We start from the raw sequence: 55361 nt of genomic DNA on the forward strand, positions 1-55361 counted from the left end.
TGACCACCCTTCTGGCCGCCCGGTTGAGCCGGCAGGACGAGTTCGAGGCCGACGAATGGGCCTCGGCACTGCTGGTCAAGGCGGGGATCGGGACCGCGCCGCAGAAGTCGCTGTTCGTCAAGCTGGGCCGGCTGACCGGGACCGAGGGGCGCCGCCCCGCCGTCTGGCTGGCCAGCCACCCCGACACCGAGGCGCGCATCGCCGCGATCGAGGCGAACGAGCGGCGCTGGGGGCTTGCCCCCCCCGACCCGCGCGCCTGAGGCCGGCGGCGGGAGCCTCCGGCGGGAGTATTTGGGCCAGAATGAAAGGGCGGTCGGGGTCGCGTCAGCCGGTGGGGGCGAGTGCCTTGCCGAGGCGCGGAAGCTTTGCGCGTTTGAGCAGGGCGCGCAGCGGCTGCGGTTCGCCCGAGAGTTCCTCGGCGCGGGCGCGGACCGTCTCGACAGCGGTGGCGACCGGGTCGGGCGCGGCCTGCCAGAGGTCAAGGAGGAAGCGGTCGGGGTCGAGCCGCGCGATCCCCTCCTCCGCCAGCGTCTGGCGGGGGAAGTCGGCGGCGTTGAAGGTGACGATGGCATCCGCGCCCCCGGCGATGGCGGCGGCGAGCACATGGATGTCGTTGACGTCGGGCAGGTGGAGCCGCGCGGCAAGGCCGGGGCGTTCGGCGACGGTGGCGCGCGGAAAGGCCGCGCGGAGGGCCGCGATCTCGCCCCGCGCGATCTCTTCGGCGCCGGGGCCGAGCTTGCGGGTGGCACGCGCCCATTCCTCGAGGATGCGGTCGGACCAGAGCGGGGTGTAGAGCCCGCGGGCCGCGACGCTGAGGAGAATTTCGCGCAGGACGGTCGGGTAAAGGACGCAGGCGTCCAGCAGCGCCTTCATCCGTCGAGCCGGAAGAACAGCGCCTTGAGGTAGCCGCTTTCGGCCAGTTGCGGGAGCATCGGGTGGTCGGGGCCGGCATAGCCGGTGTGGAGAAGCTGCCCGCGCCGGCCGCCGCGCCCGATACCGCGGGCGGAGGCGTTGCGGAACTGCGTCAGGTCGGCGGCGTGAGAGCAGGAGCAGAGCGCCAGGAACCCGCCCGGCGCCACCAGCGGCGCGGCGAGCCGCGCGACGCGCTCATAGGCGCGCAGGCCCGCCTCCAGCGCCTGTTTCGAGGGCGCAAAGGCGGGCGGATCGCAGACCACGAGGTCAAAGCGCGCACCCTCGGCCGCCAGCGCCTCCATCGCCGCGAAGGCATCGCCCTGGCGGGTGGTGAAGCGACCGGCGGTGCCGCCGGCCAGGGCGCCAGCCTCGGCGAGCGCCAGGGCGGCGGCGGAGGAATCGACGGCGAGCGCGCTTTCGGCCCCGCCCGCCAGCGCCGCGAGCGAGAAGCCGCCGACATGGGCGAAGACGTCAAGGACGCGCGCGCCGCGGGCCAGGCGCTGCGCGAAGGCGTGGTTGGGGCGCTGGTCGTAGAAAAGCCCGGTCTTCTGCCCGCCGAGAATGTCGGCCATGTAGGTGGCGCCGTTCATCGGCACCGCGACCGGCGCCTCGATCCGCCCCGAGAGAAGTGCGGTTTCCTCGGCCAGACCCTCGAGCCCGCGCGACCGGCCGGTGCCGTTCTTGACGATCGCGGTGACGCCGGTGACATCGGCCAATGCGGCGGCAAGGTCGTCGATCATCGTCTCGGCCCAGGCGGCGTTGGGCTGGATCACCGCCGCATCGCCGAAGCGGTCGATGACGACGCCGGGCAGGCCGTCTGCCTCGGCATGGACAAGGCGGTAGAAGGGCGCGTCATGGAGACGGTCGCGCAGGGCAGCCGCGCGGGCGATGCGGGCGGAAAGCCAGGCGCGGTCGATGGTGGCGCCCGGATCGCGGTCCATCACGCGGGCGATGATCTTCGACTGCACGTTGACGGTGACGAGGGCCAGGGGCCGCCGCTCGCTGTCCTCAAGCACGGCGAAGGCACCGGGGGCGAGGTTCGAGGTGCGCCGGTCGGTCACCAGTTCGTCGGCATAGACCCAGGGAAAGCCGTGGCGAATGGCGCGGGCCTCGGCCTTGGGGCGCAGGCGGACGACGGGAAGGGGGCTGTCGCTCATGGGAAGGATCCGATCTGGTTTGCCTTCCCTTAATCGGTTCGCGGCCGGGGCGAAAGGGCGCGCCGCGCAGGGCGCACCCGGCAATCAGCCTCAGTGGGCCGCCTCAGTGCACCGCGCTGCGGATCACGCGGCGGGCCGCGCTGGCCCCGCGGCGGGCGAAGACCCGGCCGAAGGCGTTGGCAAGCGCGTGGAACGCGGTGGCCAGCGCGTGGAACGCGGTGCCGAAGGCCCCCGACAGCGCCTCGGCGCGCATCTGGTGGGCGCGGGCGACAATCTCGGCCATGGAGGGATTCTCGTTGCGGTCGGCGGGCGCGGGCATGGTATGCTCCTGTCACGGGTGGCGGGTTGCCCCAGACTTAGGCCCGGCGCCGGCCCCCCGCCACCGCCATTCGCGAATGTCCGCCATGCACCGGCGGCATGTGTTGATTCCAGCGTTGTTAGCGCTAACTTGATGTGCTAGACACGCCGCGACTGACCAGAGAGGGCCCGATGCCGCTCCATCCCACGATTGCCGCCGTCACAGACCGTATCCGCGCCCGTTCCGCCGAGAGCCGCGGCGCCTATCTCGACCGGATCCGCCATGCGGCCGAGGCGGGTCCGGCGCGCGCGCATCTGAGCTGCGGCAACCAGGCCCATGCCTATGCCGCGATGGGCGCGGACAAGACGGCGTTGGCCGAGGCGCGTCAGCCCAACATCGGCATCGTCACCGCCTACAACGACATGCTCTCGGCGCATCAGCCCTACGAGCATTATCCCGAGCGCATCCGCGCCGCCGCCCGCCGCGCGGGCGCCACCGCGCAGGTCGCGGGCGGGGTGCCGGCGATGTGCGATGGCGTCACGCAAGGCCAGCCGGGGATGGAGCTGTCGCTTTTCTCCCGCGACGTGATCGCGCTCGCCGCCGGGGTGGCGATGAGCCACAACTGCTACGACGCCGCCCTCTACCTCGGCATCTGCGACAAGATCGTGCCGGGACTGATCATGGCGGCGGCGACCTTCGGCCATGTGCCCGCGGTCTTCGTGCCCGCGGGCCCGATGACAAGCGGACTGCCCAACGACGAGAAGTCGAAGGTGCGCCAGAAATTCGCCACCGGCGAGGTCGGGCGGGCCGAACTGATGGCGGCGGAGATGGCCTCCTACCACGGGCCGGGCACCTGCACCTTCTACGGCACGGCAAACACCAACCAGATGCTGATGGAGTTCATGGGCCTGCACCTGCCCGGCGCCTCCTTCGTCAACCCCGGCACACCGCTGCGCGAGGCGCTGACCGAGGCGGCGGTGGCCCGCGCGGCCGCGATCACCGCGCTTGGCAACGACTACACGCCCGCGGGCGAGATCCTCGACGAACGCGCCTTCGTCAACGGGATCGTCGGGCTGATGGCCACGGGCGGGTCGACGAACCTGGTGCTGCACCTGCCGGCGATGGCGCGGGCGGCGGGGATCCTGCTCGACCTCGACGACTTCGCGGCCCTCTCGGACGCGGTGCCGCTGATGGCGCGGGTCTATCCGAACGGGCTGGCCGACGTGAACCATTTCCACGCCGCGGGCGGGCTGGCCTTCATGATCGGCGAACTGCTCTCGGCGGGGCTTTTGCACGAGGATGTGCGCACCGTCGCGGGCGGCGGTCTTTCCCGCTATGCGCAGGAACCGACGCTGCAGAGCGGCACGCTCGCCTGGGCCGAGGGGCCGCGCGAAAGCCTGAACGACAAGGTCCTGCGCCCCGCGGCCGACCCGTTCCAGCCCTCGGGCGGGCTGAAGCAGCTGGCTGGCAACCTCGGGCGCGGGGTGATGAAGGTCTCCGCCGTCGCCCCCGAACGCCATGTGATCGAGGCGCCGGCCCGCATCTTCGCCAGCCAGGACGAGGTCAAGGCGGCCTTCAAGCGCGGCGAGTTCACCGCCGATTGCGTGGTCGTCGTCCGCTTCCAGGGCCCGCGCGCCAACGGCATGCCGGAGTTGCACTCGCTCACCCCCACGCTCTCCGTCCTGCAGGACCGCGGGCTGAAGGTGGCGCTTGTCACCGACGGGCGGATGTCGGGCGCCTCCGGCAAGGTCCCGGCCGCGATCCACGTCAGCCCCGAGGCCGCGGTCGGCGGCCCGCTCGCGCGGCTCTGCGATGGCGACATCCTGCGCGTCGACGCGGTCGCCGGCACGATCGAGGCGCTGGTCCCCGACTTCGCGGCGCGCGCCCCGGTTCAGGCCGATCTGTCGGCCAACCGCCACGGCATCGGGCGCGAACTGTTCGAGGTCTTCCGCACCCACGCAGGCCCCGCCGAGACCGGCGGCGCACTGGTCGTCTGAGGTCGCGGAAACCCTTGCCCCCGCGCTTTCATTCTGGCCCAAATACTCCCGCCGGAGGCTCCTCCGCCTGCCACCGGCGCACCGCCGAAAGGACAACGCCATGACGCCCGCCGAACAAAGCCGCCACGCCGCCGAGATCTGCGCGCTGGCCCCGGTCGTGCCCGTTCTCGTGCTCAAGGACGCGACGACGGCGGCCGACCTCGCCCGCGCGCTGGTCGCGGGCGGGTTGCCCGCGCTCGAGGTCACGCTGCGAACGCCCGCCGCACTCGACGCGATCCGCGCCATGGCCGAGGTGCCGGGCGGGGTGGTGGGGGCCGGCACGCTGCTTACGCCCGCCGACGTGAAGGCCGCCAAGGCCGCGGGCGCGCGCTTCGGCGTCTCGCCGGGGGCCACCGACCGGCTCCTCGACGCCTGCGCCGAGGCTGATCTGCCGCTCCTGCCCGGTGCCGCCACGGCCTCCGAGGTGATGTCGCTCCTGGAGCGCGGCTACACGGTGCAGAAGTTCTTCCCGGCCGAGGCGATCGGCGGCGCGAAGGCGCTTGGCGCGCTCGCCTCGCCGCTGCCCCAAGTGCGCTTCTGCCCCACGGGGGGCATCGGCCTGAAAACCGCGCCCGACTACCTGGCCCTCGCCAACGTCCTTTGCGTCGGCGGAAGCTGGGTCGCCCCCGGCGACCGTGTCGCCGCCGGCGACTGGGCCGCGATCGAGTCCCTGGCGCGCGAGGCGGCGGCCCTGCCGTGCTGAGGCGCCTCGGGCTGCGCCGCACCCCGCCGTGCCAGCGCCTCGTGCACGGCGCGGTCGCTCGCCGCCAGGCTGACCGCCAGCCAGGCGAGCATCAACATGACCGTATAGGCTATTGAAATCACGCCAAGACCTGGCAATCCACTGTCACCCTGAAACAGGGCTGCGACACAGATCACCAGCCCCGCCGAGGCGGCAAGGACGGAATAGCGCCCGCGATGGCGGCGCAGGGAGAGAAGCCGTTGGACCTCGCGGTCGGGCTCATCCGGTTCCGGCACCGGATCATAGATATGGCGGCAGGCGGCGTTCACCGAAAACCCGAACAGCGCGATGTAGATCGCCCAGGCCAGGACGGAGGCCGGCGGCTCGTCGAAACTCGCGTGCGACATGAGCGCGGGAAAGCCCAGGACCGTGAGGGGAAAGAAAAGCGCCACCGCGATCGCCGCGGGGCGGCGCCAGATCCTGTGCCGGTTCATTCTGCCACTCGTCAACCGCGCCCCCGACCTGCATTTCCATCACGAAATTGTGGCGAAAAGGTGGCCAAAAGGTTAACGTGACCGGAATCGACCACAGAGGTTGCGCAATGGCCAGTGTCTGCACCTGCCTTTGGTACCCGTCCGGCGCCGAAGAAGCTGCACGTTTCTACGTCGATCTGCTCCCGGAAAGCCGGATCCTCAAGATCCATCCCCTGCACGGCGCGGGAAAACAGGCCGATCCGTTCCTGGTCGAGTTCCAGTTGAAGGGCCAGCGCTACATCGCGATGAACGGTGGGCCGCATTACCACCTGTCGCCGGCCGTCTCGATCCAGATCCTCGCCGAGGGTCAGGGCGAGATCGACCGGCTCTGGTCGGCGCTCTCGGACGGCGGCACGCCCCTGCGCTGCGGCTGGCTGACTGACCGCTGGGGCCTGAGCTGGCAGATCGTGCCGACCGCCCTGCCCCGCCTTCTGGCCGAAGGCGATGCCGTCGCGGCGCGGGTGCTGCTGACCATGCAGGACATGGTCAAGCTCGACGTCGCCGCGCTTGAGGCAGCGGCGCGCGAACCTGCCCTGCCCTGAGCATCGCCCGCGCCAGACCTGCGCCCGCGGCTAGCCGCGCGCGCCCAGCCGTCCGGCGCGCCCGCCCCGGCGGGCGGCGCTCGGCGCCTCGCTCAGGCCCGCCTCCAGCACGCCGGTCATCGGGTGATCGGCCCGGCCCGGCCCGTAGGTCGCGATCAGCACCCTGAGCGCCTCTCGCGGGTCGGTGCCGGGAGCAATGCTCAGCGCCCAGTCGACGAAGATCGACCGGCACTCGCCCAGCGTGATCCCCTCGATCGCGTAGCTTTCGCGCACCAGCCCCTTCGGATCGGCCTTCGACATCTCCATGACTTTCCTCGCCATTTCCGCTCCGTCCGATCAGCCGCCGGGCAGCGGCAAGTGGCGCCCGACGATCGCTGCGACGGTTGCGACAGTATCGGCCAGACGGGTGCGGAGTCCATCCAGATCCGGCGTGCCCGTCTCGCGCAGCAGGAAGGCTCGCCCGCCCTCGCCCAGTGCGGCCATGTCGAGGGGCCGGTCGCTGAGGAGCCGCCCGCCCGCCTGAAGCCGCCAGAGGAAGCGGTATCCCGATTGCAGCGCCGCCTCCTCCTCCTTCGTCAGCAGCCCCGCGCGCAGGCCGGCGCGCAACTGCGCCTCGACCCGGCGGGCGGGATCGGCGGCCAGAAGCGTCACCGTCTGCGCCAGCAGTTCCAGGTCCTGCAGGCGGCCGGGGCCGATCTTGGCCTCCCAGTCACCATCGGGGGCCTTGGCGGCGAAGATGCGCTCGCGCATTCCGGCCACGTCGGCGCGCACCGCCGCGCCGCCCGCCTTGGACGCCAGAACCTCGCGCCGGATCGCCTCCACGTCGGCGGCCAGCTCGGGCGAGCCCGCCACTGGCCGCGCCCGCGTCAGCGCCAGATGCTCCCAGGTCCAGGCCTCGTTCATCTGGTAGTCGCGGAACCCCGTCAGCGCGGTCGCGACCGGCCCCTGCCGGCCCGAGGGGCGCAGGCGCATGTCGACCTCGTAGAGGTGCCCTTCCGACATCTGCGCGGTCAGCGCGGTGACCAGCGCCTGCGTGAGGCGCGCGTAGTACTGCCGCGCAGCCAGCGGGCGCGGCCCGTCCGAGGCGTCGACCCCGTCCGCGTCGTATATCACGATCAGGTCGAGGTCGGAGGCCGCGTTCAGACGTTCGGCGCCGAGCGAACCCATGCCCATCACCACCGCGCCCCGTCCCGGGGGCGCCCCGTGCTTGCGCGCGAATTCGGCCACGCAGGGCGGCCAGAGCGCCGCAAGGCAGGCCTCGGCCAGTTCGGCGTATTCGCGCCCCGCCGCCTGCGCGTCGATCAGCCCGCGCAGGTGGTGCACGCCCACCCGGAAATGCCATTCCTTGGCCCAGCGCCGCGCGGCGTCGAGCTTGCGCTCATAATCCGGGATCTCGCCCAGGCGCGCGTCAAGCTCGGCCCGAAGCGCCGGAAGGCCCGGCCAGGGGGCGAAAAAATCGCCGCCGATCACCGCGTCGAGCACGCCCGCATTGCGCGAGAGATAGGCGGCGAGCGCCGGTGCCGTTGCGCAAACGTCGACGATGAGGTCGATCAACTGGTGATTGGCCTCGAACAGTGAAAAAAGCTGCACCCCGGCGGGCAGTCCGCGCAGGAAGCCGTCGAACTGGCCCAGCGCCTCGTCGGGATTGGCCGCGCGGTCGAGGCGGGAGAGGATTTCCGGCTCCACCCGCTTGAAGATGCGCACCGCGCGTTCGGAGCGCAGCGCGGGATAGGCGCGCCAGCCGTCAACGACCGCCTGCATCTCGGGTCGGACCTGCGGGGCAGCGCGCGCCTCGCCCGGCGCGAAGAAGCTTTCGGTCAGTTCCGCCACCCGGTCGAGCCGGTCGCGCAGCACCCGGCGGAAGGCGTCGGTGTCGCCCTCACCCATCATCCGGGCGATCACGTCGAGCCCTTCGGGCGTGACCGGCAGCGCGTGGGTCTGCGCGTCGCCGACCATCTGCAGGCGGTGTTCGACCTCGCGGTGGTCGCGGTAGTGGCGCGTCAGTTCCACCGCCGCGGCTTCGGTGATCCAGCCCTTCCAGGCCAGCGCCGCCAGCGCGCCCACGGTATCGCGCTGGCGCAGGTCGGGGTCGCGCCCACCCGCGATCAACTGCCGGGTCTGGGTGAAGAACTCGATCTCGCGGATGCCGCCGGGGCCGAGCTTCAGGTCGCGCCCCTCGAGCGAGGAGCGCCCGTGCAGGCCCTTGTGGTCGCGGATCCTGAGCCGCATGTCGTGTGCGTCCTGGATCGCCGCGAAGTCGAGGTGCCGGCGCCAGACAAAGGGGGTCAGCGCGGCCAGGAACCGCTCCCCCGCCGCGATGTCGCCCGAGGCGGCGCGCGCCTTGATGTAGGCCGCGCGTTCCCAGGTGCGGCCCTGCGCCTCGTAATACTGTTCGGCGGCCCCCATCGAGATGCAGACCGGCGTGACCGAGGCATCGGGGCGCAGGCGCAGGTCGGTGCGGAAGACGTAGCCCTCGGGCGTCAAGTCCGACAGAATCGCGGTCATGCGCCGGACGATGCGGATGAAGGCCGCGCGCGCGTCCTGCACGTCGCCCGCGTCGAAGCGGGTGTCGTCGAACAGGCAAATCAGGTCGATGTCGGAGGAATAGTTCAGCTCCCCCGCCCCGGTCTTGCCCATGGCGATGGAGACGAGGCCCGCGGCGGTGGCGGCATCGTCGGGGCCCGCGCCGGGGATGCGTCCGCGGCGGATGTCGTCGGCCACCAGCGCCGTCATCGCGCGCGCCACGGCAGTGTCGGCCAGCCGGGTCAGCGCGCCCGTCACCTCCTCCAGCCGCCAGACGCCGCCGAGGTCTGCCAGCCCGGCGAGCAGCGCCACCCGAGCCTTGGCCTGCCGCAGCGCGCTGCCGAGCGCCTCGCTCCCCTGACCTTCGCCAAGGGAAAGCGCGTCATCGAGCGCGTCCTCGGGGCTCCCTGCCAGCGCCGCCTCGATCCAGTCGGCCTCGCGCGTCATCAGGCCGGCAAGATAGGGGCTGCACCCGGCCGTCCCCTCCAGAAGCGCGCGCAACTCGGGCGCAAGGCCCGCAAAGCGCGCGCGCGGCGCCTCGGTGCGGGCGGGGTCGTGCGGGATGGGGCAGCGGGTCAGGCGCGAGGCGAAGGTCATGGGGCGCACAGTAGCGGCCGCCGCGGCGGGGTCAACGGGCGCGCCCCGCGGCGGGCGGGCATTGCACTTCCCGCGCGCGCATGGGATGGCGGCCATGGGATGCCGGGGTGTCAGAGGGAAGAGCGCGATGAGCAAGAGCCTGAAACGGGTGGAGAACGCACTGGCCGAAGCCGGGGTCGATGTCCGTGTCGTCGAGATGCCGGGATCGACCCGCACCGCGGAAGAGGCCGCGGCGGCTGCGGGCTGCGCGCTCGACCAGATCGCGAAGTCGATCATCTTCCGTGGCGAGGCCTCGGGCCATGTCGTCCTTTTCATCACCGCCGGCGGCAACCGGGTCGATCCCGGCCGGGCAAGCGCGCTGGCCGGTCAGGCGCTGGGGCGGGCGGATGCCGACCTTGTCCGCGCCGAGACCGGCTTTGCCATCGGCGGCGTCGCGCCCGTCGGCCTGATCGCGCCCTTGCAGGCCTTCTTCGACCCGCGGCTCCTCGACTTCGCCGAGGTCTGGGCCGCCGCCGGAACCCCGCGCCACATCTTCGCCATCGCCCCGCAGAAGCTTCTGGAGATCACCGGCGCGACACCGGCGGATTTCGTTCAGCAGTAGCGGCGCAGCGGTGATGTTAAATTAATTTACTTCATGTCTTGACAGAGGCCCCCGGCGCTCCGATCTTCGGTCATGTGAAAGACATTCACATTCAACGCGGAGGACGCAAGATGACGACGATCGCGGCTTGGCCCGCCCGGGCCGAGACCTGGCTGGACGAACGGGGCAAGGGCGCATGGATCGCCGCCACGGTCCTGGCCTTCATCGTATTCTGGCCGCTGGGGATCGCCCTTCTGGCCTACATGATCTGGAGCAAGCGCATGTTCGGACACTCCTGCAGCCGCAGCCGCCACCACGACAGCCGCTGGGCGGGAGCCCGCCGGCACGGGTTCCGGTCTTCCGGCAACACCGCCTTCGACGCCTACAAGGCCGACACGCTCGACCGGCTGGAGCGCGAGCAGGAGGAGTTCGAGGCCTTCCTCAAACGTCTGCGCGAGAGCAAGGACAAGTCCGAGTTCGACCAGTACCTTGACGAGCGCGCCCGCGCCGCGCGGGAACGCGACGGCGGCGACGAAGAGAAAGACGGCAGCCGCGGCAGCTATTGATCGGCGCGCGCGACGCGACGGACGGATATGGGGCGGCCTTCGGGCCGCCCCTTGCCGCTTGCCGGACGGGAGTTGCCGTGACGAGGGGCTTGGCGGAAGCGAACTCCCTTGCTAACGTTCCGCCTGATGCACAACGGCCAGGACCATGCGCCACACGCTTCCCATCGCGCCCCAGTTCTATGTGACGGCGCCCCAGCCCTGCCCCTATCTCGACGGGCGGTCGGAGCGGAAGCTGTTCACCGCGCTGCAGGGCGAGAATGCCCGGCGGCTGAATGACGCGCTGTCGAAGCAGGGATTCCGCCGGTCGCAGAACGTGCTTTACCGCCCGTCCTGCGCGGAATGCACGGCGTGCCTTTCGGCCCGCATCCGCGTGGCCGACTTCACACCGAACAAGAGCCAGCGGCGCACGCTGCGGCGCAATGCCGATCTGAGGCGCGATGCCACCAGCCCCTGGGCGACGGAAGACCAGTTCGCGCTCTTCCGCCGCTACCTCGACAGCCGGCACGCCGACGGCGGCATGGCCGACATGGACATCTTCGAATTCGCCGCGATGATCGAGGAGACGCCGGTGAAAAGCCGCGTCATCGAGTATTCGGCCCGCCCCGGCGGCACCAAGGGTCCGCGCGTCCTGACCGCGGTCTGCCTGACCGACGTGCTCGATGACGGGCTCTCGATGGTCTACAGCTTCTACGAGCCCGACCGCGTGGCCGACAGCCTGGGCACCTACATCATCCTCGACCATATCGAGATCGCCCGCTCGATGGGGCTTCCCTACGTCTACCTCGGCTACTGGGTGCCGGGCAGCCGCAAGATGGGTTACAAGGCCAACTTCGGCGCGCTCGAGATCTACAAGAACGGCACCTGGCAGGACATCGGCCGGCCCGAGGATCACAGCGGCGAGACCCATCCCCTGTCCGTCGATCCCATCGCCGAACAGGTGGCCCGCATCGCGCTGCCCGAGGCGCATCCGCTTGGCGGATGAGGCATCCCCGATCCAAGGCCTTTCGGCGGGTCGAACCGTCCTGCCCTGCCCCAAGGTCAGCCAGATTCGCCATTGGCGATCCGGTGCTGCCTGTGCACAATTCGCCGCAGCCGGCAGAGAGCCGTTGACCGGAGGCACAGTTATCCGTTAATTGGTAAAAATTTCTAACCAGTTCCCGGAACGGGCAAGAACGCGCAGCAAGCGCCAGGGGAGGATACAAGCGATGCAACCACTTCTATCCCTTTCGCGAGGGATCGACCGGCTGAACGAGCGGATCGGAAAGGCGGTGATCTGGCTGATCCTGCTGGCGATCCTGGTCAGCGCGGCCAATGCCATCGTCCGCAAGGTATTCTCCACCTCGTCCAACGCCTGGCTGGAGTTGCAGTGGTACCTCTACGGCGCCGCCTTCATGCTGGCCGCGGCCTACACGCTGAAGGAAAACGAGCACATCCGCATCGACATCTTCTATGGCACGCGGTCGCGGCGCACGCAGCACTGGATCGACCTTGTCGGCCATGTCTTCTTCCTGCTGCCCTTCGTCGTGCTGATGACATGGATGCTGGTGCCCTATGCCTGGCAGGCCTGGAAGATCGGCCAGATCTCGACCAACGCGGGCGGGCTGATCATCTGGCCGGCGCGGGCCATCCTTGCGGGGGGCTTCGTCCTTCTCGTGCTGCAGGCGATCTCCGAGATCGTCAAGAAGATCGCGGTGATGCGGGGGCTGATCGATGACCCGCATCCCTTCGTGTCGCATCACCACGCTGCCGAGATCGAAGGCGCCGCGATGGTCGAGGACGCCGGCAAGCGCACGGGGGAAAAATCCGAATGATCGAGTTCATCGCCCTCAACATGGCGCCCATCATGTTCGCCTCGCTGGTGGTCTTCCTCCTGCTTGGCTATCCGGTCGCCTTCTCGCTGGCCGCCAACGGCCTCGTCTTCTTCGCCATCGGGGTCTGGCTGGCGCCGTGGTCGTCCAACACCATCACGCTCGACTGGCCGCTTCTCTTCACCATGCCGCAGCGATTGTGGGGGGTGCTGTCGAACGAGACGCTGCTGGCCATTCCCTTCTTCACCTTCATGGGGATCGTGCTGGAGAAATCCGGCATGGCGGAGGATCTGCTCGACACGGTGGGCCAGCTTTTCGGCCCGGTGCGCGGCGGTCTGGCCTATGCGGTGATCATCGTCGGCGCGCTGCTGGCCGCGACCACGGGTGTCGTTGCTGCCTCGGTCATCGCGATGGGCCTCATCTCGCTGCCGATCATGCTGCGCTACGGCTATGACCGGCGGCTGGCGACGGGCGTCATTGCCGCCTCCGGCACGCTCGCCCAGATCATCCCGCCCTCGCTCGTCCTCATCGTGCTGGCCGACCAGCTGGGCCGGTCGGTGGGCGACATGTACAAGGGCGCGCTGATCCCGGGGCTGGTGCTGACCGGCTTCTACCTCGGCTATGTCTTCCTTGTCTCGCTCGCCCGGCCGCAGTGGGTGCCCGCCCTGCCGAAGGAGGCACGCACGCTCGGCCAGGGCGTGACCTCGCTGATCGTGGCGCTTCTGGCCTGCATGGCGATCGGCTATGGCGCGCATGTCTGGCTGGCCCCCACCCATGGCGCGAATGCCGACATCCTGGGCGCCGCGGCGGGCGTGGCGGTGATCTATGCCTTCGCCGTCCTCGACCGTGCGCTGGGCCTTGGCGTGCTGAGCCGCCTCGCCGGTCAGGTGATCATGGTGCTGATCCCGCCGCTCGCGCTCATCTTCCTTGTGCTCGGCACCATCTTCCTCGGCGTCGCGACGCCGACCGAGGGCGGCGCGATGGGGGCGGTCGGCGCGCTGGTCCTGGCCGCGTCCAAGCGGCGGCTGACGATGCCGGTCGTGCAGCAGGCGCTGGTCGCGACCACCCGGCTCGCCTCCTTCGTCATGTTCATCCTGATCGGTGCGCGGGTCTTCTCGCTCACCTTCTACGGGGTGAACGGGCATGTCTGGGTGGAACACCTTCTGGTCGGGCTTCCGGGCGGGCAGATGGGCTTCCTCATCATCGTCTCGATCCTGGTCTTCCTGCTGGCCTTCTTCCTCGACTTCTTCGAACTGGCCTTCATCATCGTGCCGCTTCTGGCCCCCGCAGCCGAGGCGCTGGGGATCGACCTGATCTGGTTCGGCGTCATCCTGGGCGTCAACATGCAGACCTCGTTCATGCACCCGCCCTTCGGCTTCGCGCTGTTCTACCTGCGCTCGGTCGCGCCGCGGGGGTCCTATCTGGACAAGGTCACGGGCCAGCAGGTCGCCGGCGTCTCGACCGGCCAGATCTATTGGGGGGCGGTGCCCTTCGTGGTGATCCAGGTGGTCATGATCGCCGTCGTCATCGCCTTCCCCGGCATGGTCATGCACTACAAGGGCCCGGTGATCGACCCCTCGACGATCGAGATCAAGGTGCCGACGCTGCAACCGCTGGGCGGCGGCACCGGCGGCGGGTCGCTCGGCGGCCTGCCGACGCTGGGCGCGCCCCAGATCGGCGCGCCGGTGGTCAACCCCTGACCAGGGCGTCATTCGCGCAATGAAAAAGGCCCCGGAGTTCCGGGGCCTTTCCTTTCGGGCTTTCCCTGTCCGCGGCGCGGATCAGAGCTTGCCGGCCTGCTGCTGGCCCATCATGAAGACGTCGAAGTTGTATTCTGCGATCTGGGCCCAGAGATAGGCATCGCGCTTGAACGCGTTCTGGCTTTCCAGGATCTTCTTGAACGTCTCGTTGGTGGCCGACACCTCGGCATAGACTTCCTGAGAGGCGTCGTAGGCGGCCGAGAGCACGTCCTGCGGCATCGGGCGCAGCTGCGCGCCGTTCGCGACCAGCGACCGCAGCGCGGCGGGGTTCTTCCAGTCGTAGGAGGCCATCATGTTGGAGTTCGCCGCCTCGCAAGCGGTGGCGATGACCTGCTGGTAGTTGGCCGGCAGTTCGTTCCACTTGTCGAGGTTGACCAGCGTCGACAGCACCGGCGCGCCTTCCCACCAGCCCGGATAGTAGTAGTAGGGCGCGACCTTGTAGAAGCCGAGCTTCTCGTCGTCATAGGGTCCGACCCATTCCGCCGCGTCGATGGTGCCCTTTTCCAGCGAGGGGTAGATGTCGCCGCCCGCGATCTGCTGCGGCACCACGCCCAGCTTCTCGATGATCTTGCCGGCAAAGCCGCCGATCCGCATCTTCAGGCCCTGAAGATCGGCGGCGGAGTTGATCTCCTTGCGGTACCAGCCGCCCATCTGCACCCCGGTGTTGCCGCAGGGCAGGTAGTGCAGGTTCTGGGTGTGGAAGAACTCGTTCAGAAGGTCGATGCCGCCGCCGTAGTAGAGCCAGGCATTCATCTGGCGGTAGTTCAGACCGAAGGGCACGCAGGTGCCGAGCGCATAGGTCGGATCCTTGCCCCAGAAGTAGTAGGAGGCGGTGTGGCAGCTTTCCACCGTTCCGGCAGAAACGGCATCGGCCGCTTCCAGCCCCGGAACCAGTTCGCCGGCCGGGAACACCTGGAGCGTCAGGTTGCCTTCGGTCATCTCGGCGACGTACTTGGCCATGGTCTCGGCCGCACCGTAGATCGTGTCGAGCGCCTTGGGGAACGACGAGGTCACGCGCCAGTTGATCTTGGGGTTGGACTGCGCGACGGCGGGGGCCGCCAGGGCAACGGTGCCGGCTGCGCCGCCCAGCGCGGCCTTGGTCATGAACGAACGTCTATCCATCAGTAGGACTCTCCCGGTTGTTGTTGGCTGTCCGAAGCAGGTTGTTTCGGGACACCGAGAGAATAGACACATCCCCCCCTCGATCAAGCGCGCGATGGCCGCAAGCGTCGCAATGACGCCGGGTCATCATTCACTTCATCGGGACCCGGCCGCGATCCGCCCGCATGACGCGGCGATAGTCCTCGACCGGCAGGCCGCCTATGCCCCAGTCCTCCAGCGCGACCTCGTCGATGACGACGAAGGTGGTGGCGGGCGACTTGTCGAGCACGCGCACCAGAAGGTCGGTGACCCCCTCGATCAGCTTCGCCTTCTGCGCGGGGGTCGCCCCCTCGCGGGTGATCTTGATGTTCACGTAGGGCATGGTGTCCTCATCCGTTCAGGGGGTCGTGGTGGAAAACCTTGGAGATGATCTGCCAGCGCCCCTCGTCGAGGATCAGCGTCAGGCAGTCGGTGAAAAAGCGGTCGCCGAGGGCGCAGTTGACCTGCGCCACGGCCGTCGCCGGGCCGGCAAAGCTTACCGACAGGATGCGGTCGCGCCGCACCTCTGCGCGCGCGGCCGGGGCCGGCCGGGCCGCGACGACGGGGAAGTATTCCGCCATCGTCCGGTAAAGCAGCGCGCCCTCGCTGACCGAGGCATAGATCGCGCGCGGGTGGAAGACACGGGCCAGGCGGCCCGTGTCGGAGTGGTAAAGCCCGTCGAAATAGGTGTTCAGCACCTCGACGACGGCATCGAAGGGGGGCCGCGCCGACGACATCTCAGATCAGCCCCTCGGCCCGCATCGCCGCCTGCGCGGCCGGACGCGCGGCCACGCGGGCGACGAAGGCGCCAAGCCGGGGCCACGCGGCGAGCGAAATGCCGGTGAAATTCGCCCAGTTCGCGACGACGAAGGCATAGGCATCCGCCACGGTGAACTGCGCCCCCGTCAGATAGGCGCGGCCGTCGGCCAGCCGGGCCTCGAGCCAGTCGAACTTCTTCGCCACGTTCGCCCGCGCCGCGTCCTTCTCCGCCTCGTCGCTCGCCGGGTTGAAGAGCGGGCCGAAGGCGGTGTGCAACTCGGTCCCGGTGTAGTTCAGCACCTCGTTCACCCGCGCGCGCGCCAGGGTGCCGGGTTCGGGCGCCAGCACCCGCTCGCCCGCCGCATCGGCGACGAACTGCAGGATCGCGGGGCCCTCGGTCAGCACCTCGTCCCCGACCTCGAGCGCGGGCACCTTGCCCTTGGGGTTGATCGCCCAGTAGTCGGCGCCGCTTTCGGTTCTTTTCGCAGCACCGTCGACCCGTTCGACGGCAAAGGGCCGGCCGATCTCGTGCAGGACGATGTGGGAGGCCATCGAACAGGCGCCGGGGGAATAGTAGAGCTTCATGGTCCGTCTCTCGCTGGTGTTGTCGATGAAGGTTACATAGGACGCCTTGATTACCTTTGGAAACCATGCATCTTGCAGTAACCCACACTTTGCGGTATCCCCGCGGTAACCAGGTGAGGACCGGATGCCGCTGAAACGCCGCAAGAACCACGCGCCCAACCCGCTCTGCCCGCTGTCGGCCTGCATGGCGCTGATCGGCGGGGCCTGGACGCCCAACGTGATCTGGTACCTTTCCGGCGGCCCGCGGCGGTTCTCGGAACTCAAGTCCGACCTTGAGGACATCTCGGCCAAGGTGCTGTCCGCGCGGCTGAAGGAGATGGAGGAAAACGGCATCGTCCTGCGCCGCGTCATGCCGACCTCACCGCCCTCGGTCGAATATGAACTGACCCCGCTCGGGGCGGAGCTTCTGCCGGTGATCCGCACGATCGCCGAGGTCGGGCTGAAGCTGAAGACGGGGGCGGAACGCAGCCCCGCGGCCTGAGGCAGCCCGGCGTCGCGGGCCGATTTTTGCCGCCCGCCCCCTTGCAAAGCCTCGCCCCGCGCCAATCTCCTAGGCACGAGCGAGGGAGAAGACTTTGACCTATATCCTGTTCCTGGCGGGCCTTGCGGGCCTTCTGGTCGGTGGAGAGTTCCTGATCCGTGGTGCCGTCGGGCTTGCCCAAAGGTTCCATGTGCCGCCCCTGATCATCGGCCTGACCATCGTCGGCTTCGGCACCTCGACGCCGGAGCTTCTGGTCTCGCTCCAGGCGGCGCTCGACGGCGCGCCGGCGCTCGCCATCGGCAACGTCGTGGGCTCCAACATCGCCAACATCCTGCTCATCCTCGGCCTGTCGGCGATGATCGTACCCATGATGCTCGACTTCGCACGCCTGCGCCGCGACTTCGCCTTCATGATCGGGGCGACGATCGTGCTCTGGGTCATGCTCGGCGGCGGCGTGGTGTCCCGCCCGGAAGGGATGCTGCTGCTGGCCGGGCTTGGCGTCTACCTCTGGATTTCGCTCAAGGGCGCGCGGGAAATCCCCGAAGGCCCGGTCGTGGCCCGTCCTGTCTGGCAGACCGCGCTGATGGCGGTGGGCGGATTGCTCGTCCTGATGGCCGGAGCAAAGGCGATGGTCGTCAGCTCGACCGAGATTGCCCGTGCCTTCGGCGTGTCCGAGGCGGTGATCGGGCTGACCATCGTCGCGGTCGGAACCTCGCTGCCGGAAATGGCGACCTCGATCATGGCGGCCTTCCGCAAGCATCCCGAACTGGCCATCGGCAACATCCTCGGCTCCAACATCTTCAACATCCTCGGCATCCTCGGCGTCACCGCGACGGTCACGCCGGTCCCGGTGGACCCGCACTTTTCCGGCCTTGACATCGGCCTGGCGCTGGGCGCGGCGCTGGCCTTCCTGGCACTCGCGGCCCTTCCCGGCCGCGTGGGGCGTCTGGCGGGAACCGGCCTTCTGGCCAGCTACGCCGGATATCTGGCGCTGCTCGGGCTGGGATAGGCCCCGGCAGATTCGGTTTCTTGCGCGAAAACCGCAGGTGAACGCAACAAAAGTGCGACCGCCGGCGCCCCTGCGACACTTTATTCCCGATTTTGGCGGTTGACGCTGCAATCAAGCCTGCATAATGTCCGCCGCACAGCAGCAAAGGGCCGTTGGAAGCGATGGACGCGATCCTGGTACTTGTGGGGACGATGCGCATGGGCCGGTGACGGTTGACCAGAACGGTTCCCATGCGCCCCGGTCGGAAAAGCCCGGGGCTTTTTGTTGCAAGGCATGATGCGAGGATGGAGCGACAGATGTCAGGGCAGATGACCGGCGCGCGGATGGTGGTTCAGGCGCTGAGGGATCAGGGGGTCGACACGGTCTTCGGGTATCCCGGCGGCGCGGTGCTTCCGATCTATGACGAAATCTTCCAGCAAAACGACATCCGCCACATCCTTGTCCGCCATGAACAGGGCGCCGTCCACATGGCCGAGGGCTACGCCCGCTCGACCGGCAAGCCGGGCGTCGTCCTCGTCACCTCGGGCCCCGGCGCCACCAATGCCGTCACCGGCCTGACCGACGCGCTGATGGATTCGATCCCGCTTGTCGTGCTGACGGGACAGGTGCCCACCTTCATGATCGGCACCGACGGCTTCCAGGAGGCCGACACGGTCGGCATCACACGCCCCTGCACCAAGCACAACTGGCTGGTGAAGGACACCGACCGGCTGGCCGACACCATTCACCAGGCCTTCCACGTCGCCACCTCGGGCCGCCCCGGCCCGGTTCTGGTCGACATTCCGAAGGACGTGCAGTTCGCCACCGGCAGCTACACCGCGCCGAAGGCCGCCCGGACATCGCATTACCAGCCGAAGGTGAAGGGCGACATCGGCCTGATCACCGAACTGGTCGAGATGATGGAAAAGGCGGAACGCCCGATCCTCTATACCGGCGGCGGCGTCATCAACTCCGGCCCCGGCGCCAGCCAACTGCTGCGCGAACTGGCCGATGCGGCGGGCTTTCCGGTCACCTCGACGCTGATGGGCCTTGGCGCCTACCCGGCCAGCGGAAAGAACTGGATCGGCATGCTCGGCATGCACGGCCTTTACGAGGCGAACCTCGCGATGCACGGCTGCGACCTGATGATCAACCTCGGCGCGCGCTTCGACGACCGCATCACCGGCCGCATCGCCGACTTCTCCCCCCGTTCGAAGAAGGCGCATGTCGACATCGACCCTTCGTCGATCAACAAGGTCATCCATGTCGACATCGGCATCGTCGGCGACGTCGGCCACGTCCTTGAAGACCTGCTGAAGGTCTGGAAGTCGCGCGGCCGCAAGGTCAACAAGGAGGGGCTGGCGAAGTGGTGGGGCCAGATCGACCAGTGGCGACTGAAGAACTGCCTTGCCTACAAGGGCTCCGAAAAGACGATCAAGCCGCAGCACGCGCTGGAACGGCTTGAGGCGCTGACCAAGGGCCGCGACCGCTATGTCACCACAGAGGTCGGCCAGCACCAGATGTGGGCGGCGCAATACCTCGGCTTTGACGCGCCGAACCGCTGGATGACCTCCGGGGGCCTCGGCACCATGGGCTATGGACTGCCGGCCTCGATCGGGGTGCAGGTCGCCCATCCCGACGCGCTCGTCATCAACGTCGCAGGCGAGGCGTCGTGGCTGATGAACATGCAGGAGATGGGGACGGCGGTGCAGTTCCGCGCGCCGGTCAAGCAGTTCATCCTGAACAACGAGCGCCTCGGCATGGTGCGCCAGTGGCAGCAATTGCTGCACGGAGAGCGCTATTCGCATTCCTGGTCCGAAAGCCTGCCCGACTTCGTGAAGCTGGCCGAGGCCTTCGGCTGCGGCGGCGCCAAGGTGGACAGCCCGAAGGACCTCGACGACGCGATCATGGCGATGATCGAGTATGACGGGCCCTTCATCCTCGACGTGCTGGTGGAGAAGCATGAGAACTGCTTCCCGATGATCCCTTCGGGCAAGCCGCACAACGAGATGCTTCTGGGCGACGCCTCGACCGAGGGCGCGATCCAGGCGGGCGGCGCGGTTCTGGTCTGAGGCCCGCCGTCACCGGCCGGCGCGCGCACCCCGTCAGGCGCGCCCCGGCGTGCCCTTCTGCCGAAGGGAGGCGGGTCCGAGCCCGACGCCGTGCGTCCGTCGCGTCTCGATCATCAGCAGCGCAAAGCAGAGCGCGGACAGCAGTTCGCGCATCTCGGCCACGCGCAGCCCCCCCGCAGGCGTCATGAAGGCATTCACGACCGGCTCCTGCATCAGGCTGGCCAGGAACATGCCGACCGCCAGCCCCGCCGAGGGCAGCGGGAGACCCGTCGCCACGACGACGCGCCGGACATCGGCCAGGGCCCGGTAGAGGATCGGCAGGATCACGCCCCAGCAGAAGAAGCCAAGGATGAAGAGGTGATCGAAAAGATAGCCCATCATATTGTGCAGGTTGAACTCGCGCTGCACGTTGATCGTCTCCATCGCCTTGGGGGTTTCAAAGCCGAAGATGCGCTGGCCCCAGCTGATCTCCTCGCCCGCCATGGCGAAGAACAGAAGCCCGAGGCCAAGCCACATGAAGCGCCGCGCCCCGTTCGGCCGCCCGCGCGCGAACAAGGCGAAACCCGTCACGCTCGCCAGCAAGAGGAAGATGAACTGGCCATCCTCGATCACGCCATCCTCAAGGTTGATCCAGGCCATCTGATCGACGGTGAACACCCGCTCTCCGGCGGCGGCGTAGACGATAAGCGCGACTGCGACGGGGACGAGGGCAAACAGGGAAAGGTTCCATATCTTCCCCAGTTCCGCTTCCGCCGTGGCACCCAGCCGGTCCGGCAGGCGGCGCAGCGCCCGCACGGGTGCTGCCTGTCCGATCCGCTCGCCCCAAAGGCCGGCCAAAATGAACCCCGCCGCCATCACGACCAGCGAACCGCGCGCAACCATGATCTCGATCACCGTGGTGTGCCGCGTCAGCGGATTGTCCGAGGTCAGCGAATCGTCCAGCAGGCCAAGGCTCAGGAACAGGTCGGCCCGGCAGTAGAAGGCCAGCACGGACACAACGATCGCCGCCAGAAGCATTCGAAACCGGTACCGCGCCGCTTGGGCCAAGATGTCCACCGTCATCGGGCGCAGGGGTCGCCCCTGACGCAGCCTTTCCTTGCGGACGGCAGCGGCAGGCGACTCGAAGAGCCAAAGTTCACTCACGTGACGCTTTTATGACAACAGCGCGCGGAAAAAGTCCAATGCGACACCTTTGGCCGCATGACATTTTTCTTGCCTTGCGCACATTTCCCGTGTTGCAAGCCTATCGTCCCCTGTGCACAAACGACCCGTCCGAATTGGCCCAACACGCGATCCCGCCCGAAGGCAAGGAAACGGAAATGTCTGCCCTGAAGATCAAGAAAGGCTCGTCGAGCCACTCCGCCTACGACCTGCGCGACCCCAACGCCGAGGTGATCGAGACCCACACGCTCGCCGTGCTCGTCGACAACGAGGCGGGCGTGCTGGCGCGCGTGATCGGGCTTTTCTCGGGCCGGGGCTACAACATCGACAGCCTGACGGTGGCCGAGGTCGACCACAAGGGGCACCGGTCGCGGATCACCGTCGTCACCCGCGGCACGCCGGCCGTGATCGAACAGATCAAGGCGCAGCTTGGCCGCCTCGTGCCCGTCCACGAGGTCCACGACCTGACGGTCGAGGGTCCGTCGGTCGAGCGGGAGCTTTCGCTTTTCAAGGTCGTGGGCACCGGCGAGAAGCGGATCGAGGCGCTGCGGCTCGCCGAGATCTTCCGCGCCAACGTGGTCGACAGCACCCTGGAAAGCTTCGTCTTCGAGATCACCGGCACGCCCGAGAAGATCGACGCCTTCGCCGACCTGATGCGCCCGCTCGGGCTTGTCGACGTCGCGCGCACCGGCGTGGCGGCCCTCTCGCGCGGCGCCTGAGGCGGCGCGCAGGGAGGATATGATCGCGCGGCGCCCGAGACGCCGCGCGAGGGGCGTCCGCCCTATTCGGCCGCCACAAGCTGACCCGCATCCACCGCCGCGGTGAACTCCGCCTCGTCGAGCGATCCGTCGGCGTTGGTGTCGAGCGGCTGCAGCGTTTCCGGCGTCAGTGCCGGAAAGGCCACCTGAAGCTCCTCCAGCGTCAGCGTGCCGCTGGCGTCCGCATCAAGCTCGGCCAGCGTCGCGGCCAGGGCAAGCGCGGGGGCAAGCGCCGGCGCGGCGATGCAGAGGGCAATGGCGAGACTGCGTTTCATGTCGATTCTCCTGTCTGTCTGTCGTTGCGAAGGCTTGTGCGGCCTTCCCTGACAGGACGCGTGCGGCGGCATCCTCATCCCGCCTCGGGACGTCGCCCGGCGCCGGCCGCTGCGTTCCGCCGATCCCCCCGTGCCGTCTGGGCGTCATCCCGCCGGAAAAGGCCGATACCGCCGCGGGGCAATCCGCCGGGCGGATTCCGGCGCATTGCCGGGCGGGTTGGCAGGTGCAGATGCTGTGGGGTCAACGGATGGACCCCATGCCCCAGGATCACGACATCACCGCCGCCCTGCCAGCCCTCGGGCGCCTGGCCCGAAGCCTGACGCGCGACCCCGCGCGGGCCGAGGACCTGGTGCAGGAAACCGCCCTGCGTGTGCTGGCGCGACTGGCCGCAGGGGCCGAAGTCGCGGACCTTGCCCCCTATCTGAAGGAGACACTGCGCAACCTCGCCCGCCGGCCGGAGCGCCCCACCCTTCCCCTGGCCGAGGCGCCCGAACCTTCCGTCCTTCCCGATGCGATGCTGCGGCTGACGCTGGCCGAGGTTTCGGCGGCGCTCGACGGCCTGCCCGACGACGACTCGCGCCTGCTTCGTCGCCTTGCCGCCGGTGAGCCGATCGAGGCGATCGCGCGCGCAGAGAGCATTCCGGCAGGCACCGTGATGTCGCGCGCTGCGCGCACCCGCGCGCTCCTGCGGCGGCGGTGCGGCCTTGACCGGGGCGACATCGCGGCGCTGGCCCGGTCATGAGAAAGGCCCCGGAGCGTCGCTCCGGGGCCCTGATCCCGCCGGGGAAATCCCGTGCGGAAGATCGCTGGCCGATCAGGCCGCGATCTTGCCGGCTTCCTGTGCGGCCGTCAGTTCGTCGGCGTCAACCGCACCGTCGGCGTTCGCGTCGATTTCCGCGAACAGCTCGGGGGTCATGTCCGGATAGGCCGCGGTCATCTCCTCGATCGAGTAGGTGCCGTTGCCGTCCGCATCGGTGACGACCGTCTGGGCGTGCGCGACGGAGCCGAATGCGGCAAGGGCGCCAAAGGCCAGAACGAACTTCTTCATCTTTCTTGTCTCCAGATAGGGGCTTGTGCCCTGGAATCAGTGGCTTGCTTGCCACCGCAGACTGTGTGCGCCTGTCCGGAAATGTTCGCAAGGGTCGGCCTTACGCGGCGGCAATCGGGCGCCGAAGGCTCGGCGCAACCCTGCCGATCGGCGCCTCGGCGCCCCCCGGACGCGCGCCGTTTCTAGCCGATCAGGCCGTTCTCGCGGGCGGCCTGAAGCTCATCGGCGTCGATCTCGCCCGAACCGTCCACATCGATCTGGGAAAAGAGCGGCGCGGACATGTCCGGATAGGCCGCCGTCATCTCCTCGATCGAGAAGGTGCCGTTGCCGTCGGTGTCGCTGACGGCAACCTGCGCCTGGGCGGCGGCGGCGCCAAGCGCCAGGGCGAACGACAGGGCAAGGGTGCGGAACTTCATCGACAATCTCCTTCAGAACGCCGGCGCGACGGCGCCAGCCTTGGGGCAAAGATGGTCCGGGGGGCGCTGTAAGGCAATAACAGAGCGGCGGAAACCCGATAACGGGTCGGACCTGCGGGCAAAAAAAGGGGGCGGGTCGCCCCGCCCCTCTCCAGGTTTCGCCGCTCAGGCTCGTCCTTCATACCGCTCGGTGTTCTCGCCTGCGGCCTGAACGTCGTCGGGGGCGAGCGCACCCGCCCCGGAACCGCACCCCCCGCCGGCGTGACACGGCCGGGGGCTTGGATGGCTCAACTACACCCGCTCGTCCCGCCGCAGGTGTTGCATTTCATGCAGGTGCCGTTCCTCACCAGCGTGTAGTTCCCGCACTCGCCGCAGGGGTCGCCCTCGTAGCCCTGCATGCGGGCCTTGGTGCGGGCGTCCATGGTGACGGTGCCGGTGACGATGGCGGTGGCACCCGCCGTCGCGGCGACGGCGGTCGCGGGGACCAGCGTTGCCAGCGCGGCGATCGGGTCGCCCGCCAGCGCGGTGCCCCCCGCCCCGCCCTGCAGGACGACGAGTTCCTGCGGCAGGCGCTTTCTCAGGTAGCCGGTCGAGGAAATCGACTTGAGGAACTCCATCGACTTCGAGGCCGCCGTCTCGCTCACCTCGGCGACGTTCACCCGGCCCTCGTCCGCCCCGCCGCCGAGGTCGTCGAAGGTCGCGCCCTGCGGCTTCACATGGGCAAGGTCGGTGCGGTCGAGGTAGCTGACCGCCAGTTCGCGGAAGATGTAGTCGAGGATCGAGGTCGCGTTCTTGATCGAGTCGTTGCCCTGCACCATCCCCGCGGGTTCGAACTTGGTAAAGGTGAAGGCGTCGACGAACTCCTCCAGCGGCACGCCGTATTGCAGGCCCACGGACACCGCGATGGCGAAGTTGTTCATCATCGCGCGGAAGCCCGCGCCTTCCTTGTGCATGTCGATGAAGATCTCGCCCAAGGAGCCGTCTTTGTATTCGCCGGTGCGCAGGTAAACCTTGTGGCCGCCGACGATGGCCTTCTGGGTGTAGCCCTTGCGCCGTTCGGGCAGCTTTTCGCGGTGGCGGCGGACGATTTCCTTCACCACGATCTTCTCGACGATCTTCTCGGCCAGGACGGCGGCCTTTTCCTGCGCCGAGCCGGTGGCGAGGATCTCCTCCGCCTCCTCGTCGTCCTCGACCAGCGCCGAGGCGAGCGGCTGCGACAGCTTGGACCCGTCGCGGTAGAGCGCGTTGGCCTTGATGCCGAGGCTCCACGACAGTTCATAGGCCGCCAGCACATCCTCGATCGTGGCCGAGTTCGGCATGTTGATCGTCTTGGAGATGGCGCCCGAGATGAACGATTGCGCCGCCGCCATCATGGTGATGTGGCTTTCGACCGAGAGGAACCGCTTGCCGGTCTTGCCGCAGGGGTTGGCGCAGTCGAACACGTGATAGTGCTCCGGCTTCAGGTGCGGCGCCCCTTCCAGCGTCATCGTCCCGCAGACATGGTCGTTCGCCGCGTCGATCTGGGCCCGGGTAAAGCCCAGGTGCCGGAGCAGGTCGAAGGTCGGATCGGCCAGCTTTTCGGCCGGGATGCCAAGGGTTTCGCGGCAGAAGCTTTCCCCCAGCGTCCACTGGTTGAAGACAAAGCGGATATCGAAAGCCGAGGGCAGCGCCGCCTCGATCTTGGCCAGTTCCGCCGGGCCGAAGCCGTGGCCGACCAGCGCGGTGTGGTTGACGCCGGGGCAGTTGCCGAGGGAGGCATGGCCGACGGCATGGGCGACGATCTCCTCGATCTGCGCGCTGCCGTAGCCCAGCGTCTCCAGCGCCGCCGGGACGGAGCGGTTGATGATCTTGAAGTAGCCGCCGCCGGCCAGCTTCTTGAACTTCACCAGCGCGAAGTCCGGCTCGATCCCGGTGGTGTCGCAGTCCATCACCAGGCCGATGGTGCCGGTCGGCGCGATCACCGTGGCCTGCGCGTTGCGGTAGCCGTGCGTCTCGCCCAGCGCCAGCGCCTCGTCCCAGGCGGATTTCGCAAGGCCGACAAGGGTTTGATCGGGGACATTCGCGTGATCGAGCGGCACCGGCCGAACCGCCAGCGCCTCATAGCCCTCGGTCCTGCCGTAGGCAGCGGCGCGGTGGTTGCGGATCACCCGCAGCATGTGGTCGCGGTTCTGCGGGTAGGACGGGAAGGCGCCCAGCTCGCCCGCCATCTCCGCCGAGGTGGCATAGCTCACCCCGGTCATGATCGCGGTCAGCGCGCCGCAAAGCGCCCGGCCCTCGGGGCTGTCGTAGCCAAGGCCCATGTTCATCAGGAGGCCGCCGATATTGGCGTAGCCCAGGCCGAGCGTGCGGAAGTCATAGGACCGCTGGGCGATCTCCTTCGATGGGAACTGCGCCATCAGGACCGAGATTTCCAGCGTCACGGTCCAGAGCCGGGTCGCATGGACATAGCCTTCCGCGTCGAACTTGCCGCCGTGGTAGAAGGTCAGCAGGTTCATGGACGCCAGGTTGCAGGCGGTGTCGTCGAGGAACATGTATTCCGAGCAGGGGTTCGAGCCGCGGATCTGCCCGTCCGCCGGGCAGGTGTGCCAGGCGTTCACCGTGTCGTGGAACTGGATGCCGGGGTCGGCACAGGCCCAGGCGGCGTGGCCGACCTGCGCCCAGAGGTCGCGCGCCTTCACGGTCTTGGCCACCTTGCCGTCGGTGCGGCGGATCAGTTCCCAGTCGGCATCGTCCTTCACCGCCTTGAGGAAGGCGTCGGTCACCCGAACGGAGTTGTTGGAGTTCTGGCCGGAGACCGACGCGTAGGCTTCACTGTCCCAATCGGTGTCATAGGTCGGGAATTCGATGCTCCCGTACCCCTGCTTTGCGTAGTCGAGCACGCGCTTGACGTAGGTTTCCGGGATCATCGCGCGCTTGGCGCCGCGGATCGCGGACTTCAGACTCTCGTTCTTCGCCGGATCGACCGCGTCCTCGGTCGAGCCGTCCCACTGGCGGATCGCCGCGAAGATGTCGTTCAGCCGCGCCTCATGCGCCTTGGAGCCGGCGACGAGCGAGGCGACCTTCTGCTCCTCGATCACCTTCCAGTTCACGAAGGCCTCGATATCAGGGTGATCCATGTCGCAGATCACCATCTTGGCCGCGCGCCGCGTGGTGCCGCCCGACTTGATCGCGCCCGCCGCGCGGTCGCCGATCTTCAGGAACCCCATCAGGCCCGAGGACTTGCCGCCGCCCGAAAGCCGCTCGCCCTCGCCCCTGAGCGAGGAGAAGTTGGTGCCGGTGCCGGAGCCGTACTTGAACAGCCGCGCCTCGCGGACCCAGAGGTCCATGATGCCGCCCTCGTTCACGAGGTCGTCGGCGACGGACTGGATGAAGCAGGCATGCGGCTGGGGATGTTCATAGGCCGAGTCGGACTTCACCAGCTTGCCGGTCCTGTAGTCGACGTAGAAATGGCCCTGCCCCGGACCGTCGATCCCGTAGGCCCAGTGCAGGCCGGTGTTGAACCACTGGGGCGAGTTCGGCGCGGCCATCTGTTCGGCCAGCATGAAGCGCATTTCGTCGAAATAGGCCTCGGCGTCGGCTTCGGAGGAGAAATAGCCGCCCTTCCAGCCCCAGTAGGCCCAGGCGCCGGCTAGACGGTCGAACACCTGCTTGGCCGAAGTCTCGCCGCCGAAGCGGGTCTCTTTCGGCAAACGGGCCAGCGCGTCCTCGTCCGGGACGGAACGCCAGAGAAACTCGGGCACGCCCTTTTCGCGCACCTTCTTCAGGCAGGCCGCGACGCCGGCCTTGCGGAAATACTTCTGCGCCAGCACGTCCGAGGCGACCTGGCTCCAGCCCGCGGGAACCTCGACCGCGTCGTTGCGGAACACCACCTTGCCGTCCGGATTGCGGATCTCGGACACGGTCGTGGTGAAGGCGATCTCGGAATAGGCGCCCGCCCCCGGTTTGGTGAATCGTCTTTCGATTTTCATCTCTGCCCCGTTCCTTGCGCGGCGTTCCGCCGCTTGTTTCCGTCCCATCCGGGCGACGCGTTGCAGCGTTCTTGCCCGTGCCGGACTCTCGCAAAAACCCTTCACGGCCCGCGGGAAGGCCCGCAGATCACGCGCCACAGCATCTGTGGCTCCGTTTTCGATTTTTTTCAGAGGCGCCACTACATCTAGTGGCATTCGTTCCAGCCTGCACAAACTGGCGTGTATTCGCCCCTCTGGTCAACAGCATTTTTCGTTCACGGAGGCGTTATTTTCGGTTGACGCCCGACCCTGCCGCAGGCCCCGCGGCGGGCAGGTGATTCATGCACAGCCGGTTGCCCGCGCCAGGCATCGCGAAAAGCCAAGGGAATGGCGCGCCTTGCCCCGGAATGCTCACACGTCGCGTGAATTTATCCACAGGCCGGGCGGCGTCGGGCGGTGGCGGCGCGGCGGCCGGGAGTATTGCAAAAAGATGACAGGGGCAGTCTTGCCCGCCCGAGGGGGCGCCACGCGCAATGGTTGCCAAGACTGCCGGTTGGTCGGGGCGAGAGGATTCGAACCTCCGGCCTACGGTACCCAAAACCGTCGCGCTACCAGGCTGCGCTACGCCCCGACGCACCGTCTCTAGCCGCTTGCACCGGCGATGGAAAGGACGTTATTCGCCGGCGCAGGGCCACAGCGCGGCGGCCTGGTCGATCGCCGGGTGGCGCAGTTCCGCGCCTTCCACGATGCCCAGGCGACGCGCAAGCCCGCCGTTGATCTCGAGCACGTACTGGATGCCGCTGCCGCCGGGAATCAGCGTCTCGTCCTGCGGCACGGCGTTTTCGTGCACCCGGGCGACGCGGCCGTCGGGCGCGACGAAGATCATGTCGAGCGGGATCAGGGTGTTCTTCATCCAGAACCCCACCTCGCGCGGGGTCTCGAAGACGAAAAGCATCCCCGCCCCCGAGGACATGCTGTCACGGAACATCAGCCCCCTGGCGCGTTCCTCGGTCGTGTCGGCAATCTCGACGCGGAAGCGGGCCTTGCCGCCGTCCCAGCGCAGCTCCGCAACATCGGGGGCGCATCCCGCGAAGGCGGGCAATGCCGCGATCGTGCCGGCAAGACCGAAAAGGAAACGTCGGATCACCGGACTTCCCTGACGCCCGCTTCCCACGAGGTGACCTGCGCGGCCATGCGCCCGCGCTTGCCCTCGATCACGCGCAGGCAGACGGCCTCGCCCGGGGCAAGGTCGGCGAACCCGGACCGGCGCAGCACCTCGATATGGATGAACACGTCCTCGGGGCGCGAAAAGATGTTGGCAAAGCCGAAGCCCTTGGCCTTGTCGAACCACTTCACCCGCGCGGGTTCCAGCGGCAGCGCAAGGATCATGGCCATGTCGCTGTCGCCCAGATCCTCGATCGGCGGGGCGGCATCGCCTTCGGGCGGCAGGATCTCCAGGACCTCGACCGCCTGAGAGCCGCGCCCGGTGACCTGCACCATCACGGTGATGCGGGCATTGTCCGCGACAGACCCCTGCCCGAAGTTGCGAAGCACATTCGCATGCAACAGGATGTCGCCGGCGCCTTCGCTGCCGACGATGAAGCCGAACCCCTTTGCAGGATCGAACCATTTGACCCGACCCGTGACCCGTCTTGATGCGGGCTCTTGCTGCGTCATTAGCGTGCCCCGTCTTGTATTTTTGGGCTTCTTTCACCGAACACCCGAAACTCGCATGGCAGCCGGTCCATTTTCAAGTCCCTTTCCAAGCGCTAACGGCAATCCTGGAATTTGCATTGCGCAAAGCGTTTCCCTCAGGGGTTTAGTCGATCGATGTGCCAGTCCTGCAACAAATCTGCGCGAGTCCACCTGAACCTGTCGTGAAGACGGAAGGCGCCGTCGGCCCAGAATTCGATCTCGAGCGGGCGGATTCGATACCCGCCCCAGAAGGGCGGGCGCTTCGGGTTCGGGCCCTGTTCGGCGGTGACGCGCGCCACCTCGGCCATGAGCGCCAGGCGCGAGGACAGCGGGCGCGACTGCTGCGAGGCCCAGGCGCCAAGCCTGCTCTTGAGCGAGCGCGAGGCGTAGTAGGCGTCTGCCTGCGGCCCCTCCTCGCGGGAGACGAGGCCGCGGACGCGAATCTGCCGGCGCAGCGATTTCCAGTGCAGGACGAACGCGGCCTTTCCGGTCGCGTCGATCTCGCGCGCCTTGGCAGATCCGTAATTCGTGTAGAAGACGAAGGCATCGGCCTCGATCTCCTTCAGAAGGACCATCCGGACGTTCGGAAGGCCATCGGTATCCACCGTCGCAAGCGCGATCGCGTCGGGATCGTTCGGCTCCCGCCCTTCGGCTTCCTTCAACCACGTTCGCGCGATTGCAAAGGGATCGTTACCTGAAAACATACCGCTTCTGTCCGACATCGGCCACCTTTCTTTCGTGCCGTCGCCCGGGTCCGACCCGTTTTTCGCCGATACTCTGCACATCGCCGGGGGCGAAGCGCAAGCCCCGCCGCTACCCTTGCGGCAGTCCCGGACATGGCCTAATGGAAGGGAACGCGGAACAGGTCGCCCGGGGGACGGAGATGACAACGAAGCTGATGGCAGGCAAGCGCGGCCTGATCATGGGCCTTGCGAACGACAAGTCCATCGCATGGGGAATTGCCAAGGCCGTTGCCGAGCAGGGCGCCGAACTGGCCTTTTCCTATCAGGGAGAGGCGCTGAAGAAGCGGGTCGAGCCGCTTGCCGCGGAAGTGGGATCGACCGAAATCGTCGAGTGCGACGTTGCCGACGAAGCCTCGCTCGACGCGCTCTTCGCTCATCTCGAAAAGGTCTGGGGCAAGCTCGACTTCGTGGTGCACGCGATCGGATTTTCCGACAAGAACGAGCTGCGCGGCCGCTATGTCGACACGAGTTCGGCGAACTTCCGCATGACCATGGACATCTCGGTCTATTCCTTCACCGCCGTCTGCCGGCGCGCGGCGGCGCTGATGCCCGATGGCGGCTCGCTCCTCACGCTGACCTACTACGGCGCCGAACGGGTGATGCCGCACTACAACGTCATGGGCGTGGCCAAGGCCGCGCTTGAAGCCTCGGTGCGCTACATCGCCGAGGATCTGGGCAAGGTCGGCATCCGCTGCAACGCGATTTCGGCCGGGCCGATCAAGACGTTGGCGGCCAGCGGCATCGGCGATTTCCGCTACATCCTGAAGTGGAACGAGCTGAACTCGCCGCTCCGCCGCAACGTCAGCCAGGACGAGGTCGGCAAGTCCGCGCTCTACCTGCTCTCGGACCTCGGCTCCGGCGTGACCGGCGAGGTGCACCATGTCGACGCGGGCTATCACCTGGTCGGCATGAAGGCTGTTGACGCGCCCGACATCGACGTCGTGACCGGGCGCAAGGATGGCGGGCAATGACGCTCGCGGCCTTCATGGTTTTTGTCGGGCTTGTCGTGTTTGCGGCGATTTCGCCAGGTCCGGCCGTGCTCATGTCTGCCCGAACCGGACTGACCGAGGGTCTGCGGACAGGTGTCATGCTGGCCATGGGGATCGGGGCTGGCGCCGTGGTCTGGGCCTCGACCGCCATGTTCGGTCTGAACCTGCTTTTCGTGGCAGCCCCCGCGCTTCTCTGGGCGCTGAAGATCGGTGGCGCCGCCTATCTCGTCTGGATGGGCTGGAAGCTCTGGCGCCTTGCGCCCGAGCCGTTCGTGACGGCCGACAGCCGGCCCGTGCCGCGTTCCGCCCTGTCGGCGTTCCGGCTTGGCCTGTTCACCCAGCTTGCGAATCCCAAGCCGGCCGTGATGTTCTCGGCCATCTTCCTCGGCACCGTGCCCCCGGAAACCCCGCTTTGGACCTATGCCGCGCTTCTTGCGGTGATCTTCGCCTCCGAGACGCTGTGGAACACGCTGGTCGCGCGAATCTTCTCGCTCGAACGGACGCGGGCGGGCTATGTCGGCCTCAAGACCGTGATCGACCGCGGTTTCGGCGGCCTGCTGGCAATCCTGGGACTGAAGATCGCCGCCACCTGAAGGAGTTTCTCATGTCCGCCGACCGCCTGCCGCATGAAAAGGGGTTCCACGTTTCCTGGGACCAGATCCACCGCGACGCCCGCGCGCTGGCTTGGCGGCTGGACGGCAAGGGCCCCGACGGCGGCGCCTGGCGCGCGGTCGTCGCGATCACCCGTGGCGGCATGGCGCCGGCGATGATCGTCAGCCGCGAGCTTGACATCCGCGTGGTCGACACGATCTCGGTCAAGTCCTACAACCACCAGGCCCAGACGGCGCCGCGCGTGATCAAGGCCCCGCAGGCCGACATCATGGGCGATCAGGGCGAAGGCGTGCTGGTCGTCGACGACCTCGTCGACACCGGCAAGACGCTGGAACTGGTGCGCAATCTATACCCCAAGGCGCATTTCGCCACCGTCTACGCCAAGCCCGAGGGGCGCGGCATGGTCGACACCTACATCACCGAGGTCAGCCAGGACACCTGGATCTTCTTCCCCTGGGACATGGCGCTGCAATACGTCGAGCCCTACCGCGGCAAGGACTGAAGGCCTCAGGGATCGAGGTTCCAGGTGTAGCGGCCCGGCTGGTCCGCGTGCATGGCCACGAATTCCGCAACGTCCTGGTGGCTTTCGCAGGCCTCGCCGTCCCTGGTCCAGAACCCGAACGGGCCGGGGTGTTCGACGCACTCCGAATGGTCCCCGCCCCAATAGCGTGAACTGTCGCCGTCCACCTCGGCGTACATGTAGAAATAGGCGTTGTCGGTCTCGGCGATGATCTGGCACTCGCCCGCCCGCACGCTGTACCAGCCCTCGTTGCGCCAGTCGCTGTCGCTGCTGCCGACCGGCTGGTAGGAGACGGCCACGAAGGCATCGTCGCTGCTGCGGTTGCAGACCTCGAGGTCGAGAAGCGCTTCGGCGGCCGCAGGCATTGCCAGCCCGAGGCTTGCTGCGCTGAGTGCGATGGTTCTGAGTGACATTGCGGACCCCGCGTTGGTGATCGTTGGCACACGCAAAGGATGTGCCGGAAGCCGACCTTGCGTCAACGGGCTTGCGCTGCGCCTCCGCTGCCGTCAAGGCTGTCAGCGCAACGCGACAGGACGGAGCCCCGCGATGACCCTGCCCCTCAACCCCGCGATGGCCGCGACCTTCGCCCCGCCGGTGATGGAGGCGCGGCGCTGGCTTGACGGCGTGACCTTTCCGCCCGACCGCCCGCTTCTGAACGTGAGCCAGGCTGCGCCCGTCGATCCCCCGCCCGAAGGGCTGCGCCGCGCCATCGCCGAGGCGGCCATGAACGATCCCGCCGCGCATCTTTACGGCCCCGTCCTTGGCCTGCCGGAACTGCGCGCCGAGGTGGCCGCGCAGTGGTCGGCGGCCTATGGCGGCGCCATTGCCCCGGCCGAGGTCGCGATCACCCAGGGCTGCAACCAGGCCTTCTGCGCGATCCTGTCCACGCTCGCCGGCGCGGGGGATGAAGTCATCCTGCCAACCCCTTGGTATTTCAATCACAAGATGTGGCTCGACATGCAGGGGATCGCCACCGTTCCCTTGGCCACCGGCGCGTCCCTCATCCCCGACGCCGCGGCCGCGGCGCGGCTGATCACGCCGCGCACGCGCGCCATCGTGCTGGTCTCGCCAAACAATCCCGGCGGCGTGGAATACCCGGCCGAAACGCTGCGGGCGTTCTTCGACCTTGCCCGCGCGCACGGCATCGCGCTGATCGTGGACGAGACCTACCGCGACTTCGACGCCCGCAGCGGCGCGCCGCACGACCTCTTTGCCGACCCCGACTGGCAGGGCACGCTGGTGCATCTCTATTCCTTCTCCAAGGCCTATCGCCTGACCGGGCACCGGGTGGGCGCCATCGTCGCCGACGCCCGGCAACTGGCCGAGGTGGAGAAGTTCCTCGACTGCGTGGCGATCTGCCCAAGCCAGCTTGGCCAGATCGGCGCGCTCTGGGGGATGCGGAACCTGTCGCAATGGGTCGCGGGCGAACGTGACGAGATCCTCGCCCGTCGGGCGGCGATGCAAGGCGCCTTCGCCGACCTGCCCGGCTGGCGGCTGATGGGCTGCGGCGCCTATTTCGCTTATGTCGCGCAGGACACCGGCCTGCCCTCGCCCGACCTTGCCCGCCGGCTGGTGCGCGAGGCGGGCGTACTGATGCTGCCCGGCACCATGTTCATGCCCGCGGGCGACCCGGCGGGGGCTGCCCAGATGCGCATCGCCTTTGCCAATGTCGACCGCGCCGGCATCGCCGAACTGGCCCGGCGGCTGGCCGGCTGGCACCCCTGACGCGGCCCCTGAGGCACCCCTGAGGCGCCCCCGGGCCATCCCGCAAGCGGGCACGTCTTGCCCCGCCCGGGGCTCTGCCCTAAACACCTGCAAGATTTCCTGACCGGAGCCCCGCAAGATGTCGACCAAGCTGCGCAACAAGAAGGGCAAGAACTCCGTCATCTGGGTGCTGATGGGCCTCATGGTGGCCGGTCTGGGCGGCTATGGCGTGACCAACTTCGGCGCCTCGATCGGCTCCATCGGCTCGGTCGGCGAGCGTGAGGTGGACCTGCGCGACTATGCGCGCGCGCTCAACCAGGAGATCAGCGCGATGTCGGCGCAGATCGGCCTGCCGCTGACCTTCGCGCAGGCGCAGGAACTGGGCCTGACCGACCGCGTGCGCGCCCAGCTTTTCGCCACCGCCGCGCTCGAGGACGAGGCCGACCAGCGCGGTCTTTCGGTCGGCGACGGCGAGGTGCGCCGCGTGGTCACCTCGATCTCGTCGTTCCGGGGGCTGGATGGCAGCTTCGACCGCGAGGCCTACAAGCTCACGCTGCGCCAGCAGGGCATGACCGAGGCCGAGTTCGAGGAACGCATGCGCGCCGAATCCGCCCGCGGGCTGCTGCAACGCGCGGTGATGGGGGCCAGTGCCGCGCCGGAGACCTTCGTGACCGCGGTCGCCGCCTGGACGAACGAGACGCGCGACTTCACGCTGGCCGAACTGATCGCCTCCGACCTCGACGCGCCGGTGGAAGCGCCCTCGGAAGAGGCGCTGAAGGCCTATTACGAGGCCAATCCCGACGCCTACACGCGGCCCGAGACGCGGCACATCACCTATGTGTGGCTGTCGCCCGAGATGGTGCAGCCCACGATCGAGATCGACGAGGCGACGCTGCGCGCCGCCTATGACGAACGGATCGACGAATTCGTGGTGCCGGAAAAGCGGCTGGTCGAACGGCTGGTCTTCGCCAACGACGACGAGGCCGCGGCGGCCAAGGCGCGCCTCGACGCGGGCGAGGTGACGTTCGAGGAGCTGACCGCCGAACGCGGCCTGACGCTGGCCGACATCGACCTCGGCGAGATGAGCCGGGAAGACCTGGGCGAGGCCGGCGAGGCGATCTTTGCCATGGCCGAACCGGGGGTGGCCGGCCCCCTGCCCTCAAGCCTCGGGCCTGCGCTTTATGCGATGAACGGCATCCTGGAGGCTCAGGAAACCACCTTCGAGCAGGCGCGCGACATGCTTCTGCCCGAACTGACCATCGACCGCGCCCGCCGCGCCATCCTCGAACAGAGCGAGGGCATCGCCGATGTGCTGGCAGGCGGCGAGACGCTGGAGCAGGTGGCCGAAAGCATGAAGATGGAGCTGGGCCAGATCGACTTCAGCAGCGAGACGCAAGACGGCATCGCGGCCTATGCAGAGTTCCGCGATGCGGCCGGGGCGGCGACGGCGGAGGATTTCCCGCAGCTGGTCGAGCTTGACGATGGCGGCGTCTTCGCGCTGCGCCTCGACGGGATCGACCCGCCCGCCGTGCGCCCGCTGGACGAGGTGCGCGAGGCTGTCGCCGCCGACTGGACGCGGGCGGAAACGCAAAAACGCCTGTTGGAGAAGGGCGCCGAGATTCAGGCCGCGCTCGACAACGGCGCAACGCTTTCCGCGCTCGGGCTGGTGACGACGCATTACGCGGGCTTCGCTCGGTCGGGCCACCTTGCCGACCTGCCGGCCGAGATCGCGACGCGGGCCTTCCGCCTTGACGCGGGGAAATCGGCCGTGATCGACGCCTCCGCACGCGTCTTCGTGGTCCAGGTCGACGCGGTCCACGCGGCCGCGCCCGAAGAGGCCGCAGCCGTTGCCGAGGCGATGCGGCCGCGCGTCGCGCAGTCGGTGGCGGGCGATGTCATCGACCTCTTCATCACGGCGATCGAGACGGAAAAGGGCATCACCGTCGATCAGGCCGCGATCAACGCCGTTCACGCGCAGATGCAGTAGGACCAGACCCTTGGCACTCGTCCCCTCCTTCGCCGAGTTCGAGGCCGGCTGGACCGCCGGGCGCAACCAGCTTGTCTTCACGCGCCTCGCGGCCGACCTCGACACGCCGGTGTCGCTGATGCTGAAACTGGCCGATGCCGGCCGGATGAGCTTCATGCTGGAAAGCGTGACCGGCGGCGAGGTGCGCGGCCGCTATTCGGTGGTGGGGCTGAAGCCCGACGTGATCTGGGACTGCCGCGGCACGCAAAGCCGGATCAACCGCCAGGCCCGCTTCGACGCCGAGGCGTTCGAGCCGCTGGAGGGGCATCCGCTGGCCACGCTGCGCGCGCTGATCGCCGAAAGCCGCATCGACATGCCCGAGGGCATCCCCGCGATCGCGGCGGGGCTATTCGGCTATCTCGGCTACGACATGATCCGGCTGGTCGAGCATCTGCCCAACGTCAAGCCCGACCCGATCGGGGTGGCGGACGCGATGCTGATGCGGCCCACGATCGTTGCCGTCCTTGACGGCGTGAAGGGCGAGGTGACGGTCTGCTCGCCCGCCTGGGTCACCTCGGGCCTTTCGGCGCGGGCGGCCTATGCGCAGGCGGCCGAGCGGGTGATGGACGCCGTCCGCGACCTTGAACGCGCGCCCTCGGGTGAAAGCCGCAGCCTAGGCGACAGCGCGCACCTGGGCGAGATGCGGTCCAACTTCACGCCTGAGGGCTACCGCGCCGCGGTCGAGAAGGCGAAGGAATACATCCGCGCCGGCGACATCTTCCAGGTCGTGCCCTCGCAGCGCTGGACGGCAGACTTCAAGCTGCCGCCCTTCGCGCTCTACCGCTCGCTCCGGCGCACCAACCCCTCGCCGTTCCTGACCTTCTTCAACTTCGGCGCGTTCCAGATCGTCGGCGCCAGCCCCGAGATCCTGGTCCGGCTGCGGGCCGGAGAGGTGACGATCCGCCCCATCGCCGGCACCCGCCCCCGCGGCGCGACGGTGGAACAGGACCGGGCGCTCGAGGCCGACCTTCTGGCCGACACCAAGGAACTGGCCGAACACCTGATGCTGCTGGACCTTGGCCGCAACGACGTCGGCCGGGTGGCGAAGATCGGCACCGTGCGCCCGACCGAGAAATTCATCATCGAGCGCTACAGCCACGTCATGCACATCGTCTCAAACGTGGTGGGCGAGATCCGCGAGGATGAGGACGCGCTGTCGGCGCTGCTAGCGGGGCTTCCTGCCGGCACCGTCTCCGGGGCGCCCAAGGTCCGCGCGATGGAGATCATCGACGAGCTGGAGCCGGAAAAGCGCGGCATCTACGGCGGCGGCGTCGGCTATTTCGCGGCGAACGGCGAGATGGACATGTGCATCGCGCTGAGGACGGCGGTGGTGAAGGACGAGAAGCTCTATATCCAGGCCGGCGGCGGCGTCGTCTACGACAGCGACCCGGAGGCCGAGTTCCAGGAAACCGTCAACAAGTCCAAGGCGCTGAAGAAGGCCGCCGAAGACGCGGGCCTGTTCGTCGGCCGCGGGAATGGGTGAGTTGGGGGCGAAGACCGGCGGTCCCCGACGCGCCGCGGCAACGCGATCCGAGCCACCCGCCGATGTCTGAGGATCGCGGCACTTCCCGCGGCCGGGATCTGCCGTCCGCGTTCGGCGGAGGGGCGGTCATCGGAACCCTCGGCGGGCTGGTCGGCCTTGGCGGAGCGGAGTTCCGACTGCCGCTCCTCATAGGCCGGTTCCGTTTCGCCGCACTGGAGGCGGTGATCCTCAACAAGGCCATGAGCATCGTCGTCGTCGCGACCGCCCTGCCGTTCCGGGCGGGAACGGTCGGCTTCGACGAGATCGCGGGGCACTGGCCCGTCGTCCTCAATCTGCTTGCCGGAAGCCTCGCCGGTGCCTGGTCGGGTGCTGGCTGGGCGACCCGGCTGAGGTCCGAGGCACTCCACCGGGTGATTGCCGTGCTGCTGGTCGGAATCGCCGCAGTTCTCGTCTTCGGCCACGCAGACGCCGGGGCCGGCCCGCCGCTTGCAGGCGCGGCGCAGATGGCCGCCGGGGTCGCCGCCGGGTTCGGCATCGGAGTCGTGGCGTCCCTGATGGGGGTGGCGGGGGGCGAGCTGCTGATCCCGACCATCGTTCTGCTGTTCGGGGTGGACGTGAAGCTGGCCGGCTCTCTGTCGCTTGCGGTCAGTCTGCCGACCATCCTGATGGGCTTCGCGCGGTATAGCCGGGACCGGAGCTTTGCGGTCCTCGCACGGAACCGGCGGTTCGTGCTGGTCATGGCGGCGGGTTCGATCGTCGGAACCTTCATCGGGGGCATGCTGCTCGGCGTCGTGCCGGGTGGCGTCCTGCTCCCCGCGCTGGCGGCGATCCTGCTGATCTCGGCCGTCAAGGTGTGGCGGCACGCCTAGGCGTCCGGGCCATGCCGCAGACCGTGGGCGGGGGGGCTACTCCCCCGCCCGCTCCGCGATCATGCCGGCCGAAACGGGGGCGAGCGTCACGCCCTTCGGGCCGGTGGCCACCCAGTCGTAAAGCGCCTTCAGCGTCTCGGGGTAGGCGTGGGCGACAATGACAGAGCGGCCCTTCTGGCCCGCGTCGAAGGCGGCGCGGTCAAGGAAGCGGCGCACGGCCGCGGCGTCTTCCTTGTACTCGTCCACCACGCGGTCCACGCTCGCATGCGGGACGTCGGCCTGTTCGGCCGCCTGCCCCGCGACATTGAGCCCGCGCGCGTAGGTGATGAGCCCGCGCCCGTCGTCCTTGATCGCGACGGCCAGGTGCTTGACCACCTCGCGGTCGATCTGGAACAGCGCGTCGGGCGCCGGGATCATCGCCACCGTTTCCGGCAACCCGGTCGAAAGCGCCTCGACCGCGACCTCGACATCCTTGGCGGTCATGCCGCGCTGAAGCCCGTTGGTGGCAAGGATGGCCAGTTCGAATCCGGCGGCGCGGTAGGTTCCCGCGCGTTCGCGGGCGTTCGAGCTTGCGGGGTCGAGCGCGATGGTGACCGGGAAGGAGATCGCCCGGATCGTGGCCTCGTCCACGCCGCCGCGCCCCTCGCCCACGTCAAGCAGGACGATGGAGACGATCGGCCCGGCGCCGGAGGCATCGAACGGCGCCGCATAGCGCAGGAGCGCGGGCAGGTCGGCCGCTTCCTCGGCGGCATCGGGCGCGGCTTCGGCGACGGGTTCGGTGGCGGGTTCGGCGGTCTGGCCGCCAATGGTGGGCAACTGGCCCACCTTCTGGCCGGGCAGGACGGGTTCGCCGGTGCCCGCGGCCTCAAGCTGATCGGCGAGGCCCGCAGGGGCGGCCTCGGCGGTCACAGGAGCGGTCGCCTCGGCGGCGGGCTCCCCGGCGGGCTCCCCGGCGGGCGCATCGGCCGGGGCCTCAGCCTCTGCGGTGGCGCCCTGGCCCTCGGGCAGTTGCGGCAGGGCGTTGCCCGCGTCATCCGCCGTGGGCTGCGGCGCCGGATCGGCGACGGTTCCCGCCGCGGGTGCTGCACCTTCCGCGGCCGGCGCCCCGGCCTCGGCGGTCACCGCCGGCGCCTCCGGCGCGACGGGTGCCTCGGTCTGGCTTTCCGGCTGGGACGCGGTGCTGACCTCGGGCAGGTCGGGGGCGGCCTCGGCCGCGGGTTCAGAGACGGCGGGCGCGGCCGGTGCCGCCGCTGCGGGTTCGGTCGCGGGGGTGGCGGGATCCTCCTCGGGGCGGGCCCTGGCGAACTCCGATCCGGCCGGAACCTCGACGATGGGCGTCTCGGGCGCGGGCGCTGCCGTCCCGGAGGCCGAAGCGTCGGGCGCGGGCTCGACCTCGGGGCGGGCCTCGGCGGCGGCATCGGGCTCGGGCATCGCGGCCGGGGCGGCGTCGCCTTCTGTCCCCCCTGCCGCCGCGCGGGCCTTCTCGGCCGCCGCATGCAGGGCCTCGAGCTGCGCGCCCGGAGGCGCCGCCTGCAAGGACAGCACCGCCGCGATCGCGCCGCCAAGCGCCGTCCCCATCAACAAACCCGCCAACGTGTTCTTGCCCACTGTCGCCTCCGGCCCTTTTTCGCCCTGTCCGCTTCCGCCCTTGACCCCGGCGCGCGGCTCTGACCATGTATAGCCCGACCTGCCCCGGGGTTCATCCCCCGATTGCAGTTGCACCGACCGGGACCTGCGACATGTTGCTGCTGATCGACAACTACGACAGTTTCACCTACAACCTCGTCCACTATTTCGGCGAACTGGGTGCCGATGTGGTCGTGCGCCGCAACGACGCGCTCGACGTGCAGGAGGCGATGGCGCTGAACCCGCAGGCGATCGTGCTTTCGCCCGGGCCCTGCGACCCCGACCAGGCCGGGATCTGCCTGCCGCTGACCCATGCCGCCGCCGAGACGCGGACGCCGCTTCTGGGCGTCTGCCTTGGCCACCAGACCATCGGCCAGGCCTTCGGCGGCAACGTCGTGCGCTGCCACGAGATCGTGCACGGCAAGATGGGCGCCATGCACCACGCGGGAAAGGGCGTTTTCGCCGGCCTGCCCTCGCCCTTCCAGGCGACGCGCTATCATTCGCTGGTCGTGGAGCGCGAGAGCCTTCCTGCCTGCCTTGAGGTCACCGCCTGGCTCGAGGATGGGACGATCATGGGGCTTCGCCACCGCGACCTGCCGATCGAGGGGGTGCAGTTCCACCCCGAATCCATCGCCTCGGAACACGGGCACCGGATGCTGCGGACGTTCCTGGAAGGCGCGGGCGTCGACCTGAAGGTGCCGGCATGACCGACATCCGCCCGCTGATCGGGCTGGCCGCCGAACGCGCGCTGACGCGGGAAGAGGCAGAGGCCGCCTTCGAGGCGCTGTTCGAGGGGGCCGCGACGCCCAGCCAGATGGGCGGGCTTCTGATGGCGCTGCGTACCCGCGGCGAGACGGTCGAAGAGATCGCCGCCGCCGCCCGCGTCATGCGAGCGAAATGCCACAAGGTGCGCGCGCCCGAAGGGGCGATGGACATTGTCGGCACGGGCGGCGACGGCAAGGGCACGCTGAACATCTCGACCGCGACCGCCTTCGTCGTCGCCGGCGCCGGTGTGCCGGTCGCCAAGCACGGCAACCGCAACCTCAGCTCGAAATCGGGGGCGGCGGACGCGCTGACGCAGATGGGCGTCAACGTGATGGTCGGGCCGGATGTCGTTGAAAAGGCGCTGAAAGAGGTGGGTATCGCCTTCATGATGGCGCCGATGCACCACCCGGCGATCCGCCATGTGATGCCGACGCGGTCCGAACTTGGCACCCGCACCGTCTTCAACCTTCTCGGGCCGCTGACCAACCCCGCGGGGGTGAAGCGGCAACTGACCGGCGCCTTCTCGCGCCAGTGGATCCGGCCGATGGCCGAGACGCTCGCGGCGCTTGGGTCGGAGCGCGCCTGGCTGGTCCATGGCGGCGACGGCACCGACGAACTGTCGATCGCGGGGCCAAGCTGGGTCGCGGCGCTGGAAGACGGCCGCGTGCTGGAGTTCGAGGTGCACCCCGAGGAGGCCGGCCTGCCCGTCCACCCGTTCGACGCGATCATGGGCGGCACGCCCGAGGACAACGCGATGGCGCTGCGCGCGCTTCTGGCGGGCGCGACGGGCGCCTATCGCGATGCGGTCCTGCTGAATGCCGCGGCAGCCCTTTTGGTCGCGGGCGCGGCGGGCGACCTGAAGGAGGGCGTGGCGCAGGCCGCCGAAAGCATCGCCTCCGGTGCGGCGCGGGGCAAGATCGAGGCGCTGGCGCGCGTCACCGCGGCCGCATGATCCCCGCTGCCTGGGCGCACCTGCCCTTTTTCGCGCGCGACTGGCCGCGCATCGCGGCCGCGCTGGCCGCCGAAACGCGCCTGGTCCTGCCGCCTGCGCCCGCGCGGTTCGCGGCCCTTGACCTGACCCCGCCCGCGGCGGTGCGGGTGGTGATCCTCGGGCAGGACCCCTATCCGACGCCGGGGCACGCCCATGGCCTTGCCTTTTCGGTGGAGCCCGACGTCCGGCCCCTGCCCCGGTCGCTGCGCAACATCTTTGCCGAGATGACCGACGACCTAGGTGCCTGTCCCGCGACCGGCGACCTCAGGCCCTGGGCGCGGCAGGGGGTGTTGCTGCTCAACACCTGCCTGACGGTGCCGGCGGGCGAGGCGGGCGGGCACGCGCGGCTGGGCTGGCAGCGTCTGGCCGAAGAGGTTCTGGCCGAGGTCTCCCAGCGTCCTTGCGCCTTTCTTCTCTGGGGCGGACAGGCGCAGACGCTGAGGGGGCATATCCGGGCGGGGGAGCACCTGGTGATCGAGACCGCCCACCCCTCGCCGCTGTCGGCCCGGCGCGGATTTCTCGGCTCGCGCCCCTTCGGCAGGGTGAACGCCTGGCTGGGCGCGCGGGGCGAGGCGCCGATCCGCTGGGCGGGTTGAAACGGCTGGAAGCGGGGGTTTCACACCCCCGCACCCCCGTGGAGTATTTTCGCCAGAATGAAGGGGCGGGCTTTTCTGGGCTGCGCGTCAGGGCTAAGGAAGGGGCATGGATATTCTCGACAGGATCAGGGCCTACAAGCTTGAGGAGATCGCGGCGGCGAAGGCGGCGCGGCCCTTGAGCGGGGTGGAGGCAGCGGCGCGCGCGGCAGGGCCGGTGCGCGGGTTTCATGGCGCGCTCACGCGGGCGTGCGGGGCGGGATACGGGCTGATCGCCGAGATCAAGAAGGCCTCGCCCTCCAAGGGGTTGATCCGGGCCGACTTCAATCCGCCGGCGCTGGCGCGGGCCTATGCTGCGGGGGGCGCGACCTGTCTTTCGGTGCTGACCGATGCGCCCTCGTTCCAGGGCGCGCCGGAGTTCCTGACCGCGGCGCGCGCGGCCTGCGACCTGCCCGTGCTGCGCAAGGATTTCCTTTACGACCCCTATCAGGTGGCCGAGGCGCGCGCCTGGGGGGCGGACTGCATCCTCATCATCATGGCCTCGGTGTCCGACATGCTTGCGGCCGAACTGGAGGATGCGGCGCGCCAATGGGGCATGGACGCGCTGATCGAGGTGCATGACGAGGCGGAAATGGAGCGGGCGCTCAGGCTGTCCTCGCCGATGATCGGGGTCAACAACCGCAACCTCAAGACCTTCGAGGTCTCGCTCGACACCACGCGGCGGCTGGCGCCGATGCTGCCCGCGGGGCGGATGCTGGTGTGCGAGAGCGGGCTTTTCACGCCTGCCGACCTGGCCGCGATGGCGGCGGTCGGCGCGCGCGCCTTCCTGATCGGGGAAAGCCTGATGCGGCAGGCCGATGTCGCGGCGGCGACGCGCGCGATCCTCGCCGATCCGGTGAGGGCGTGACATGGCGCTGACCCATTTCGACGGCGAGGGCAGCGCCCACATGGTCGATGTCTCGGACAAGGCGGTGACGGACCGCGTCGCGGTCGCGGAGGCGCGGGTCGAGATGCGGGCGGAGACGCTGGCGCTGGTGACCTCGGGCACCGCGAAGAAGGGCGACGTCCTGGGCGTGGCGCGGCTTGCCGGGATCATGGCGGCGAAGCGGACCGCGGACCTGATCCCGCTTTGCCACCCGCTGCCGATCACGAAGGTCGCGGTGGACCTCGTGCCGGATGCGGACCTGCCGGGCGTGCGGATCACGGCGACGGTGCGGACCACGGGGCAGACCGGGGTCGAGATGGAGGCGCTGACGGCGGCCTCGGTCGCGGCGCTGACGGTCTACGACATGCTGAAGGCGGCGGAGAAGTCCATGCGCATCGAGGGGGTGCGGGTCGTCCTCAAGGACGGGGGCAAGTCCGGCCGCTACGAGGCCGGCGCATGATCCCGGTCGCGGAGGCGTTGGCGCGGGTGCTGGCGCTGGTGGCGCCGGTCGGCGTGGAACGCGTGCCCCTGCGCGCGGCCCGGGGGCGCGTTCTGGCCGAACCGGTGGCGGCGCGGCTGACGCAGCCGCCCTTCGCCGCCTCGGCGATGGACGGATACGCGATCCGCGAGGCGGACCATGAGACCGGCCGGGTTCTGGCGGTGATCGGCGAGGCCGCCGCGGGCCGCGGCTTTGCGGGCAGCATCGGCACGGGAGAGGCCGTGCGCATCTTTACCGGCGCGCCGGTTCCGCCGGGGGGCGAACGCGTCGTGCTGCAGGAGGATGTGGAGCGCGCGGGCGATCGCATCACGCTTGGCCCCCGGCTTGAGGAGGGGCGCAACATCCGGGCGGCTGGCCAGGATTTCGCCGTGGGTGACGTGGTGACGGCGCCGCGCCGGATCGGGCCGCGCGACATCGCGCTGATGGCGGCGATGAACCTGCCCGAACTGGACGTGCGGCGGCGCCCGGTGGTCGCGTTCCTGTCGACGGGCGACGAACTGGTGATGCCAGGCGAGACACCGGGGCCGGACCAGATCGTCGCCTCGAACGGGCTGGCACTGGCCGCCATGGCCGAAGCCGAGGGGGCAGAGGCCCGCGTCCTGCCAATCGCGCGCGACAGCGAGGCCTCGCTCCGGTTCTGCCTGTCGCTGGCCGACGACGCGGACCTGATCGTGACCATCGGTGGCGCCTCGGTCGGCGATCACGACCTTGTCGGGCGGGTGCTGGTCGACATGGGCATGGCGCAGGCGTTCTGGAAGATCGCGATGCGGCCGGGCAAGCCGCTGATGGCCGGGCGACTGGCCGGGCAGGCGGTTCTAGGACTGCCTGGAAACCCCGTTTCCTCAATCGTTTGCGCCCAATTGTTCATGTTACCCATGATCCGCGCGATGCTGGGCCTGCCCGATCCCGGCCCGTCGCCGCGGCGCGCGGTCCTGGCCGAGGCCGTGGCGGCGAACGGGCCGCGCACCCATTATATGCGCGCCTGCCTGCAACCTGGCGAGGGGATGCCCGCGATCCGGCCGATGGCACGGCAGGACAGCGCGCTCTTGTCCATCCTTGCGGAGGCCGACGCGCTGCTGATCCGGCCGTCGGGCGACGGGCCGCGCGCGGCGGGCGAGGTGGTCGAGTATCTGCCGTTCTGAGGCGAACCGCGCGGCGGCAGCGTTGACACAAACCGGGAACGCGCGTAGAACATTTGCGAACATCTCGTTCCGGCGGAAAGGACGACGGCCGCAATGCTGACACGCAAGCAACTGGAACTGCTCGACTTCATCCAGAAACGCATGGCGCGCGACGGCGTGCCCCCGTCTTTCGACGAGATGAAGGACGCGCTCGACCTGCGGTCGAAGTCCGGCATCCACCGCCTGATCACGGCGCTGGAGGAGCGCGGCTTCATCCGGCGCCTCGCCCATCGCGCCCGCGCGATCGAGGTCGTGAAACTGCCCGAGGCGATGGAGAGGCCGGGGTTCCGGCCGCAGGTGATCGCGGGCGACCGCCCTGCCGCGCCCCGGGGCGCCCTGCCCGTCGAGTCGGTCCACGCGATGGAGCTGCCGGTGATGGGCCGCATCGCCGCAGGCGTGCCGATCGAGGCGATTTCTGAAGTCTCGCACCACGTCGCGGTGCCAGGGTCGATGCTGTCGGGCCGCGGCGCGCATTACGCGCTGGAGGTCAAGGGCGATTCGATGATCGAGGCCGGGATCAACGACGGCGACATCGTGGTGATCCGCGAACAGTCCACGGCCGAGAACGGCGACATCGTGGTGGCGCTGGTCGAAGGGCTTGAGGCCACGCTGAAGCGGTTTCGCCGCCAGGGCGGCATGATCCGGCTGGAGGCCGCGAACCCCGCCTATGAGACGCGCATCCTGCCCGAGGCAATGGTGCGCGTCCAGGGGCGGCTGGTGGGCCTGATCCGCAGCTACTGAGGCCCTAGTTGCCCAGCCGGCGCGCCCGTGTGCCGCGGTCGTTCCAGAGCCGCCGCCCGGCGAGGTCGCGCGCCGAGACGACGGTGACAATTCCCTGCCCGCTGTCCTGCACCGCGACCGCGCCGCTTTGGTCGAGGAACTGGGCGTCGAAAAGCCGGCAGGCGGGGCTGCCGCCCTGCCAGTAGCCGTCGAGGACGACGATCGCGCCGGGGGTGCAGACCGCCTCGGCCCGCCGCGCCGAGGTCTTGCCGGTCAGGTGCCAGAGCGCGACCGGGCCAAGGTCGGCGCGAACCTGTCCGCGCGTGCCGGTGAAGGCGCCGCGGGCGAAGGCGGTTTCCTGATCGACAAGGTCGCCGTCATCCTCAAGCCAGCTTGCGGCGACGAATCCCGCCCCCTTCGCCTTGGAAAGCGCGCGCCCCTCGGGCGTCCGGAGGCCGACCAGCGCCCCCTCGCCCGCGATCAGGAGGAGCGGGCGTTCCGCAAGGTTCCAGCCTGCCAGGCTTGCAGCAACGGCCGCAGCGCCGCAGACCCGCAGCCACGGTGGCCGGGTGAGAACGAAGGTGAGCGCGCCGAGGCTCATCACCGGCAGGACCCAGGCCACGGGGGTGACCACCGGGATCACCGCCCCGTCGAGCCCCGAGACGAAGGCGGCGACCAGAAGGATCGCCCGGCAGCCCTGTTCCATCACCCAGAGGGCGGGCGCGGCAAGCCCGAAGGGCGCCAGCAGGGCCGCGACGACGCCCGCGGGCATTACCGCCATCCCCATCAGCGGCACGGCGGCGAGGTTGGCCACGAAACCGTATTCCGCGATCCGGTTGAAATGCACCGCCGCGATCGGCAGCGTCGCGGTTCCGGCGGCAAGCGAGGAAAGGCAGAGCGCCGCGACGGGCCGCAGCAGTGCGGGCAGGCGGGCGGAGACCCGCGCCCAGTGCTGGAAGGCCGCGATCAGGGCCACCGTCGCGCCGAAGGACATCTGGAAGCCGGGCTCCACCAGGCTTTCGGGTTCGAGGAGCAGCACGATCAGCGCGGCGATCGCGACCGAGCGCAGAGAGATCGCGCGCCGGTCGAGGAGGACCGCGACCAGCATCACCGCGGCCATCACATAGGCGCGGCGGGTGGCGACATTGGGACCTGCAAGGAAAAGATAGAAGGTCGCGGCGAAGAGGGCCAAGACGGCGGCGATCTTCTTCGTGTTCAGCCGCAGCGCGAGCGGCGGCACGAGGGCCAGGCCATAGCGGCAGAAGGCGAATACGAAGCCGCTGAGCAACCCCATGTGCAGCCCCGAGATCGAGATCAGGTGCGACAGGTTGGAGTTGCGCAGCGCGTCGTTTGTCGCGCGCGTGACGCCCGAGCGGTCGCCGGTCATCAGCGCCGCGGCGAAGGCGCCCGCCTGCCCCTCCATCCCCGCCTGCATCGCCCGCGACAGCCACATCCGCACCCGGAACGCCCAGAGCCCTGGGCCGCCGTCCGAAGGGGCCGTGACCGTGACCGGGTCGCGGGTGTAGCCCACCGCCCCCAGACGCTCGAACCAGGCGATGCGCTGGAAGTCGAAACCGCCGGGTTCGACCGGGCCGTCGGGCGGCGAGAGATGCGCGATCAGGCGCACCCGCTGGCCGGGCTCGGGCACGAAGGCGTCTTCGCCGTGGAGCGCGACGCGCACCTTCGCGGGCGTGCGCGACGGGGCGACGATGTCGAGGGAAACCTGGTCCAGCGTCAGCCGCGGCTGGTCCGAGAACGACCGGTCGATGCCGACGATCCGCCCCACGACCGGGCCGTAGTAGCGATCAGCCAGGACCGGGCCGGCGACAAGGTCCGCCCGCGCCCCGGCGATGAGGAAACCGGCCAGCGCGAGCGCGGCGCCGACCGCCGGCAGGTGCCACCGCTCCCCCCCGAAAAGCCGCAGGAGGAGTGCGAGGAGAAACCCCGCGCCGGCCAGCGCATAGGCGCCCTGCCCCGGCTCCTCGCGCGCCAGGAAATAGGCGCCGATGCCGAAGGACAGCATGACCGGCGCCCAGGGCAGGACGGCACCGCGCGCCGCGGAAAGCGCGTCCAGGAGTGTCGCGAGAGGCCGTGCGAGCGCCACCATGCACCCCCCATTGCTCCCTTGTGTCCCCGCCGGGCATTGCCTAATGAACGCTGGTCACCCTGAATGCACATGGTTTCCGAAAGGTTAACGCGCCCATGACCCAGCCCGACGCGCAGATCGTGACCCGGTTCGCCCCCTCGCCCACGGGCTATCTGCACATCGGCGGCGCGCGCACCGCGCTGTTCAACTGGCTGTTCGCGCGCGGGCGCGGCGGGCGCTTCCTGCTCCGGATCGAGGATACCGACCGCGAACGCTCCACCCCCGAGGCGACCGAGGCGATCCTGCGCGGGCTGACCTGGCTTGGCCTCGACTGGGACGGCGAGGTGGTCAGCCAGTTCGACCGCCGCGACCGCCACGCCGAGGTCGCGCGAGAGATGCTGGCGCGCGGGCACGCCTACAAGTGCTTTGCCACGCAGGAGGAGATCGAGGCGTTCCGCGAAGCCGCGCGGGCCGAGGGACGCTCGACCCTGTTCCAGAGCCCCTGGCGCGACGCCGACCCCGCGACCCACCCCGACGGCCCCCATGTGATCCGCCTGAAGGCCCCGCGCGAGGGCGCGACCGTGGTCGAGGATGCGGTGCAGGGCACCGTCACCTTCCGCAACGACCAGCTCGACGACATGGTTTGTTTACGCTCGGATGGTACGCCGACCTACATGCTCGCCGTGGTGGTCGACGACCACGACATGGGCGTCACGCATGTGATCCGGGGGGACGACCACCTGAACAACGCCGCACGCCAGACGCAGGTCTATCACGCCATGGGCTGGACCGTGCCGGTCTGGGCGCATATCCCGCTGATCCACGGGCCGGACGGCAAGAAGCTGTCCAAACGGCACGGCGCCGTCGGGCTGGAGGAATACCAGGCGATGGGCTACCCCGCCGCCGGCATGCGCAACTACCTGGCGCGGCTGGGCTGGGCGCATGGCGACGCGGAGTTCTTCACCGACGCCGAGGCGAAGGCCTGGTTCGACCTTGAGGGAATCGGCCGGGCGCCCGCGCGGCTCGACTTCAAGAAGCTGGAAAACCTCTGCGGTCAGCACATCGCGGCGACGCCGGACGCGCAGCTTTTGCCTGAAATTGAGGCATTTCTGGTCGCCGCAGGCAAGCCGCCGCTTTCGCAGGCGCAGAAAGACGGGCTATCACGCGCACTTTACTGCCTGAGAGAGCGGTCGAAGACCTTCCCGGAACTGGTTGAAAAGGCGCATTTTGTCCTGTCTTCCCGGCCGCTTGACCTGGACGAGAGGGCGCAGGCGGCGCTGGATACGGTATCCCGTGGTATACTGCACGAATTGACGCCGCACCTGCAAAATGCTAGCTGGACGAGAGAGGAACTGGAGGCCGTGGTCGCCGCCGCCGCGGGTGCGCACGGGCTGGGTCTGGGCAAGATCGCAGCCCCCTTGCGCGCCGCGCTGGCCGGGCGCACGGTCACGCCCAGCGTCTTCGACATGATGCTCGTCATCGGACGGGACGAGACGATCGCCCGCCTGACAGACGCCGCCGGCTGAGATCCCGCGCGGATCCGGCAACGGGGTTCAGGTTCGCAGGGCCCGGCGCCTTGCGGACAAGCCGAATAGAGGAGAGGGACGGACATGGCCGAGACGAAGAAGACCGCAACGCTCAGCATCGACGGCAAGAGCTTCGACCTGCCGGTGATGACGCCCACCGCCGGCCCCGACGTGATCGACATCCGAAAGCTTTACGGCCAGGCGAACGTCTTCACCTACGACCCCGGCTTCACCTCGACCGCGGCCTGCGACAGCTCGATCACCTATATCGACGGCGATGTCGGCGAGCTTCTCTATCGCGGCTACCCGATCGAGCAGCTGGCAGAGAAGTCGCACCATCTGGAAGTCTGCTACCTGCTTCTTTACGGCGAACTGCCGAATGCCGCGCAGATGAAGGACTTCGAGGGCCGCGTGACGCGGCACACGATGCTGCACGAGCAGATCCAGTATTTCTTCCGCGGCTTCCGTCGCGACGCCCATCCGATGGCGACCATGGTCGGCGTGGTCGGCGCGCTGTCGTCGTTCTACCACGACAGCCTCGACATCAACGACCCCTGGCAGCGCGAGGTGGCCGCGATCCGCATGATCGCCAAGCTGCCGACCATTGCCGCCTGGGCCTACAAGTACTCGATCGGGCAGCCGTTCGTGTATCCGAAGAACGCGCTCTCCTACGCCGGCAACTTCCTGCACATGTGCTTTGCCGTCCCGTGCGAGGACTATGTGGTGCAGCCCGCGCTGGAACGCGCGATGGACCGCATCATGATGCTGCACGCGGACCATGAGCAGAACGCCTCCACCTCGACCGTGCGGCTGGCGGGCTCCTCGGGCGCGAACCCCTTCGCCTGCATCGCCGCGGGCATCGCCTGCCTTTGGGGCCCCGCGCACGGCGGCGCCAACCAGGCCTGCCTCGAGATGCTGAAGGAAATCGGCTCGGTCGACCGCATCCCCGAATACATCGCCAAGGCGAAGGACAAGACCTCCGGCTTCCGCCTGATGGGCTTCGGGCACCGGGTCTACAAGAACTTCGACCCGCGCGCGAAGGTGATGAAGGAATCGGCCGACGAGGTGCTGGACCTTCTCGGCGTCCACGACAACCCGCTTCTGCAGGTCGCCAAGGAGCTGGAGCGCATCGCGCTCGAGGATGACTATTTCGTCCAGAAGAAGCTCTATCCGAACGTCGACTTCTATTCGGGCATCATCCTCGAGGCGATGGGCTTCCCCACCTCGATGTTCACGCCGATCTTCGCGCTGAGCCGCACTGTCGGCTGGATTTCGCAGTGGAAGGAAATGATCGGCGACCCGCAGCAGAAGATCGGCCGCCCGCGCCAGCTTTACGTCGGCCCCACCCGGCGCGACTACACCGACGTGCGCCACCGCTGAGGCGGCGCCGGACCGGACCGCAGCCCAAAGCGACAAGGCCGCCCCGAGGGCGGCCTTTTTCTTTCAAGCCGTTTCGTCCAGGTCGATGTCGTAAAGGATCGGCCGCGCGCGCGGACCGGCAGCGGCAGCGACAACGGCGGCGCAGCTCGTGACCGCGAAACCGCACCGGGGCCTCCGCCCCATCTGGCCTTACGCCGCCGCGTGTTCCTTGCTGATCTTCTCGGCCTCCTTGCCGTAGATCTCCTCGTAATGGTCGAAGGCGGCCTCGTGCCAGGCGGTGCCTTGCGTCGAGGAGCCGAGCGCCATCACCAGATCCTCCGTCGCCGAGGCGGGCACCAGCGCGCGGAAGATGTCCCAGCCGCGGAAGACGGGGTCGGCGTCGAAGCCCAGCACCTGCCCCTTGAGCGAGGAGACGAGCGAGACCATCGCCCCCGAATAGACGGAAGGAACGTGGATATCGAGCCGCTCGATCGGTTGCAGCAGGACCGGACCCGCCTTCTGCAGCGCCTCGCGCACGCCCATGCGGCCGGCGGTGCGGAAGGCGAAGTCAGAACTGTCGACCGAATGCGACTTGCCGTCGGTGAGCGTCACCGCGACGTCGATCACCGGAAAGCCCAGGGGACCCTTGTCCATCGCCTCGCGCGCGCCCTCCTCGACCGAGGGGATGTAGTTGCGCGGCACGGCGCCGCCCTTGACCACCTCGTCGAAGCGGAAGCCCTCACCGCGCGGCAGCGGGCCCACGGTCAGTGCCACGTCGGCGAACTGGCCCGCCCCGCCTGATTGCTTGCGGTGGCGGTAGTGTTCCTCGATCCGGGCGGAGATGGTTTCGCAATAGCGGGGCGCGGGTGCCTCGATCGCCACCTCGATGCCGAAATCGTCGGCGAGCGCGCCGAGCGTCTGGCGCTGGTGCATCGGGCCCTGCAGGCGGATGGCGGCGTGGCCGGTCGCCTCGTCCTGCCCGACCGAGAGCATTGGGTCGGCCTCGGACAGTCGCGCGAGCGCGGTCGACAGGCGCACCTCGTCACGCTCGCTCGCGGGTTTGACGATGCGGGTGAAGGCCGGCGGGCAGCCGCGGGCCCAGGCCGGGGCGGGCAGGACGGCGGAGAGGGAAAAGACCTTGCCCGCGTCCAGCTGGTCGGACTTGACGCTGAGCGCCACCTCGCCGGGGGAGAGCCGGTCGGCATGGCCCTTGCCACCCAGTTCGCTGAGCCCGCCGAGGTTGTCGCCGCCCAGTTGGCTGCCGACAGCCACCCCGTCGCCGAGCGCGCGCAGGAAGACGCACTTGCCCAGGTGCTTGCGGTTCTGCGCGTGGAAGCCCACCGCCAGCGCGTCGGCGGCACCCAGCCGCGCCTTGAGCGCCTCGGGCGCCGGCGCCTCGTGCCGGAGCGCCTTCATCAGGCGCATCACGCCGTTCATGTGGCTGGCCGCGCCGAGGAAGGCGGGGATCAGCACGGCGTCCTGCGTTTCCCGCCGCGCCACGGCGAACAGCGCGCCGACTGCGGGTTCGTGATCCTCGATCAGTTCCTCCAGCAGCGCGTCGTCGAAGTCGGACATGTGTTCCAGCAGTTCGGCCCGCGCCTCATGCTCCCGGTCTGCCTCGGACTTCGGGATTTCGACCAGCGTCGAGGGCTGGCCTTCCCGGTAGCGCCAGGCGCGTTCGGAGATCAGGTCGATCGCGCCGACGACCTGCCCGCCCTCGCGAATCGGGATCTGGCGCAGGACGATGGCGTGGTTGGTGTAGGCCTGGAGCGCGGAGACGATGTCGCGCACGCGGCCCTTCGGCGCGTCCATGCGGTTGATGAAGATCATGCAGGGCGTGCCCGCCTCCTCGACCGCGCGCAGCCAGGGGGCGGCAAGGACGGCCTCGTCCGGGTCCGAGGCGACGCAAAGGACGGCGGCGTCCGAGGCCAGGAGCGGCGCCCCGGCCATGCGGGCAAACTCGGGGCCGCCCGACATGTCGATGGCGCACCAGTCCTCCTCCATGAAGTGGAAGCGGGTGAGGTTCAGGTGGCCGGCCGCCTCGGTGCGGGCGGGCTTGCCGTCGAGCGCCGCGAGTTGTCGGACAAGCTCGGTCTTGCCCGACTGCGACGGGCCGAGAACTGTGATGCAACGCATGAAAACCTCCCCGTTCGGCACGTTGAAGAGGGTGCGGCGAAACGCCGGCCCCTCGTGCCAAGGGGCCGTGCGCCCTCTGGTTCAACCTTCGGGCGGGAAAGGACTTCGGTCAAGCCGGGACATGGCGGCGGCGGCGAAAAGCGGCGCGGCGGATCAGCGCCCCTCGAACCGGGCGGGGCGCTTTTCGAGGAAGGCCAGCACGCCTTCCTTGAAGTCGCGCGTCATGCCGCATTCCCCCTGAAGCCGCGCCTCGAGCGCAAGCTGACCGTCGAGGTCGTGCCCCCAGGCGGAGCGGATCGCCGTCTTGATGTTGCGGAAGGCGACCGTCGGGCCCTGCGCCAGATGTTCGGCGCGCCGGCGCCAGTGGGCGTCGAAATCCGCGTCGGGCACGCATTCCCAGATCATGCCCCAGTTGGCGGCCTGCCGGGCGGGGATTCGATCGGCGAAGAGCGCGGCCCCCATCGCCTTGGCAAACCCCATCTGGCGCGGCAGCCACCAGGTGCCGCCCGCGTCCGGCATCAGGCCGATGCGGGTGAAGGCCTGGCTGAAGAAGGCGCTTTCGGCGGCGATCACCACGTCGGCGGCCAGCGCGAGGTTGGCCCCTGCCCCCGCAGCCGCACCGTTCACCGCCGCGATGACCGGAACCGGGCAGTCGTAGATCGCCCGCAGCATGGGTTCGTATTCGTCGCGCAGCGTGCGTTCGAGGTCGATGTCGGCAACCTGCGCGCGGTCGCCCAGGTCCTGCCCGGAGCAGAAGGCGCGGCCCGCGCCGGTCAGAACCACGCAGCGCGCCTCTGCCCCCGCGCGGCGCATGGCGTCGGTGATCTCCGCCCGCATCTGGGTGTTGAGCGCGTTCATCACCTCGGGGCGGGCCAGCGTGATGACCGCAAGGCCCGCGTCGGTTTCGGTGGTGATCGTCTGGTAGGCCATCGGCTTCTCCCCCTGTCGGTCGGGGAGGAGATTAGCGGCCCCGGCGGCAAGCGGAAGGGGAACGGTGCGTCACTCTTCCAGGATTTCGCGCAGGCGGCGGGCCTCGTCCTCGGAGAGCGGCCGGGGGGCGGTGTCCGGCGCAGTGCCGCGCCGGCGCAGGTAGAGTGCGGCGACGCAAAGGCCCAGGAGCAGCATCGCGGGTCCCGCGATCCAGAGGATGAGGTTGGCCCCCTTCGCGCGCGGATCGAACAGGACGAACTCGCCAAAGCGCTCCACGACGAAGTCGATGACCTCGTCGTTGGTGTCACCCGCCATCACCCGTTCGCGCACCACAAGGCGCAGGTCGCGGGCGACGGGCGCGTTCGAATCGTCGATCGTCTCGCCCTGGCAGACCGGGCAGCGCAGGACCGAGGAGATTTCGCGCGCCCGCGCCTCGAGCGCGGGATCGGCAAGCATCTCGCCGGGTTGAACGCCGAGGACCGGCGCGGCCGAAAGGAGGAGGAGAAGGGCAAGGGCCGTCCGTCTCATCGCCCTACTCCGCCGGGGTCGGGGCTGCGGCGAGGCTGCGCCGCGCGCCCGCGGCGACGCGGTAGCGGCGGTCCGAAAGGCTGAGAAGCCCGCCCAGCGCCATCAGGATCGACCCCGCCCAGATCCAGTTGGCGAAGGGCTTGACGTAGGTGCGCACCGCCCAGCCGCCGTTTTCCTGCGGATCGCCGATGACAAGGTAGATGTCGCGGAAGACGCCGTTGTCGATTGCCGCCTCGGTCGTGGGCATGGCCGCGACCGGGTAGATGCGTTTTTCCGGGTGGAGGGTGGAGATCACCTTGCCGTCGCGGGCGACGATCATCGTCGCCATGGTCGAGGTGTAGTTCGGCCCCTCGACCTCCTCGACGGCGGCGAGGGTGATCTGGTAGCCGCCCGCCTCATAGGTCTCGCCCACCTGCGCCACGCGGATGTCCTCCACGTCCCAGGCCATCAGCGTGGAGATGCCGATGAAGACGATGCCGAGGCCCGAATGTGCTGCGGCCTTGCCCCAGTCGGCGCGCGGCAGGCGGGCGAGGCGCGGCGCGCGGCGGCCGGCGCGGTGCCAAAGCTCTGCCGCGGCCCCGGCGATCAGCCAGGTGCCGAGCGCCACGCCCACGGGGGCGAGCGCCGAACGGCCGGTCTGGAGTGCGAAGGCCAGCGCCGCAAGCGCCAGCGCAAGCACCAGCGCGCCGGCCAGCGGGCGCATCGCCGACCGCACCGAGCCGCGCTTCCAGGGCAGGATCGCGCCGAGCGGCAGCAGGATCGCCAGCAGCACCATGAAGGGGGTGAAGGCCTTGTCGAAGAAGGGCGCGCCGACCGACAGCTTGCGCTCGAAGAACATCTCGGCAAAGAGCGGCCAGACGGTGCCGATGAAGACGACGAAGGCCGCGACCGCCAGAAGCAGGTTGTTCAGCACCAGCGCCGATTCGCGGCTGACAAGTCCGAAGACCCCCCGCGCCTCGAGCGCGCCGGCCCGCGCAGCGTAAAGCGTCAGGGCGCCGCCGATGAAGACGGCAAGGATCGCAAGGATGAAGACGCCGCGTTCGGGGTCGTTGGCGAAGGCATGAACGCTGGTCAGGACACCCGAACGCACGATGAAGGTGCCGATCAGCGAGAAGCCGAAGGCGAGGATCGCGAGAAGCACGGTCCAGCTTTTCAGCGCCTCGCGCTTTTCCACGACGATGGCGGAATGGAGGAGTGCGGCGGCCAGAAGCCAGGGCATGAAGCTGGCGT

54 protein-coding genes and 1 tRNA gene (2 of these 55 cut by a window edge) are annotated in these 55361 nt (G+C 69.0%); 30 read left to right on the forward strand and 25 right to left on the reverse strand.

Annotated elements, in window-relative coordinates:
* Positions 1–260, forward strand: the 3' portion of a protein-coding gene (locus tag N5I32_RS06370) for a M48 family metallopeptidase (RefSeq protein ID WP_261494552.1). 445 nt of this gene lie to the left of the window's left edge; the window shows 260 of its 705 coding nt (coding positions 446–705); its start codon lies beyond the left edge, outside the window; it ends in the stop codon at positions 258–260.
* Positions 261–324: 64 nt separating this feature from the next.
* Here the strand turns inward: N5I32_RS06370 and N5I32_RS06375 are convergent, their stop codons facing one another.
* From N5I32_RS06375 to N5I32_RS06385, 3 genes are all read right to left on the reverse strand, one after another.
* Positions 325–873: an RSP_2648 family PIN domain-containing protein gene (locus N5I32_RS06375; RefSeq protein WP_261494553.1), complete on the reverse strand. Its 549-nt coding sequence runs from the start codon at positions 871–873 to the stop codon at positions 325–327.
* Positions 870–2069 carry an RSP_2647 family RNA methyltransferase gene (locus tag N5I32_RS06380; protein ID WP_261494554.1) on the reverse strand — a complete coding sequence of 400 codons (1200 nt, stop codon included), beginning with the start codon at positions 2067–2069 and terminating at the stop codon, positions 870–872. Before N5I32_RS06380 ends, N5I32_RS06375 begins: the two co-directional genes overlap by 4 nt.
* A gap of 103 nt (positions 2070–2172) precedes the next feature.
* Positions 2173–2388, reverse strand: coding sequence for an RSP_7527 family protein (locus N5I32_RS06385; protein ID WP_261494555.1), 216 nt, complete (start codon positions 2386–2388; stop codon positions 2173–2175).
* A gap of 170 nt (positions 2389–2558) precedes the next feature.
* Here N5I32_RS06385 and edd point away from each other — a divergent pair, with 170 nt between their 5' ends.
* The 3 genes from edd to N5I32_RS06400 all read left to right on the forward strand — a co-directional run bounded on the left by edd (position 2559) and on the right by N5I32_RS06400 (position 6160).
* On the forward strand, positions 2559–4364 hold the full coding sequence (gene edd, locus N5I32_RS06390; RefSeq protein WP_261494556.1) for a phosphogluconate dehydratase: 1806 nt from the start codon (positions 2559–2561) through the stop codon (positions 4362–4364).
* Positions 4365–4464: 100 nt separating this feature from the next.
* Entirely contained in the window at positions 4465–5106 is a 642-nt protein-coding gene (eda, locus tag N5I32_RS06395) for a bifunctional 4-hydroxy-2-oxoglutarate aldolase/2-dehydro-3-deoxy-phosphogluconate aldolase (RefSeq protein WP_261494557.1), read from the forward strand.
* Between the two features lie 580 nt (positions 5107–5686).
* Positions 5687–6160 carry a VOC family protein gene (locus N5I32_RS06400; protein WP_261494558.1) on the forward strand — a complete coding sequence of 158 codons (474 nt, stop codon included), beginning with the start codon at positions 5687–5689 and terminating at the stop codon, positions 6158–6160.
* 30 nt (positions 6161–6190) lie between these two features.
* On the opposite strand, the gene N5I32_RS06405 is transcribed toward N5I32_RS06400, so the two are convergent.
* Positions 6191–6466 (reverse strand): hypothetical protein, encoded by a 276-nt coding sequence (locus N5I32_RS06405; protein ID WP_261495950.1) that lies wholly within the window; start codon positions 6464–6466, stop codon positions 6191–6193.
* A gap of 30 nt (positions 6467–6496) precedes the next feature.
* A complete protein-coding gene (locus N5I32_RS06410) occupies positions 6497–9280 on the reverse strand; it encodes a [protein-PII] uridylyltransferase family protein (RefSeq protein WP_261494559.1) in 2784 nt (927 codons plus the stop codon).
* 127 nt (positions 9281–9407) lie between these two features.
* On the opposite strand from N5I32_RS06410, the gene N5I32_RS06415 reads away from it, so the two are divergent.
* The 5 genes from N5I32_RS06415 to N5I32_RS06435 all read left to right on the forward strand — a co-directional run bounded on the left by N5I32_RS06415 (position 9408) and on the right by N5I32_RS06435 (position 13934).
* Positions 9408–9881: a YbaK/EbsC family protein gene (locus N5I32_RS06415; protein ID WP_261494560.1), complete on the forward strand. Its 474-nt coding sequence runs from the start codon at positions 9408–9410 to the stop codon at positions 9879–9881.
* A 110-nt stretch (positions 9882–9991) separates the two neighbouring features.
* Complete coding sequence (locus tag N5I32_RS06420; protein ID WP_261494561.1) at positions 9992–10426, forward strand: DUF2852 domain-containing protein; 435 nt, start codon at positions 9992–9994, stop codon at positions 10424–10426.
* A gap of 145 nt (positions 10427–10571) precedes the next feature.
* Positions 10572–11408, forward strand: a complete 837-nt coding sequence (locus N5I32_RS06425) for an arginyltransferase (RefSeq protein WP_261494562.1) — start codon at positions 10572–10574, stop codon at positions 11406–11408.
* 223 nt (positions 11409–11631) lie between these two features.
* Positions 11632–12237, forward strand: a complete 606-nt coding sequence (locus N5I32_RS06430) for a TRAP transporter small permease subunit (RefSeq protein WP_261494563.1) — start codon at positions 11632–11634, stop codon at positions 12235–12237.
* The gene (locus N5I32_RS06435) at positions 12234–13934 is read left to right on the forward strand and encodes a TRAP transporter large permease (protein WP_261494564.1); all 1701 of its coding nucleotides are present in this window, start codon (positions 12234–12236) and stop codon (positions 13932–13934) included. The genes N5I32_RS06430 and N5I32_RS06435 overlap by 4 nt, the downstream gene beginning before the upstream one ends.
* 81 nt (positions 13935–14015) lie before the next feature.
* Here the strand turns inward: N5I32_RS06435 and N5I32_RS06440 are convergent, their stop codons facing one another.
* The 4 genes from N5I32_RS06440 to gstA all read right to left on the reverse strand — a co-directional run bounded on the left by N5I32_RS06440 (position 14016) and on the right by gstA (position 16478).
* Positions 14016–15116 (reverse strand): TRAP transporter substrate-binding protein, encoded by a 1101-nt coding sequence (locus tag N5I32_RS06440; RefSeq protein WP_261494565.1) that lies wholly within the window; start codon positions 15114–15116, stop codon positions 14016–14018.
* A 130-nt stretch (positions 15117–15246) separates the two neighbouring features.
* Positions 15247–15477, reverse strand: coding sequence for a tautomerase family protein (locus N5I32_RS06445; RefSeq protein WP_261494566.1), 231 nt, complete (start codon positions 15475–15477; stop codon positions 15247–15249).
* Positions 15478–15484: 7 nt separating this feature from the next.
* Positions 15485–15871 (reverse strand): nuclear transport factor 2 family protein, encoded by a 387-nt coding sequence (locus N5I32_RS06450; protein WP_261494567.1) that lies wholly within the window; start codon positions 15869–15871, stop codon positions 15485–15487.
* Position 15872: 1 nt separating this feature from the next.
* Positions 15873–16478: a glutathione transferase GstA gene (gstA, locus tag N5I32_RS06455; protein WP_261494568.1), complete on the reverse strand. Its 606-nt coding sequence runs from the start codon at positions 16476–16478 to the stop codon at positions 15873–15875.
* Between the two features lie 124 nt (positions 16479–16602).
* On the opposite strand from gstA, the gene N5I32_RS06460 reads away from it, so the two are divergent.
* From N5I32_RS06460 to N5I32_RS06470, 3 genes are all read left to right on the forward strand, one after another.
* Positions 16603–16959 (forward strand): winged helix-turn-helix transcriptional regulator, encoded by a 357-nt coding sequence (locus N5I32_RS06460; protein ID WP_261494569.1) that lies wholly within the window; start codon positions 16603–16605, stop codon positions 16957–16959.
* 94 nt (positions 16960–17053) lie between these two features.
* Positions 17054–17968: a calcium/sodium antiporter gene (locus N5I32_RS06465; RefSeq protein ID WP_261494570.1), complete on the forward strand. Its 915-nt coding sequence runs from the start codon at positions 17054–17056 to the stop codon at positions 17966–17968.
* 296 nt (positions 17969–18264) lie between these two features.
* A complete protein-coding gene (locus tag N5I32_RS06470) occupies positions 18265–20019 on the forward strand; it encodes an acetolactate synthase 3 large subunit (RefSeq protein WP_261494571.1) in 1755 nt (584 codons plus the stop codon).
* A gap of 33 nt (positions 20020–20052) precedes the next feature.
* On the opposite strand, the gene N5I32_RS06475 is transcribed toward N5I32_RS06470, so the two are convergent.
* On the reverse strand, positions 20053–21162 hold the full coding sequence (locus N5I32_RS06475; RefSeq protein WP_261494572.1) for a hypothetical protein: 1110 nt from the start codon (positions 21160–21162) through the stop codon (positions 20053–20055).
* A 176-nt stretch (positions 21163–21338) separates the two neighbouring features.
* On the opposite strand from N5I32_RS06475, the gene ilvN reads away from it, so the two are divergent.
* Positions 21339–21899, forward strand: a complete 561-nt coding sequence (ilvN, locus tag N5I32_RS06480) for an acetolactate synthase small subunit (protein WP_261494573.1) — start codon at positions 21339–21341, stop codon at positions 21897–21899.
* Between the two features lie 62 nt (positions 21900–21961).
* On the opposite strand, the gene N5I32_RS06485 is transcribed toward ilvN, so the two are convergent.
* Positions 21962–22213: an EF-hand domain-containing protein gene (locus tag N5I32_RS06485; protein WP_261494574.1), complete on the reverse strand. Its 252-nt coding sequence runs from the start codon at positions 22211–22213 to the stop codon at positions 21962–21964.
* Between the two features lie 257 nt (positions 22214–22470).
* On the opposite strand from N5I32_RS06485, the gene N5I32_RS06490 reads away from it, so the two are divergent.
* Complete coding sequence (locus N5I32_RS06490; RefSeq protein ID WP_261494575.1) at positions 22471–22956, forward strand: RNA polymerase sigma factor; 486 nt, start codon at positions 22471–22473, stop codon at positions 22954–22956.
* A gap of 72 nt (positions 22957–23028) precedes the next feature.
* On the opposite strand, the gene N5I32_RS06495 is transcribed toward N5I32_RS06490, so the two are convergent.
* The 7 genes from N5I32_RS06495 to pdxH all read right to left on the reverse strand — a co-directional run bounded on the left by N5I32_RS06495 (position 23029) and on the right by pdxH (position 30042).
* Positions 23029–23262, reverse strand: coding sequence for an EF-hand domain-containing protein (locus N5I32_RS06495; protein WP_261494576.1), 234 nt, complete (start codon positions 23260–23262; stop codon positions 23029–23031).
* A gap of 182 nt (positions 23263–23444) precedes the next feature.
* Positions 23445–23678 (reverse strand): EF-hand domain-containing protein, encoded by a 234-nt coding sequence (locus N5I32_RS06500; RefSeq protein WP_261494577.1) that lies wholly within the window; start codon positions 23676–23678, stop codon positions 23445–23447.
* A 287-nt stretch (positions 23679–23965) separates the two neighbouring features.
* Positions 23966–27646, reverse strand: a complete 3681-nt coding sequence (locus N5I32_RS06505) for a vitamin B12-dependent ribonucleotide reductase (protein ID WP_261494578.1) — start codon at positions 27644–27646, stop codon at positions 23966–23968.
* A gap of 533 nt (positions 27647–28179) precedes the next feature.
* A tRNA-Pro gene (locus N5I32_RS06510) sits at positions 28180–28256 on the reverse strand.
* 42 nt (positions 28257–28298) lie between these two features.
* The gene (locus N5I32_RS06515) at positions 28299–28769 is read right to left on the reverse strand and encodes a DUF192 domain-containing protein (protein WP_439648192.1); all 471 of its coding nucleotides are present in this window, start codon (positions 28767–28769) and stop codon (positions 28299–28301) included.
* A complete protein-coding gene (locus tag N5I32_RS06520; protein WP_261494580.1) occupies positions 28769–29302 on the reverse strand; it encodes a cold-shock protein in 534 nt (177 codons plus the stop codon). Before N5I32_RS06520 ends, N5I32_RS06515 begins: the two co-directional genes overlap by 1 nt.
* 134 nt (positions 29303–29436) lie before the next feature.
* A complete protein-coding gene (gene pdxH / locus N5I32_RS06525; RefSeq protein WP_261494581.1) occupies positions 29437–30042 on the reverse strand; it encodes a pyridoxamine 5'-phosphate oxidase in 606 nt (201 codons plus the stop codon).
* A 161-nt stretch (positions 30043–30203) separates the two neighbouring features.
* On the opposite strand from pdxH, the gene fabI reads away from it, so the two are divergent.
* From fabI to gpt, 3 genes are read left to right on the forward strand one after another with little or no spacing between them, the layout of a single operon-like run.
* A complete protein-coding gene (gene fabI / locus N5I32_RS06530; protein ID WP_261494582.1) occupies positions 30204–31034 on the forward strand; it encodes an enoyl-ACP reductase FabI in 831 nt (276 codons plus the stop codon).
* Complete coding sequence (locus tag N5I32_RS06535; protein WP_261494583.1) at positions 31031–31645, forward strand: LysE family translocator; 615 nt, start codon at positions 31031–31033, stop codon at positions 31643–31645. Before fabI ends, N5I32_RS06535 begins: the two co-directional genes overlap by 4 nt.
* 11 nt (positions 31646–31656) lie before the next feature.
* The gene (gpt, locus tag N5I32_RS06540; RefSeq protein WP_261494584.1) at positions 31657–32166 is read left to right on the forward strand and encodes a xanthine phosphoribosyltransferase; all 510 of its coding nucleotides are present in this window, start codon (positions 31657–31659) and stop codon (positions 32164–32166) included.
* 5 nt (positions 32167–32171) lie between these two features.
* Here the strand turns inward: gpt and N5I32_RS06545 are convergent, their stop codons facing one another.
* Positions 32172–32597: a DUF1036 domain-containing protein gene (locus N5I32_RS06545; protein WP_261494585.1), complete on the reverse strand. Its 426-nt coding sequence runs from the start codon at positions 32595–32597 to the stop codon at positions 32172–32174.
* 133 nt (positions 32598–32730) lie between these two features.
* Here N5I32_RS06545 and N5I32_RS06550 point away from each other — a divergent pair, with 133 nt between their 5' ends.
* The 4 genes from N5I32_RS06550 (at position 32731) to N5I32_RS06565 (ending at position 38266) form a co-directional block, all read left to right on the forward strand.
* The gene (locus N5I32_RS06550; RefSeq protein ID WP_261494586.1) at positions 32731–33909 is read left to right on the forward strand and encodes an aminotransferase; all 1179 of its coding nucleotides are present in this window, start codon (positions 32731–32733) and stop codon (positions 33907–33909) included.
* Between the two features lie 118 nt (positions 33910–34027).
* The gene (locus tag N5I32_RS06555; protein ID WP_261494587.1) at positions 34028–35875 is read left to right on the forward strand and encodes a peptidylprolyl isomerase; all 1848 of its coding nucleotides are present in this window, start codon (positions 34028–34030) and stop codon (positions 35873–35875) included.
* A gap of 10 nt (positions 35876–35885) precedes the next feature.
* Positions 35886–37397, forward strand: coding sequence for an anthranilate synthase component I (gene trpE, locus N5I32_RS06560; protein WP_261494588.1), 1512 nt, complete (start codon positions 35886–35888; stop codon positions 37395–37397).
* 62 nt (positions 37398–37459) lie between these two features.
* The gene (locus N5I32_RS06565) at positions 37460–38266 is read left to right on the forward strand and encodes a sulfite exporter TauE/SafE family protein (RefSeq protein ID WP_261494589.1); all 807 of its coding nucleotides are present in this window, start codon (positions 37460–37462) and stop codon (positions 38264–38266) included.
* 36 nt (positions 38267–38302) lie between these two features.
* Here N5I32_RS06565 and N5I32_RS06570 read toward each other — a convergent pair whose 3' ends face one another.
* On the reverse strand, positions 38303–39874 hold the full coding sequence (locus N5I32_RS06570) for a divergent polysaccharide deacteylase family protein (RefSeq protein WP_261494590.1): 1572 nt from the start codon (positions 39872–39874) through the stop codon (positions 38303–38305).
* A 131-nt stretch (positions 39875–40005) separates the two neighbouring features.
* On the opposite strand from N5I32_RS06570, the gene N5I32_RS06575 reads away from it, so the two are divergent.
* The 7 genes from N5I32_RS06575 (at position 40006) to lexA (ending at position 45587) form a co-directional block, all read left to right on the forward strand.
* Entirely contained in the window at positions 40006–40599 is a 594-nt protein-coding gene (locus tag N5I32_RS06575; protein WP_261494591.1) for an anthranilate synthase component II, read from the forward strand.
* The gene (gene trpD / locus N5I32_RS06580; RefSeq protein ID WP_261494592.1) at positions 40596–41609 is read left to right on the forward strand and encodes an anthranilate phosphoribosyltransferase; all 1014 of its coding nucleotides are present in this window, start codon (positions 40596–40598) and stop codon (positions 41607–41609) included. The genes N5I32_RS06575 and trpD overlap by 4 nt, the downstream gene beginning before the upstream one ends.
* Positions 41606–42244 (forward strand): uracil-DNA glycosylase, encoded by a 639-nt coding sequence (locus N5I32_RS06585; protein WP_261494593.1) that lies wholly within the window; start codon positions 41606–41608, stop codon positions 42242–42244. The genes trpD and N5I32_RS06585 overlap by 4 nt, the downstream gene beginning before the upstream one ends.
* A 106-nt stretch (positions 42245–42350) precedes the next feature.
* Complete coding sequence (trpC, locus tag N5I32_RS06590) at positions 42351–43148, forward strand: indole-3-glycerol phosphate synthase TrpC (RefSeq protein WP_261494594.1); 798 nt, start codon at positions 42351–42353, stop codon at positions 43146–43148.
* A gap of 1 nt (position 43149) precedes the next feature.
* Positions 43150–43626 (forward strand): cyclic pyranopterin monophosphate synthase MoaC, encoded by a 477-nt coding sequence (moaC, locus tag N5I32_RS06595; protein WP_261494595.1) that lies wholly within the window; start codon positions 43150–43152, stop codon positions 43624–43626.
* Positions 43623–44807, forward strand: a complete 1185-nt coding sequence (locus N5I32_RS06600; protein ID WP_261494596.1) for a molybdopterin molybdotransferase MoeA — start codon at positions 43623–43625, stop codon at positions 44805–44807. Before moaC ends, N5I32_RS06600 begins: the two co-directional genes overlap by 4 nt.
* Before the next feature lie 93 nt (positions 44808–44900).
* Entirely contained in the window at positions 44901–45587 is a 687-nt protein-coding gene (gene lexA, locus N5I32_RS06605) for a transcriptional repressor LexA (protein ID WP_261494597.1), read from the forward strand.
* 4 nt (positions 45588–45591) lie between these two features.
* Here lexA and N5I32_RS06610 read toward each other — a convergent pair whose 3' ends face one another.
* On the reverse strand, positions 45592–47673 hold the full coding sequence (locus N5I32_RS06610; protein ID WP_261494598.1) for a ComEC/Rec2 family competence protein: 2082 nt from the start codon (positions 47671–47673) through the stop codon (positions 45592–45594).
* A 95-nt stretch (positions 47674–47768) separates the two neighbouring features.
* On the opposite strand from N5I32_RS06610, the gene gltX reads away from it, so the two are divergent.
* Complete coding sequence (gene gltX, locus N5I32_RS06615) at positions 47769–49178, forward strand: glutamate--tRNA ligase (RefSeq protein ID WP_261494599.1); 1410 nt, start codon at positions 47769–47771, stop codon at positions 49176–49178.
* Between the two features lie 84 nt (positions 49179–49262).
* Positions 49263–50558: a citrate synthase gene (gene gltA, locus N5I32_RS06620; RefSeq protein ID WP_261494600.1), complete on the forward strand. Its 1296-nt coding sequence runs from the start codon at positions 49263–49265 to the stop codon at positions 50556–50558.
* Between the two features lie 189 nt (positions 50559–50747).
* On the opposite strand, the gene N5I32_RS06625 is transcribed toward gltA, so the two are convergent.
* From N5I32_RS06625 to N5I32_RS06640, 4 genes are all read right to left on the reverse strand, one after another.
* Complete coding sequence (locus N5I32_RS06625) at positions 50748–52673, reverse strand: elongation factor G (protein ID WP_261494601.1); 1926 nt, start codon at positions 52671–52673, stop codon at positions 50748–50750.
* Between the two features lie 153 nt (positions 52674–52826).
* Positions 52827–53603, reverse strand: a complete 777-nt coding sequence (locus N5I32_RS06630; RefSeq protein ID WP_261494602.1) for an enoyl-CoA hydratase-related protein — start codon at positions 53601–53603, stop codon at positions 52827–52829.
* Between the two features lie 69 nt (positions 53604–53672).
* The gene (locus tag N5I32_RS06635) at positions 53673–54131 is read right to left on the reverse strand and encodes a cytochrome c-type biogenesis protein (RefSeq protein ID WP_261494603.1); all 459 of its coding nucleotides are present in this window, start codon (positions 54129–54131) and stop codon (positions 53673–53675) included.
* Positions 54132–54135: 4 nt separating this feature from the next.
* Positions 54136–55361 carry the 3' portion of a heme lyase CcmF/NrfE family subunit gene (locus N5I32_RS06640; protein WP_261495951.1) on the reverse strand. The gene runs 736 nt beyond the window's last position, so 1226 of the gene's 1962 nt are visible here — the last part of the coding sequence; the start codon falls outside the window, past its right edge; it ends in the stop codon at positions 54136–54138.

Origin of the sequence: Albidovulum sediminis (assembly GCF_025380365.1) — a bacterium.
In the GTDB taxonomy this organism is placed as follows: domain Bacteria; phylum Pseudomonadota; class Alphaproteobacteria; order Rhodobacterales; family Rhodobacteraceae; genus Albidovulum; species Albidovulum sediminis.

Coding starts and splice junctions, on each gene's coding strand:
- N5I32_RS06375 (WP_261494553.1), bottom strand. CDS start 873: ATGAAGGCGCTGCTGGACGCCTGCGTCCTTTACCCGACCGTCCTGCGC.
- N5I32_RS06380 (WP_261494554.1), bottom strand. CDS start 2,069: ATGAGCGACAGCCCCCTTCCCGTCGTCCGCCTGCGCCCCAAGGCCGAG.
- N5I32_RS06385 (WP_261494555.1), bottom strand. CDS start 2,388: ATGCCCGCGCCCGCCGACCGCAACGAGAATCCCTCCATGGCCGAGATT.
- edd (WP_261494556.1), top strand. CDS start 2,559: ATGCCGCTCCATCCCACGATTGCCGCCGTCACAGACCGTATCCGCGCC.
- eda (WP_261494557.1), top strand. CDS start 4,465: ATGACGCCCGCCGAACAAAGCCGCCACGCCGCCGAGATCTGCGCGCTG.
- N5I32_RS06400 (WP_261494558.1), top strand. CDS start 5,687: ATGGCCAGTGTCTGCACCTGCCTTTGGTACCCGTCCGGCGCCGAAGAA.
- N5I32_RS06405 (WP_261495950.1), bottom strand. CDS start 6,466: ATGGAGATGTCGAAGGCCGATCCGAAGGGGCTGGTGCGCGAAAGCTAC.
- N5I32_RS06410 (WP_261494559.1), bottom strand. CDS start 9,280: ATGACCTTCGCCTCGCGCCTGACCCGCTGCCCCATCCCGCACGACCCC.
- N5I32_RS06415 (WP_261494560.1), top strand. CDS start 9,408: ATGAGCAAGAGCCTGAAACGGGTGGAGAACGCACTGGCCGAAGCCGGG.
- N5I32_RS06420 (WP_261494561.1), top strand. CDS start 9,992: ATGACGACGATCGCGGCTTGGCCCGCCCGGGCCGAGACCTGGCTGGAC.
- N5I32_RS06425 (WP_261494562.1), top strand. CDS start 10,572: ATGCGCCACACGCTTCCCATCGCGCCCCAGTTCTATGTGACGGCGCCC.
- N5I32_RS06430 (WP_261494563.1), top strand. CDS start 11,632: ATGCAACCACTTCTATCCCTTTCGCGAGGGATCGACCGGCTGAACGAG.
- N5I32_RS06435 (WP_261494564.1), top strand. CDS start 12,234: ATGATCGAGTTCATCGCCCTCAACATGGCGCCCATCATGTTCGCCTCG.
- N5I32_RS06440 (WP_261494565.1), bottom strand. CDS start 15,116: ATGGATAGACGTTCGTTCATGACCAAGGCCGCGCTGGGCGGCGCAGCC.
- N5I32_RS06445 (WP_261494566.1), bottom strand. CDS start 15,477: ATGCCCTACGTGAACATCAAGATCACCCGCGAGGGGGCGACCCCCGCG.
- N5I32_RS06450 (WP_261494567.1), bottom strand. CDS start 15,871: ATGTCGTCGGCGCGGCCCCCCTTCGATGCCGTCGTCGAGGTGCTGAAC.
- gstA (WP_261494568.1), bottom strand. CDS start 16,478: ATGAAGCTCTACTATTCCCCCGGCGCCTGTTCGATGGCCTCCCACATC.
- N5I32_RS06460 (WP_261494569.1), top strand. CDS start 16,603: ATGCCGCTGAAACGCCGCAAGAACCACGCGCCCAACCCGCTCTGCCCG.
- N5I32_RS06470 (WP_261494571.1), top strand. CDS start 18,265: ATGTCAGGGCAGATGACCGGCGCGCGGATGGTGGTTCAGGCGCTGAGG.
- ilvN (WP_261494573.1), top strand. CDS start 21,339: ATGTCTGCCCTGAAGATCAAGAAAGGCTCGTCGAGCCACTCCGCCTAC.
- N5I32_RS06485 (WP_261494574.1), bottom strand. CDS start 22,213: ATGAAACGCAGTCTCGCCATTGCCCTCTGCATCGCCGCGCCGGCGCTT.
- N5I32_RS06490 (WP_261494575.1), top strand. CDS start 22,471: ATGCCCCAGGATCACGACATCACCGCCGCCCTGCCAGCCCTCGGGCGC.
- N5I32_RS06495 (WP_261494576.1), bottom strand. CDS start 23,262: ATGAAGAAGTTCGTTCTGGCCTTTGGCGCCCTTGCCGCATTCGGCTCC.
- N5I32_RS06500 (WP_261494577.1), bottom strand. CDS start 23,678: ATGAAGTTCCGCACCCTTGCCCTGTCGTTCGCCCTGGCGCTTGGCGCC.
- N5I32_RS06505 (WP_261494578.1), bottom strand. CDS start 27,646: ATGAAAATCGAAAGACGATTCACCAAACCGGGGGCGGGCGCCTATTCC.
- N5I32_RS06520 (WP_261494580.1), bottom strand. CDS start 29,302: ATGACGCAGCAAGAGCCCGCATCAAGACGGGTCACGGGTCGGGTCAAA.
- pdxH (WP_261494581.1), bottom strand. CDS start 30,042: ATGTCGGACAGAAGCGGTATGTTTTCAGGTAACGATCCCTTTGCAATC.
- fabI (WP_261494582.1), top strand. CDS start 30,204: ATGACAACGAAGCTGATGGCAGGCAAGCGCGGCCTGATCATGGGCCTT.
- N5I32_RS06535 (WP_261494583.1), top strand. CDS start 31,031: ATGACGCTCGCGGCCTTCATGGTTTTTGTCGGGCTTGTCGTGTTTGCG.
- gpt (WP_261494584.1), top strand. CDS start 31,657: ATGTCCGCCGACCGCCTGCCGCATGAAAAGGGGTTCCACGTTTCCTGG.
- N5I32_RS06545 (WP_261494585.1), bottom strand. CDS start 32,597: ATGTCACTCAGAACCATCGCACTCAGCGCAGCAAGCCTCGGGCTGGCA.
- N5I32_RS06550 (WP_261494586.1), top strand. CDS start 32,731: ATGACCCTGCCCCTCAACCCCGCGATGGCCGCGACCTTCGCCCCGCCG.
- N5I32_RS06555 (WP_261494587.1), top strand. CDS start 34,028: ATGTCGACCAAGCTGCGCAACAAGAAGGGCAAGAACTCCGTCATCTGG.
- N5I32_RS06565 (WP_261494589.1), top strand. CDS start 37,460: ATGTCTGAGGATCGCGGCACTTCCCGCGGCCGGGATCTGCCGTCCGCG.
- N5I32_RS06575 (WP_261494591.1), top strand. CDS start 40,006: ATGTTGCTGCTGATCGACAACTACGACAGTTTCACCTACAACCTCGTC.
- trpD (WP_261494592.1), top strand. CDS start 40,596: ATGACCGACATCCGCCCGCTGATCGGGCTGGCCGCCGAACGCGCGCTG.
- N5I32_RS06585 (WP_261494593.1), top strand. CDS start 41,606: ATGATCCCCGCTGCCTGGGCGCACCTGCCCTTTTTCGCGCGCGACTGG.
- trpC (WP_261494594.1), top strand. CDS start 42,351: ATGGATATTCTCGACAGGATCAGGGCCTACAAGCTTGAGGAGATCGCG.
- moaC (WP_261494595.1), top strand. CDS start 43,150: ATGGCGCTGACCCATTTCGACGGCGAGGGCAGCGCCCACATGGTCGAT.
- N5I32_RS06600 (WP_261494596.1), top strand. CDS start 43,623: ATGATCCCGGTCGCGGAGGCGTTGGCGCGGGTGCTGGCGCTGGTGGCG.
- lexA (WP_261494597.1), top strand. CDS start 44,901: ATGCTGACACGCAAGCAACTGGAACTGCTCGACTTCATCCAGAAACGC.
- N5I32_RS06610 (WP_261494598.1), bottom strand. CDS start 47,673: ATGGTGGCGCTCGCACGGCCTCTCGCGACACTCCTGGACGCGCTTTCC.
- gltX (WP_261494599.1), top strand. CDS start 47,769: ATGACCCAGCCCGACGCGCAGATCGTGACCCGGTTCGCCCCCTCGCCC.
- gltA (WP_261494600.1), top strand. CDS start 49,263: ATGGCCGAGACGAAGAAGACCGCAACGCTCAGCATCGACGGCAAGAGC.
- N5I32_RS06625 (WP_261494601.1), bottom strand. CDS start 52,673: ATGCGTTGCATCACAGTTCTCGGCCCGTCGCAGTCGGGCAAGACCGAG.
- N5I32_RS06630 (WP_261494602.1), bottom strand. CDS start 53,603: ATGGCCTACCAGACGATCACCACCGAAACCGACGCGGGCCTTGCGGTC.
- N5I32_RS06635 (WP_261494603.1), bottom strand. CDS start 54,131: ATGAGACGGACGGCCCTTGCCCTTCTCCTCCTCCTTTCGGCCGCGCCG.